The following is a 55,822-nucleotide window of genomic DNA, read 5'->3' as shown; positions in this document are numbered from 1 at the left end:
GGGCCGGCAGCGCAATCGACGCCGCGAAGATGGAGCAGCTCGTCGACGGCGTCGCCGCGATCGGCGCGCTCAAGCGCTGCGACGCGGTGCTGTCCGGCTTCGTCGGCTCGCCGCCGCAGGCGCGCGCGACGGTCGAGATCGTGCGCACGGTGAAGGCGATGAACCCGAACGCGTGGTACTTCTGCGATCCGGCGATGGGCCAGACGGGCGGCGTGCGGCCCGAACCCGGCGTCGAGGAATTCATCGTCCAGGAGATGCCGGCGCTCGCCGACGGCATGTCGCCGAACCACACCGAGCTGCAGAAGCTCGCCGGGCGGCGCATCGAGACCGTCGCCGAAGCCGTCGACGCGTGCCGCGCGCTGATCCGCCGCGGCCCGAAGATCGTCCTCGTCAAGCACCTGCACGATCGCAACAGCCCGGCCGACCGTTTCAACATGCTCGCCGTCACCGAAACCGAAGCGTGGATCGGCCAGCGCCCGCTGTATGCGTTTCCGCGCCATCCGGTCGGCGTCGGCGATCTCACCAGCGCCATTTTCGTCGCGCGCCGGCTGCGCGGCGACTCGGTGCGCGCCGCGTTCGAGCACACGCTCGCGGCCGTGCACGCGGTCGTGAAGGCGACCTACGACGCGCGCCGCTACGAGCTCGAACTCGTCGCCGCGCAGGACGAAATCGCGCGCCCGAGCGAATGGTTCGGCGCGTGGGTGACCGACGCGTGATGCGCCCGCATCGGCCGCGAACCCTCCGAATCTCGTCGAATCCCCCGGTATCCCCCGCTTTTCCGGCGTGCCGCGCGCGCTGCCGCCCTCGCCTCTCCCCCGCAGTTCGCTCGCCGGCGCCATGCCGTTCGGGTTCTGTCCGGTCCGCGCGTGCAAACGTTTCCGGACTTCACATGAATGACACCGATTCCCCGCTATGCTCGCGACGGCACGACCGGCGCAGCCGCATCCTGCGCCCGGACGCGCCGAATTTTTCCCGCATGTCCCGCCAATCGGCTCCCTTCCTTGACCCACGATAACGACCATGACCCGATCGAACCGTCGTGACTTCCTGCGCGTCGCCGCCGGCACTGCCGGCGCCGCCGCGCTGAACCTGTTCCCGCCCGTGATCCGCGATGCGCTTGCGATTCCGGCGAACCGCCGTACCGGCACCATCCGCGATATCGAACACATCGTGATCCTGATGCAGGAGAACCGTTCGTTCGACCACTACTTCGGCACGATGCGCGGCGTGCGCGGCTTCGGCGACCCTCGCCCGCTGCGCCTCGCGAACGGCAAGTCGGTGTTCCATCAGCCGGTCGGCCCGGCCGAGCTGCTGCCGTTTCACCCGGGCGCGGACAAGCTCGGCCTGCAGTTCCTGCAGGACCTGCCGCACGGCTGGCAGGACATGCACGCCGCGTGGAACAAGGGTCGCTACGACCAGTGGGTGCCGAACAAGGGCACCACGACGATGGCGTACCTGAAGCGCGACGACATCCCGTTCCACTATCAGCTCGCCGACGCATTCACGATCTGCGACGCATACCACTGCGCGATCCCGAGTTCGACCGACCCGAACCGCTACTACATGTGGACCGGCTACGTCGGCAACGACGGCACGGGTGGCGGCCCGGTGCTCGGCAACGAGGAAACGGGCTACGGCTGGACGACCTATCCGGAAGTGCTCGAGCAGGCCGGCGTGTCGTGGAAGATCTACCAGGACGTCGGCATCGGGCTCGACGCGAAGGGCTCGTGGGGCTGGACGCAGAACCCGTACATCGGCAACTACGGCGACAATTCGCTGCTCTACTTCAACCAGTACCGCAGCGCGCTGCCCGGCACGCCGCTGTACGACAAGGCGCGCACCGGCACCAACATCAGCGCCGGCGGCACGCTGTTCGACGTGCTGCAGCAGGACGTGAAGAACGGCACGCTGCCGCAGGTGTCGTGGATCTGCGCGCCGGAAGCGTACTCGGAACACCCGAACTGGCCGGCCAACTACGGCGCGTGGTACATCGAGCAGGTGCTGAAGGTGCTCGTGTCGAATCCGGACGTGTGGAGCAAGACCGCCCTCTTCATCACCTACGACGAGAACGACGGTTTCTTCGACCACGTGCCGCCGCCGTTCGCGCCGCAGTCGCGCGACAACGGGCTGTCGACGGTCGCAACGACCAACGAGGTGTTCGCCGGCGACGCGTCGCACATGGCCGGCCCGTACGGGCTCGGGCCGCGCGTGCCGATGCTGGTCGTGTCGCCGTGGACCAAGGGCGGCTGGGTCTGCTCGCAGACCTTCGATCACACGTCGCTGCTGCAATTCATCGAAGCGCGCTTCGGCGCGCAGTATCCGGTGACGGCCGCCAACGTGTCGCCGTGGCGCCGTGCGGTGTGCGGCGACCTGACGTCGGCGTTCGAATTCGCGACCGCCGACGCCGCCTGGCCGACGCTGCCCGACACGAGCGGCTATGCGCCGCCCGATCGCGTGCGCCACCCCGACTACATCCCGGTGCCGCCGGTGCTGCAGAAGCTGCCGAAACAGGAGGCCGGGCTGCGTCCGGCGCGCGCGCTGCCGTACGAGCTGTTCGTGCACGGCCGCGTCGAAGCCGTGAACGGCCTGTTCCGGCTGACCTTCGCGAACACCGGCCGCGCGGGCGCGGCATTCCAGGTGCAGTCGCGCAACCGACTCGACGGCCCGTGGGCGTACACGGTCGAAGCCGGCAAGCGGGTCGCCGATACGTGGAGCGCCGCGCCGTCGCTCGGCCTGTACGACCTCGACGTGTACGGCCCGAACGGCTTCTACTGCCATTTCCGCGGCCCGTTCGCGACCGGCGTCGGCAGCGCGAGCGTGAACCCCGAGGTGATCTACGGCTACGACGTCGCGAACGGCAACATCACGCTGCGCCTGATGAACCGCGGCCACAAGGCCGTGCAACTCAAGGTGACGAACGCGTACGGCCACGGCCGCGCGCGCACGTTCGACCTCGCGCCGGGCGCGCACGTCGACGACTACTGGGATCTGCGCGGCAGTCACGGCTGGTACGACCTGACCGTCAGCGACGGCCGTCCGCTCGGCTTCCTGCGCCGCTTCGCGGGCCACGTCGAGACCGGCCGCCCGAGCACGAGCGACCCGGCGATCCGCACGAACGCGTCGCACGACGACGCCGAAGCCGCATCGGACGCCCTGTCCGACTGACGACGTCGAACGCGGCGCGGCCCCGTCGGGGCCGCGCCGCCCATCCTGCCTCCCGTCCGCTCGTGACGGGAAACTCCCGATACCGGCCGCCCGCGCACGCGCGGAAGCTATGCGCAAATCCGCATCGAATGCGCGGCAAATTGCCAAGACCCGTGCATATCGGCGATCTATATATCGAGACGATCGGGGCTCCTCGCCGAGCCTGACGGGAGATTCTTCCGGGAATCATCAACATGCCGACCTCCCCGCCCGATTCCGAGAAGCGGTCGAACCGCCCACCCGTCGCACGCGTCCGGCCCGCCGGCTGCGTGCGGTATCCACCCGCTGGTGTAGAACAAGAGGAACGAACATGAAATTCCGTCATTCCCTGCTGTCGGTGTCGGTCATCTCCGCCTTTGCCCTCCTCTCGCAACAGGCCGCCCGGGCCGCCGACGCGACCGACGTGAAGGTCGGCTTCGCCGCGCCGCTCACAGGCGTGAACGCCGGCTACGGCAAGGATCTGCAGAACGGCGTGCAGCTCGCGCTCGACGACGCCGCCGCGCAGAAGATACAGATCGCCGGCAAGCCCGCGCACTTCAACCTGATCGTGCAGGACGACCAGGCCGACCCGCGCATCGGCGTGCAGGCCGCGCAGGCGCTGATCGACCAGAACGTGTCGGTGGTGGTCGGCCACTTCAACTCCGGGACGACGATTCCGGCGTCGGTCGTCTACGACAAGGCCGGCATCCCGGTGATCGATCCGGCCGCGACCAACCCGACGCTCACGTCGCGCGGGCTCGCGAACATGTTCATGGTGATCGCGACCGACGGCCAGAACGCCGGCAACGCGGGCAAGTACGCGGTCGACGTGACCAAGGCGAAGCGCATCGCGATCATCGACGACCGCACCGCGTTCGGCCAGGGCGAGGCGGACGAGTTCGAGAAGGCGGTGAAGGCGGCCGGCGGCAACATCATCGGCCGCGAGTTCACCAGCAACCAGGCGGTCGATTTCCGTGCGCAGATCACGAGCCTGAAAGGCAAGAACCCCGACCTGATCTTCTTCGGCGGCCTCGATTCGCTCGCCGCGAACTTCGTCAAGCAGATGCGCCAGCTCGGACTGAACGCGAAGTTCGTCGGCGGCGGCGGCGTGAAGGACAACGAGTTCATCAAGATCGCCGGCCCGGCCGCGGAAGGCGCGATGGCGTGGGAATACGGGCGTCCGCTCGACGAGCTGCCGCAGGGCAAGGATTTCGAGCAGCGGTTCAAGAAGCGCTTCGGCGTCGACGTGCTGTCGTACGCGCAGTTCGGCTACGACGCGACCTGGGCCGCGATCAAGGCGATGCAGGCAGCCAACTCGACCGATCCGAAGGTCTACCGTCCGGCGCTGAAGAAGATCGATTTCGAGGGCATCACCGGCCGGATCTCGTTCGCGAACGACGGCTCGCTGAAGAGCGGGATGTCGACGCTGTACCAGGTGAAGAACGGTGCGTGGAAGACGATCGTGACGAAGGGGGGCTAATCGAAGCGGATGGGCGGCCTGGGTAGCCGGGCCGCCTACGCGCGACGGGCGGCGGCGGGAACGCCGCCCGACCCGCCTTCACATGATGCGGGAACAGGCGAAGGTGCTGCGGCCGCGAAACGATCGGCGCAATGACGCCGATCTCATACGATGTCTGATGTTGAGGTTACGGCCCGTCGCGACGCGCGGGCCGTGTAGGCGGCGTCGCGTCAGTTGGTCTGCGTGTCGCGTTCCGCCTCGGCCGCCTCGTGTGCGCGGCGCAGCCGCTCGCGACTGTTGGTCAGGTGCGTGCGCATGGCAGCACGCGCGGCTTCCGGATCGTGACGCGCGATCGCCTCGTAGATGTCCTCGTGCTCGTGATTGAGCCGGCCGACATAGCGCTCGAGGTCGTCGCCGGCGAAGCGCGCCGAGTTCACACGCGTGCGCGGGATGATCGACGCGCCGAGCTGCGTCATGATGTCGACGAAGTAGCGGTTGCCGGTGGACTGCGCGATCTGCAGGTGGAAGTTGAAGTCGAGCTGCGCGGTGTCGCGCCCGCCGCCCGCCCCCGACGCGATCGCGTCGAGCGCACGCCGCAGCGCGGCGAGGTCGGTGTCGTTCGCGCGCTGCGCGGCGAGGCTCGCGCATTCGCTTTCGAGGCTGATGCGCAGCTCGAGCACCGCGAGCACGTCGCGCAGCGTCATGATGGTCGCGGGATCGATGCCGAGCGCCTGGCGGCGCGACGGTTCGAGCACGAAGCTGCCGATGCCGTGGCGCGTCTCGATGAGGTGGCTCGCCTGCATCCGCGAAATCGCTTCGCGCACGACCGTGCGGCTGACGCCCTGCGCCGCCATGACTTCGGTTTCGGTCGGCAGCTTGTCACCGGGACGCAGCGTGCCGTTTTCGATCTGCGCGGTCAGCGCGTCGACGACATCTTGTGCGAGGCTGCGTGCGCGACGGCGCGGCGCAGCAGGAAGCGTGGGCACGGACATGAGGCCGGTTCCTTTTTGAATGATCGTAATGTGAGCCGAGGGTTTACGCGGGGTTTGAGCGAACGCCGATGATTCATTATACTGCGTCACAAGTCATCCGACGACTGATGATCGCCACACGGATCTCCTGTTGACCGAGGCACGCGCATCGGCGCCTACCGGTCCCGTGGTTCGCGATCGACCGATATTCGCGCTTGCGCGCGACATCGGCATCAAGCTGGTCGCTCCCGCCCATTCGGGTTGCTGTCGACATGCGGGGCTTGCGCGCCGCGCAGGTCGGTTGTCGAATGATCGCACCTCCCGCCGCGCGCGGCAAAGATTTTGCCGCACGGCATCGCCCACTCTTTCGCCATCGCCGCCATGAACGCCGTCACTGCCTCGCCTTCCCACGACACGCCGCGCATCGTCGAGCTGCAAGCCATTCCGGTCGCCGGCCACGACAGCATGCTGCTCAACCTGAGCGGCGCGCACGGTCCGTTCTTCACCCGCAACCTCGTGATCCTGAAGGACAGCGCGGGCCGGACCGGCGTCGGCGAAGTGCCGGGCGGCGAAAGCATCCGCCGCACGCTCGAGGATGCGCGCGCGCTCGTCGTCGGCCAGCCGGTCGGCAACTACCACGCGGTGCTCAACGACGTGCGGCGCACCTTTGCCGATCGCGACGTGAGCGGCCGCGGCCTGCAGACGTTCGACCTGCGCACCACGATCCACGCGGTCACCGCGCTCGAAGCCGCGCTGCTCGACCTGCTCGGCCAGCATCTCGGCGTGCCCGTGGCCGCGCTGCTCGGCGAAGGGCAGCAGCGCGAGCGCGTCGAGATGCTCGGCTACCTGTTCTACGTCGGCGACCGCGGCAAGACCGCGCTGCCCTATCGCGACGGCCGCGGCGCGACCGACGAGTGGACCCGCGTGCGCGACGAGGCCGCGCTGACGCCCGAGGCGGTCGTGCGCCTCGCCGAAGCCGCGCACGCGCGCTACGGTTTCAACGACTTCAAGCTGAAGGGCGGCGTGTTCGAAGGCGCGCGCGAGATCGAAGCCGTGACGGCGCTGGCCGAGCGCTTCCCCGAAGCGCGCGTGACGCTCGATCCGAACGGCGCGTGGTCGCTCGACGAGGCCGTGCGGCTGTGCCGAGACCTGCACCACGTGCTCGCGTATGCGGAAGATCCGTGCGGCGCGGAGAACGGCTACTCGGGCCGCGAGGTGATGGCCGAATTCCGCCGCTCGACCGGGCTGCCGACGGCCACCAACATGATCGCGACCGACTGGCGCCAGATGGGCCACGCGGTGCAGCTGCACGCCGTCGACATCCCGCTCGCCGACCCGCACTTCTGGACGATGCAGGGCTCGGTGCGCGTCGCGCAGATGTGCCGCGACTGGGGCCTCACGTGGGGTTCGCATTCGAACAACCACTTCGACGTGTCGCTCGCGATGTTCACGCACGTCGCGGCCGCGGCGCCCGGGCAAGTCACCGCGATCGACACGCACTGGATCTGGCAGGATGGCGAACGGCTCACTCGCGAGCCGCTGAAGATCGAGAACGGGCTCGTTGAAGTGCCGAAGCGGCCGGGCCTCGGCATCGACATCGACATGGATGCGGTCGCGGTCGCGCACGAGCTGTACAAGCAACACGGGCTCGGCGCGCGCGACGATGCGGCGGCGATGCAGTATCTGATTCCGGGGTGGACGTTCAACAACAAGCGCCCCTGCCTCGTGCGCTGAACGCGGGACGAACCGGGCGGCGGGTCCGCCCGGCTGGAAGGCGGTGCGTCGCTTCGCCCGCGCATCGGCGGGTGCCGGGCGGGAAATCCTGCCGGCATCGAACGGAAACGGAAATGGAACTAGGGCGGCCACGGCCCGCCGGTCGGTCTGTCGGTCGCTCGGCCCGTCGGTCGGTCCAGAATGATCAGGCCCGGCAACGGCAACCGGCGCCATCCGCCGGTCAAAGCTGCCCGGCTGCCCAGATCCCCCGCGCCATCCCCGACGCGGCCAACACGATCACCATCACGAGCACGGCCTGCCAGTGACCGATCCGCACATAGGTCCGTGCGCGGCCGAGATCCGGCATCTGCTGCCGCCGCGCGGCGACGCGCCAGCGGATCAGCCCGAGCATCGGCACGACCTCGAGCAGCAGGATCAGCACGAGCGCGGTCATCTTGAGGTGAAAGAGCGGCTCGTGAAGGTAATACGCGGAGCCTTTCTCGAAGCCGCCGAACGCGCGCGCGAGCCCCGTCGCGATCAGCACCAGCGCGGACAATCCCCAGGCCGCATCGGCCTTGAACACGCCGGGCAGGTCGGCGGCCTGCGCGGACGCGATGACCCGGCGCAGCGCGCGGTTGCGCCCCGCGATCGCGGCGAACGCGACGCCAAACGCCATCAGGTGAACGGCTGCCAGCAACCAGCGGACGATCATTGCGCCTCCTTGTCGCCCGCGCGCCGCGCAGGCCTTGTCAGACGATCTGCTTGAGCGCCGCGTCGAGCGCGAGCACCGCGACGCGGTCGCCCTCGGTCACGAGCGGCGCGCGCATCACGATCTGCCGGTTATGGCCGACGGCCGCCGGCGAATCCCACAGCAGCTCGACCTTCGGCCGCCGGAACAGGCTGCCGCGACGCGGCGGCACGGCGGCCGGCTGCGCACCCGGCTCGCCCGCTGCCGGCGCAACCTGGCCGGGCCAGCGCACGGAGAGTTCGCGCGCGTCGTACTGGCCGACCTTGCGGCTCTCCATCCAGACGATCGCGGTACGGGTGAGCGTATCGAGCGAGATCGCGTAGCGGCCGACCGCGAAACGGCGCGCGGCCACGTTGGTCCGCCACAGCGGCCGCGGCCGGCACATCCACACGATCGCCGCATACAGCGCCGGCGCGGCGATCAGCCAGCCGTTGGTCGCCGTCACCGCGTGCAGCGCAGAACGCCAGCCGGCCGCCCACGCGAACGCGCCGATCGACCAGACGGCAAACAGGAAACCGATCAGCGCGAACACGCGCAGCGCCTGGCGCAGCCACTGCGGCAGCGGATGGAACGGCCGTTCGGCGCGCGCGGCGGCGCCCGGCAGCGCGAGCAGCAGGAAGATCAGCACTAGATAGACGAACGCCCACGGCGACGACACCATCGCCGACAGCGACGCGCGATAGCCCATCTGGGACATCGAGAACAGCCAGCGCGCGAACAGCACGAGCCCGATCGCGCGCAATGCGAAGATCACGCCGGCGCCGGGGGCCGGCGCTGCGCGCGTCGTTTTCGTTCTCGCCAAGACTGCTCTCCTCTCGATGTTCGTGCAGGGCCGGATTTCACGGCACGGCCATTATAGGGACATTACCGTCTGGACAGATTGCCGGATGGCGTGCCGGCCCCCTTCCGGGGCCGTTCGCGGCGTCGGGCGCGGCGAGAATACAACAGATCCGCGCCGCAGATGTGACAACGCCCCGCCGGGGTCCCGGACGGGGCGTCGCTGAGGGCGTCAACCGCGGTGCGGCCGGCGGCCCGGCATCAGTTTGCGTTGACTTCGCGCAGCACCGTGCGGTGCTTCTGGCGCAGCAGTTCCTCGTAGCCCTTCACGTAGTTCTGCGCCATCACCTTCGACGAGAAGCGTGCTTCGAACGCGGCCCGCACCTTCTCGCGCGGCAGCGTATCGAGGCGGTTGAGCGCCGCAACGGCCGAGAGTTCGTCTTCGACGACGAAGCCCGACACGCCGTTGTCGATCACTTCCGGCACCGAGCCGCGCTTGAACGCGATCACCGGCGTGCCGCAAGCCATCGCCTCGATCATCACCAGGCCGAACGGCTCCGGCCAGTCGATCGGGAACAGCAGCGCGTGCGCGTTGCCCAGGAATTCGGTCTTTTCCGACTCGCTGATTTCGCCGATATACTCGACGTGCGGCAGCGCGAACAGCGGCTTGATCTTCTCTTCGTAGTACGCGCGGTCAGCCTTGTCGAGCTTCGCGGCGATCTTGATCGGCAGGCCGGCCTGCTCGGCGATGCGGATCGCGGTGTCGACACGCTTTTCCGGCGAGATACGGCCGAGGAACGCGAGATAGCTCGGCTTCACGTTCGGGATCGGCGTCAGCAGGTTTTCCGGCAGGCCGTGATACACGGTCGACAGCCAGTTCGCCTGCGGCAGCGGGATGCGCTGGTTGTCGGAAATCGACACGACCGGCACGTCGCTGAACGCGTTGAAGATCGGCTGCAGTTCCGGCAGGTCGAGACGGCCGTGCATCGTCGTCAGATGCGGGACCGGCTGGCGCGAGAACAGCGAGAACGGGTAGTAGTCGATGTGGCAGTGCAGGACGTCGAACTCTTCCGCGCGGCGGCGCACTTGCTCGAGGAGCAGCATGTGCGGGGCCATCACGTCGCGGATCGTCGGGTCGAGGCGCAGCGCCTGCGGCCAGCACGCTTCGAGCTTCGCGGAGGTCTGCGAATCGCCGCTCGCGAAGAGCGTGACGTCATGCCCCATCTCGACAAGTGCTTCGGTCAGATAGGACACCACTCGCTCGGTACCACCGTAAAGCTTCGGGGGGACTGCCTCATGCAACGGAGCGATTTGGGCGATTCGCATGCGTAACTCCTAAAAAATCGGCTAAAAACCAGGTATGGGTCGGCAACCTGCCAGCGGTCGGGCTGGATGCATTTCGTCCGACGGTCGGACGAATCAGCCTGCCGGGGCGTCGACCCCGCGCTGCTCAAGGAGCGTCGGCGACGCGACAGGCATAGAACGTTCGAAACGAAGACCCGTTGACAGGGGTTCGTAAAAAAACCTGGGATCGACCCCGGAGCCGATTATCTAGGGTTAATCCCGAGACGGCCCCCGACATTTCAAACACTTTACTTTGTTACAAAGGCGCAACACTTTGCAACCCGCGGACTCGGGTGTCCGTTCTAGAGTGGAAGGCCCTTTTGGCGATCCTTGTCACCCGTGCGTGCCGGCAGCGTGATTCCGGCACATGAAACAGGACGGGATGCCAGGATTTTATCTCAAAATCGCTCGCGAGCCTCTGGCCCAGGCAAGATTCGCGCAGCGCGACGCAGGCCTTGTTTACAATGCCGGATTATTCAGTCCGAGCGCATGCCGGCATGCGATCCAGCCGCCACGCTCAATCACCGAATCACCGCACGCATATTTTGGAATCTCTTACCCCCGCCCAGCGCAACGCCCACAACGCGAAGCTCTCGAGCTACGCGCACCGGCCGATCGCGTTCCTGTTCCGCTACATCCGCCTGCATCCCGTTGCTCACCTCGTCGTGCTCTGCAGCGTGCTGGCTGCCGTCGGCTGCGCGCTCGGCTCGCAATACGCGATCAAGCACCTGATCGACGTGCTGGCGACCGGGCGCCATCATCCGGGCCCGCTGTGGAGCGCGTTCGCGCTGCTCGTCGGGCTGATCGCGGCCGACAACCTGCTGTGGCGGGTCGGCGGCTGGGCTGCCGCGCACACGTTCGTCGCGGTCACCGGCGACCTGCGGCGCGACCTGTTCCAGTATCTGATCGGCCATTCGCCGACCTACTACTCGGAAAAGCAGCCGGGCACGCTCGCAAGCCGCATCACGGCCACGTCGAACGCCGTCTATACGTCGGAGAACACGATGGCGTGGAACGTGCTGCCGCCGTGCATCGCGGTGATGGGCGCGATCCTGATGATCATCGTCGTCAATCCGCTGATGGCCGCCGGCCTGCTCGGCTGCTCGGCCGTGCTGTCGATCATCCTGTTCAAGCTGGCCGGGCGCGGCTCGGCGCGCCACCATGCATTCGCGGCGAAGGCCGCGGCGGTCGACGGCGAGCTCGTCGACGTGATCGGCAACATGGGGCTCGTGCGTGCGTTCGGGATGACGGTGCGCGAACAGAAGCGCTTCAGCGCAACGATCAAGGCGGAGATGGACGCACGCCAGCAGAGCCTGTTCTATCTCGAGAAGCTGCGGCTGCTGCATGCGGTGATCACCGCGATGCTGTCGGCCGGCCTGCTCGGCTGGGCGCTGTGGCTGTGGGACCAGGGCCGCGCGACGTCGGGCGACATCGTGCTCGTCAGCTCGCTCGGCTTCACGATCCTGCACGGCACGCGCGACCTCGCGGTCGCGCTCGTCGACGTCACGCAGCACGTCGCGCGCCTGTCCGAAGCCGTGAAGACGCTGCTCGAACCGCACGGGATGCCCGACCACTCCGACGCGAAGCCGCTGGCGGCCACGGGCGGGCGCGTCGATTTCGAACGGGTGACGTTCGCGTATCCGCACCGCCGCGCGATCCTCGACCACTTCGACCTCCATATCGAGCCGGGCCAGCGTGTCGGCCTCATTGGCAAGTCGGGCGCCGGCAAGTCGACCGTGCTCGCGCTGCTGCAGCGCTTCTACGACACGCAGGACGGCGTCGTGAAGGTCGACGGCCAGGACGTGAAGGTGATCACGCAGGACAGCCTGCGCCACGCGATCGCGCTCGTGCCGCAGGACATCTCGCTGCTGCACCGGACGATCTACGACAACATCGCCTATGGCCGCCCCGACGCGACCCGCGAGCAAGTGCTCGCCGCCGCGCGCGACGCGCGCTGCGCGGAGTTCATCGAAGCGATGCCGGAAGGCTATGACACGATCGTCGGCGACCGCGGCGTCAAGCTGTCGGGCGGCCAGCGCCAGCGCATCGCGATCGCGCGCGCGATCCTGAAGGATGCGCCGATCCTGCTGCTCGACGAAGCGACGTCCGCACTCGACAGCTCGTCCGAGGAAGCGATCCAGAGCGCGCTCGACCGCCTGATGGTCGGCCGCACGGTGATCGCGATCGCGCACCGGCTGTCGACGCTGCGCAACTTCGACCGGATCATCGTGATGAGCAACGGCAAGGTGATCGACGACGGCAGCCCCGACGTGCTGCGCAACCGCCCCGGTCTGTACCGCGACCTGCTCGCGAAGCAGCACGGCCGCCATCACGCGCCCGACGGCACCGCGCCGACCGGCGAACGCGTGGCCTGACGCCACGGGCACGCAACCGATAAGAAAGCCGCCTGTGCGACGCACGGCGGCTTTTTTCATGGCATCGCGCGGCATCCGCCGCGCGGCGCGCCGGCTACACGCGCTGCAGGTCGCGCAGGAAGTTGTCGCGCCACACCGACACGTTGTTCTCGCGCAGCTGCGCGATCATGTCCGCATAACGCGCGCGCCGCTCGGCGAGCGGCATCGTCAGCGCCTGCGACAACGCATCGGCCATTCCGTCGATGTCGATCGGATTCACGATCAGCGCGCCCGTCAGCTCACGCGCCGCGCCCGCGAAGCGCGACAGCACCAGCACGCCCGGATCGTCCGGATTCTGCGCGGACACGTACTCCTTCGCGACGAGGTTCATGCCGTCGCGCAGCGGCGTGACGAAACCCACGCGCGCCAGCCGGTACAGCGCGGCCAGCACCTGCCGGTCGTACTGGCGGTGAATGTAGAGGATCGGCGCCCAGTCGAGTTCCGCGTAGCGGCCGTTGATGCGCCCCGACTCCGCTTCGAGCTGCAGGCGGATGTCCTGGTACGCGCGCAGGTCGGCGCGCGTCGATGGCGCGATCTGCAGGAACGACACGCGGTTGCGAATCGACGTCTGGTGCTCCAGCAGTTTCTCGAACGCGCGGAACCGCTCGACGAGCCCTTTCGAATAATCGAGCCGGTCGACGCTCATGATCAACTGGCGCCCGCGCAGCGACGTCGCCAGCGTGCGCACGGCCTTGCCGTTCTCGGCCGCCTGCGCGAGCGACGCGATCTCGTCCGGATACACGCCGATCGGATAGGCGGCCGCGCGCAGCGTGTTGCCGAACGCGCTCACGCGCACCGTGTGCCCTTCGCGCGCCACTTCGCCGCCCGCCTCGAACTCGATGTAGTCGCAGAACGCGCGCAGGTCGGGCTCGGTCTGGAAGCCGAGCAAGTCGAACGCGCACAGCGACTCGACAAGCTCGCGATGCGGCGGCACGTTGACGAGCACCTGCGCGGCCGGAAACGGAATGTGCAGGAAAAAGCCGATGCGGTTCTTCACGCCGGCCTCCCGCAGCGCACGCGCGAACGGGATCAGGTGATAGTCGTGCACCCAGATCACGTCGTCGTCCTGCAGCAGCGGCACGAGCTGCTGCGCGAGCCACACGTTCACGCGGCGGTAGCCGTCGAACTCGTGGCGGTCGTACTGGATCAGGTCGGCGCGGTAATGGAACGCGGGCCACAGCGTCGCGTTCGAGAAACCGCGGTAGTACTGGTCGTAATCGCGGCGCGACAGCCCGACGGTCGCGAACGTCACGGGGCCGCGCTCCTCGATGCGGATCTGCGGCGCACCGGATGCGACCACCTCGCCGCTCCAGCCGAACCACATGCCGCCCGTCTCCTTCAGCGCATCGTAGACGCCGATCGCGAGGCCACCCGCCGCCGGTTCACCTTCCGAAATCGGGGCGACGCGGTTCGAAACGATGATGAGTCGACTCATGCGCCCCGCTGCTCCGCGCCAAGCCAGCGGGCAATCTGCGCGTGCAGCGCGTCGACCGAGTCGAGCCGCATGCGGGCCGACGTCTCGCCCGCGCCGACCTTGATCGACAGACCGCCCCGCGCGTTGACCACCGCGAAGCCCTTCTCGTCGGTCAGGTCGTCGCCCGCGAACAGCGGCACGCGGCCCGCGAACGGCGGCTCGTCGAGGAACGCAGCCAGCGCGCGCCCCTTGTCGACACCCTTCGGCTTGATCTCGAACACCATCTTGCCCGGCTGCAGCACATACGCGTCCGCATATTCGGCGACGAGGCGCTCGGCCGCTTCGCGCGCGGCCGGCTCGCGCTCGGGCGCATTGCGGTAGTGCAGCGCGACGGCCGCTCCCTTGATTTCGAGCAGCATGCCCGGATGACGGTCGACGACGGACGCGAGTTCGCGCTCGATGCGCAACAGCCGGTCGTCGTTGAAGCCGATGCGCTGCGTGTCGCCGTTCGCGTCGCGACGCTCGGCGCCGTGCAGGCCGGCGATCGGCAGGTCCGGCATGTTCAGGAACGCGTCGAGGTTGTCGATGCCGCGGCCCGACACGACGGCGAGCGCGCCATGCGAGCGGCGCCGCAGCTCATCGAGCAGCGTCAGCAGCGACGGCGGCACGTGAATGCTGTCGGGCGTCGGCGCCAGTTCGACGAGCGTACCGTCGAAGTCGAAAAAGAACGCGGTATCGGTCAGGGACAGGGAAGCCGGAACGGATTGCATCGATTCGATGGTCTGAGGAGCGGCCTGCACACGCGCGGCCGCCGCTGCGAGAATGGAATTGTGCGCATCTTACCGCGCCTGCGTACCGAGATGGGCGAAACCGGCGCACGGTGGACCTCGCGCCACCGTCCGCGCCAACTGCGACATATTGCCCCGCTCGCCCGTGCCGTACGGGTTTCGAAAGGACGCGGGCGCGGGAATTGCGCTACAGTCGGCAACCGCCGGTCGCGCGACGCATGGCGCCGCGCCGGCCGACGACCGTTCCGTCCGATCGAGCCCCAGGATGTCGTCAGCCCGTCCCGCGCCGCACCGGCGCCACCTCATCACCCGCTTCGTCCGCACGGCCGCGGCGCTAACCGCCGCCGTCGCGCTCGCCGCCTGCACGCACGACGAGCCGAACTGGCACCTGACCAACGTCACGGGCCACCTGCCCGACCTGTCCTTCACGCTGACCGGCGGCGACGGGCATCCGGTCGACGCGAACGCCTTCCGCGGCCGCATCGCGCTCGTCTACTTCGGCTATACGCACTGTCCGGATGTCTGCCCCGAAACGATGGCGCGGCTGATGGAAGTGCTCGCGAAGCTCGGCCCGCAGGCGAACCACGTGCGCATCCTGTTCGTCTCGGTCGATCCCGCGCGCGACACGCCGCAGGCGATGCAGTCGTACGTCGCCGCGTTCGACGCCGCGCACGCGCGTGGGCTGACCGGCACCGACGGCCAGATCGAATCGCTCGCGAAACGCTATCGCGTCGCGTACCAGATGGAAAAACGCGATCCGTCCGGCGGCTACGAAGTCACGCACAGCTCGGCCGTCTACATCTTCGACGCGAACGGTCGCGCGCGTTTGCTCGCGACCGACCGCGATTCGCCCGACGCCATCGCCGCCGATGTGCGCCGGATCATCGACACTGCCTCCCCCTTCCGAACTCCGACATGAAGACGACCCTCAAGACGTTCGCCCTCCTCGCCGCACTGTGCACCGGCGCTCACGCCTACGCCGCCGGCGCGATCATCGCGCAGAACGCGTGGGTGCGCTGGCTGCCGAACCAGCTGCCCGCGGGCGGCTACGTGACGCTCGTCAATACGGGCGACAAGCCGGTCGATCTCGTCGACGTCGACAGCCCCGACTACGGGATGGCGATGCTGCACCAGACCGTGTCGAACGGCTCGACGCAGAAGATGGAAATGGTCGACAAGCTGACGATCCCCGCGCGCGGCAAGGTCGACATCGCGCCGGGCGGCTATCACTTCATGCTCGAGGAACCGAAGCACGCGATCAAGCCCGGCGACACCGTGCGCCTGCGCCTGAAGTTCTCCGACGGCGAAACGGTCGATACGCCGTTCGCCGTGAAGTCGCCGGCCCAGGCGAAGTGATGCGCGCGCGATGAACGTCCTGTACTGGCTCGATCCGTGGGAACCGTCGCCGACCGTGGTCATCGCGGTGCTGACGGCCGCCGTGCTGTTCGCGCGCGGCGTGAAGAAGGCGAAGGTGTCGCCGCTGCGGCAGTTCTCGTTCTGGTTCGGGCTGACGGCGCTCTACATCGCGCTGCATACGCGGCTCGACTACTTCTTCGAGCATGAATTCTTCCTGCACCGTGCGCAGCACCTCGTATTGCATCACCTCGGGCCGTTCTTCATCGCACTGGCGTACCCGGGCGCGGCGATCCGCGCGGGCATTCCGTTTCGCTGGCGGCAGCGCTTCGTGCGCCCCGCGCTCGCGTGGGCGCCCGTGCGCGCGACGCTCGACGTGGTGTTCCATCCGGTCGTCGCGGTCGTGCTGTTCGTCGGGTTGATCTATTTCTGGCTGCTGTCGCCGATCCACTTCGTCGCGATGCTCGACTGGCGCCTGTATCGCGTGATGAACTGGAGCATGGTGATCGACGGGCTGCTGTTCTGGTGGCTCGTCGTCGATCCGCGTCCCGCGCCGCCCGCGCGGCTGTCGCCGGGCCGCCGGATCCTGATCGTCGTCGCGGCGATCCCGCCGCAGATCGCGCTCGGCGCGCTGATCTTCTTCACGCCGCACGAGCTGTACCCGATCTATTCGATCTGCGGACGCGCGTTCACGTGGCTCAGCCCGCTGCGTGACCAGCAGATCGGCGGCTTGCTGCTGTGGATTCCGGGTTCGATGATGAGCGTGATCGGCGCGCTGATCGCGCTGCGGCACTGGCTGCGGCTGTCCGCGCGCGGCCGTCTGCTCGACGAGCGCGCTGCCGCCCGGCGCGCGGAGCGCCCGTCGGTGACGCGCGCCGCCCACTGACGGCACGGCGCGCCGCGCATCAGCCGCGCGCGCTGGTCATCCACACGTGCGGGATGCCGTCCTCGTCGTGCACGTCCGAGTTCGGCGTGAAGCCGAATGCCCCGTAGAAACGCTGCAGGTGGGCCTGTGCATGCAGGCTCACCTGCGTATCCGGCCACTGCGCGCGGATGTGCTCGAGCGCGCGCGAGATCAGCGCGTTGCCGAGGCCCGCGCCGCGAAACGGCGCGGTCGTCAGCACGCGGCCGATGCGCACGTCGGTGTTCTGCGCATCCGGCAACAGCACGCGCAGGTAGCCCGCGAGGCGGCCCGCCGGATCGTACGCGGCCAGATGCCACGCCGCCTGGTCCGCATCGTCGATGTCGCGATACACGCAGTTCTGCTCGACGACGAACACGGCGCTGCGCGCGTCGAGGATCGCATAGAGTTCACGCGCGGTCAGCGCGTCGAAGGATTTCCAGCGCCAGTCGAGATCGTCGGCGCGCGCGGAGGCGGCAGGTGCGGAAGCGGTCATGGTCGTCCTGATTCGGGGCGCGCCGGCCGGCGCGCGGCAACCGTCGATTATGCCTCGAAGCGCACGCAGCACGCACGCACCCTTCCGCGCACGAAAAAAGGCCCCGCAATTGCGCGGGGCCTGTCCGTCATGCCGGCATCTGGCCGAAGCGGCCGTTGTTGAAATCGTCGATCGCGGTCCGGATTTCCTCTTGCGAGTTCATCACGAACGGCCCGTAGCCGACGACCGGCTCATCGATCGGCTCGCCGCTCAAAATCAACAGCTTGGCGTCGCCGTTCGCTTCGATCTCGACGTCGCGGCCGTCGCGGCTCAGTTGCACGAACTGCGCTTCGCGGGCGACCGTCTCGCCGTTCACCAGCAGCGTACCGTTCAGCACCACCACCGCGAGCGTCCGCCCTTCGGCGATCGGGAACCGCGCGCGGCCGCCGGCTGCGAGCCGCACGTCCCACACGTCGATCGGCGTGTGCGTGCGGGCCGGGCCGCGCCGTCCGTCGAATTCGCCCGCGATGATCCGCGCACGCCCCGCACCGTCCGGCAGCTCGACCACCGGGATGTCCGCGTTCAGCAGCGTCTGGTAGCCGGGCGTGCCCATCTTGTCGGCGGCGGGCAGGTTCACCCACAGCTGCACCATCTCGAGCGGACCGCCGCGCTTCGTGAAGGCCTCCGAGTGGAATTCCTCGTGGAGGATCCCGCTCGCGGCCGTCATCCACTGCACGTCGCCCGGGCCGATCACGCCGCCCGCGCCGGTCGAGTCGCGGTGAGCGACTTCGCCGTCATAGACGATCGTCACGGTTTCGAACCCGCGGTGCGGGTGCTGCCCCACCCCGCGCGGTGCCGAAGCCGGCTCGAAGTTCGCGGGGCCCGCGTAGTCGAGCAGCAGGAACGGGCTGAGGTGCGCCCCGTGAGACTGATAGCTGAACATCGAACGCACCGGGAAACCGTCGCCGACCCAATGGCCACGCGGCGCGCTGTAAACACCCTGGATCTTCTTCATTTGCCTTCTCCGAATTGCGGCGAAACACGTGCTTCGCATCCTGGGTACGAATATAGAGATGGAACGATCGATCCGGTAGACTGCGAAAATCGCACTCAGCGTTCTATTTGATGAACGATCAAGAACGGGATCTGAACGATCTCTATTACTTCGTGCAGGTGGTCGAGCACGGCGGTTTTGCACCGGCCGGGCGCGCGCTCAACCTGCCGAAATCGAAGCTGAGCCGCCGCATCGCGCTGCTCGAGGCGCGGCTCGGGATGCGGCTGATCCAGCGCTCGACGCGCCGTTTCACCGTCACCGACGTCGGCCAGACCTACTATGCGCACTGCCGCGCGATGCTCGTCGAAGCGGACGCCGCCGACGAAGCGATCGCGCTGCTGCACGAGGAGCCGCGCGGCATCGTGCGCGTGAGCTGCCCGGTCGTGCTGCTCGATTCGCTGGTCGGCACGATGATCGCCGCGTTCATGGCCGCGTGCCCGCGCGTCGAGATTCATCTGGAGGCGACCAACCGGCGCGTCGACGTGGTCGGCGAAGGGATCGACGTCGCGATCCGCGTGCGCCCGCCGCCGCTCGAGGACAGCGATCTCGCGCTGCGCGTGCTGGCCGAGCGCGGCCAGTGCCTCGTCGCGAGCCCCGCGTTGCTGCGCGAGCTCGGCACGCCGGCCGTCCCCGCCGACCTGACCCGCCTGCCGAGCCTCGATCACGGCGTACCGCAAGCCGCGCACGTCTGGCGGCTGCGCGGCCCCGACGGCGCGCAGGCGGAAATCCACCACCAGCCGCGCCTCGTGACAGGCGGCATGCTCGCGCTGCGCGCGGCGGCCGTCGCGGGTGTCGGCGTCGTGCAGCTGCCGACGATGATGGTGCGCGACGAAGTCGCCCGCGGCGACCTGGTGACCGTGCTGCCGAACTGGGCGCCGCGGCGCGAGATCGTGCACGCGGTGTTCGCGTCGCGGCGTGGGTTGTTGCCCGCGGTGCGCGCGCTGCTCGACTTCCTGACCGAGCGGTTCGCCGAACTCGCACCCGATTGAGCGGGCTCGCGTGCCCGTGCGTGGCGCATTCGGCATCGCGCTCAGCGAACCGGACGCTGCAGACGGGCCGCGCGTGCCGTAGACTGCGGGACGCGCATCGCGCTTTTCACAACCCAGCCGTTCACCACCCTTATCGCATTTCAGCCATGTTCACGCTGTCCAACGACCCTCACGCCTCCAAGGCCGAACTCTATGCGACGCTCGTCGAGCAGGCACGCGCGCTCGTCGAATCGGAACGCGACCTGATCGCGAACGCCGCGAACTTCTCCGCGCTCGTCTATCACTCGCTCGACCGCCTGAACTGGGCCGGCTTCTATTTCTTCGACGGATCGGAACTCGTGGTCGGCCCGTTCCAGGGCAAGCCCGCGTGCGTGCGGATCGCGCTCGGCAAGGGCGTGTGCGGCACGGCCGCGCAAACCCGCGAGACGCAGGTCGTGCGCGACGTGCATGAATTCCCGGGCCATATCGCGTGCGATGCCGCGTCGGAATCGGAAATCGTCGTGCCGCTGGTGGCCGCCGACGGCACGCTGATCGGCGTGTGGGACGTCGACAGCCCCGTTGCCGCACGTTTCGACGACGAGGACCGCAACGGGATGGAAGCGCTGTGCCGCGTGTTCGTCGAACACGCATGGCAGAAGACACGCGGTTAAGCGACGTTCGCAGCGTGACGCTGCCGGTCGCGGCGGGGAGACGGCGGCCTGCTGACCGTCCCGCGCGACTGCCAATGAATGACACGGGCCCCACGACGGGGCCCGTTTCGATTGCGCCTTTAAGTGCGGGCTGCCGCGCGTCAGGCCGCGTGCGTGCCGGAGAGCGCCGCGAACGCCTGCGGCTTCACGTCGTCCGACAGGATCTCGACGCCCTGCTCCGTCACCACGACCATGTGCTCCCATTGCGCGGACAGCGAATGGTCTTGCGTGACGACCGTCCAGCCGTCCGCCAGCACGCGCGTATCGCGCTTGCCCGCATTCAGCATCGGCTCGATCGTGAAGATCATCCCCGGCCGCAGCGGCACGCCGGTGCCCGGGCGGCCATAGTGCAGCACCTGCGGCTCGTCGTGGTACACGTCGCCGATCCCGTGCCCGCAGTACTCGCGAACCACGCTGAACCCTTCGCGATGCGCGACCTGCTGGATCGCATAGCCGACGTCGCCGAGCGTCGCGCCCGGACGCACCGCGCGGATGCCCGCATGCATCGCCTCGTAGGTCGTCGCGACGAGGCGCCGCGCCAGTTCACCCGGCTCGCCGACGAAGTACATGCGGCTCGTGTCGCCGAACCAGCCGTCCTTGATCACCGCGATGTCGAGATTCACGATGTCGCCGTCGCGCATCGGCCGCGACGACGGAATACCGTGACAGACCACGTGGTTGACCGACGTGCACAGGGTTTTCGGATAACCGTGATAGCCGATGTTCGCCGGGATCGCGCCGAGTTCGTCGACGATGTATTCGCGGCAGCGGGCGTCCAGTTCGTCCGTGGTGACGCCCGGCTTCACGTGCTCGGTGATCATCGTCAGCACGCGCGATGCGAGCTTCGCGGCCTCGCGCGACTTGTCGATTTCCGCGGCACCGCGGATCGGGATTTCTCGCTTCGCCATTACGCCACCTGCTCGATGTCGCGCGCCACCGACTCGGTCGGCCCCGCGTCGCCGCCGCGCGCTTCGATCTCGATCAGCATTCGGCAGATATCGCCGTAGGACAGCGACGGATTGAGTTCCGACAGCATCCCGACGCGCAGCCAGTGTTCCGCCTGCGCATTGATCGAACGGCTCAGCGCGGTACTGGTCGAGCGCAGCCGTTCATGCATGTGCTCGGATATCTTGATGATTCCCATATAACCCTAATTAAACGAAGTGTAGTCGTTTCGTATATTACGCTCGGGCCGGTCGACGGGCAAGCGTTCCGATTCCGTCCACACCCCGTTGACATCGAATTCCAGCTTGCTGGACAATAAATCCATCATGCAGGAATCTACCCGCCCGCCCGTCGACGACACCGGCATCAACGAACGCATCGCCCGGCGCGTGCGCGACTTGCGCACGCTACGAGGCTACACGCTCGATGCGCTCGCCGCGCGTTCGGGCGTCAGCCGCTCGATGATCTCGCTCATCGAGCGCGCGTCGGCAAGCCCGACGGCCGTCGTGCTCGACAAGCTCGCGGCGGGTCTCGGCGTGTCGCTGGCCGGGCTGTTCGGCGGCGAGCGCGACGACGCGCCCGCGCAGCCGCTCGTGCGGCGCGCGCAGCAGGCGGAATGGCGCGATCCGGCGTCCGGTTACGTGCGGCGCAATCTGTCGCCGCCCGGCTGGCCGTCGCCGATCCAGCTCGTCGAGGTCGATTTCCCGCCCGGCGCGCGCGTCGCGTACGACTCCGGCGGGCGCGAAAGCGCACTACATCAACAGGTGTGGGTCGTCGATGGGCGCGTCGACGTCACGCTGGGCGACCAGCTTCACGAACTTCACGCCGGCGACTGTCTGGCCATGCGTCTCGATCAGCAGCTGATTTTCAGCAACCCGTCGTCGCAGGCCGCGCGCTATGTCGTCGCGATCTGCGATGTTCCCGCCGCCGCCGGCGCGCGGAGTGTGTCATCCGTTCAAAGCCGTCAGGCGCAGGAGCCCGTATGAATTCCCCGAAACAGCGTGACGACGTGCGCCTGATCGATTGCAGCGAGGCCGAGCACGCCGCGGCCATCCTCGAGATCCTGAACGATGCGATCGTGAACTCGACCGCGCTGTACGACTACCGGCCGCGCCCGCCCGAAGCGATGGTCGCGTGGTTCGCGACGAAGCGCGCCAGCGGTTTTCCGGTCGTCGGCGCGGTCGACGAATCGGGCACGCTGGTCGGCTTCGCGAGCTGGGGCACGTTCCGCGCGTTTCCGGCGTTCAAGTACACGGTCGAACACAGCGTCTACGTGCACTGCGACCATCGCGGCCGCGGGCTCGGGGAGCTACTGCTGCGCGAATTGATCCGGCGTGCACGCGAAGCCGACGTGCACGTGCTGGTCGGTTGCATCGACGCCACCAACGGCGGCAGCGTCGCGCTGCATACGCGCCTCGGCTTCGTGCACTCGGGCACGATCACCGACGCGGGCTTCAAGTTCGGCCGCTGGCTCGATGCGGCGTTCTATCAGTTGACGCTCGACACCCCCGCGCAGCCGGTGGATGGCTGATCGGCATCGGTGAGCGTTCGGCGATCTCCTGCTGACGCGGGCGATGCGGACGGCCCGCGCCACGACGACACCACCCTTGGTTCGGCGGCTCCCACTGACGCGGGCGATGCAGACGCACCGCACCACGACGACCACCGCCCTCGCAGCGACAACGCGATCAAGCCCGCGTTGTCCCCACGCCTCCAGGCTTTCCCTCCGCGTCCCGGGCCCCGGCCCCGCACCTTCGCCCCGTGACGACGAGTGTGACGTTCGCCGCATTCTTGCGCGAGAACGGCAGCGATACGGTATTCCCAGCGGCCGCAGCGCGGTCGCATACCGATCCATCACCCGGAGGATGCCGTATGAAAACGCCCCATGCCCTGCCGTACCATCCCGAATCGCGACACGACGCCGGCCTCGCGCGACGCGCGGTCCGCTACGTTGCGTGCTCGCTTGCCGCCCTTCCGCTTTTCTGCGGACAAGCGTTCGCGGCCGGCGCGTGTCCGACGCCGTTCGTGTTGAGCGGCAACACCGATCTGCTGTGGAAGGAAGTCACCAACAACCAGTGGCGCAACATGCTGCCGCGCGGCTGGACCGACAACGGTTTTCACTTCTACAGCCGGGTGCGCAGCCGCGGCCCGGAGAACGGCATCAACACGCCGTCGGATCTCGAGTCCGAAATCCGCAAGCAGAGTGCCGACGAGCCGGCTGGCGGCAACAACCCGAATCGCCGGGCGATCACGCTGCCGATCTTGAACAGCAAGGGCCAGCATCTGCTGGTGATTTACGACTACGACGGCAAAAGTACGTCGAAGTGCGAGCTGGTGACGTTGACGTATCCGGCGGAATAGATGCGTGAATGACGTGCTGGAAAAGGAAAAGCCTCGCGGAAGCGGGGTTTTTTCTTTCTTGGCGGGCGACACGTTCGACCCGGCGCGAAAGCGTCGCGATCACGGTTCGCGCGTCCGCAATTGGCGAGTACACTGAAAATTCAATCGCAGCAGGAGAATGTGATGATTGACGCTGGCCCTCAAAGCACTTTCCGAGGCCTGCCGCTTACGGTGGAGCAGGACGCGGAAGTGAAGCACTACATAACCGATCGAACTCGGCGCGGGCTGCCCTGGGACACGCCGGAGTTGAGCGCGATGCTCGAGGACATGCTGCATCCCCCGGGTGACGGGGACGAGGACGGGGACGACGATGTCGCATCCCCGGCAGACGAAGCTCGAGCCGCCGCCGAACGTGCAGAGGCATCGATCGACGATGCGATGGATCCCATCGAGGCGAATGAGGAGTGGAACGCGGCCATGGAGTCGGAAGCCATGAAAGGGCCCCGACGATAACCTGCAGACGTCACGCCGAGGATGAAGCAGCACCTGCGTGCCTTATCGGATGGCGCGCGGATACAAAGCCCTGCGCTGCCCTTGTCCCGCCCTGAGCCAAGAAATAGTCCGGTCCGGAAGTAGAGAAATTCGGCATGATGTGTCCACACGGACACCAAGGCCATGCCCTGGTCAATGCGCGTCGATTGCTAACTGGATCCACAGATGCTCAGTTTGCAGGCGTGGTAAGCGCGAGCCTTATCCTGCAAGACTCCCGCCCCTTGCCGTAGCAAATTTGCAGCACGCAAAAAAGCCCGCCTTCAGCGGGCTTTCGCGTTTGTGGAAGGGCAAACCGGCAATCCCTCGTCAGTCCAACGGCTGCAACGCGGCAACCCTGTTCCGGCCGATCGTTTTCGCATAGTACAGCGCCTCGTCGGCCGCCTTGATTACCGCGTCGGGCTCATTGTCCTGCTCCGGCGTCCAGCTGGCGAGGCCAATACTGGCCGTGACGCGCCCATACTCGCTGCCGGCATGTTCGAGTGCCAGTTCGTCGATTGCCGCGCGAATCCGCTCGGCGATCTGTGCGGCGCCGGCCGGCGGCGTATCGGGAAGCAGCACGACGAATTCCTCCCCGCCGTAGCGCGCCGCGGTATCGACCGGCCGGCGGATGTTTTCGCCGATGCAACGGGCGACCGCCGCCAGCGCGTCGTCCCCGGCCTGATGCCCGTAGGTGTCGTTGTAAGCCTTGAAGCGATCGACGTCGACGAACAGCAGCGAGAAGACGGAATGCGTGCGCCTCGCGCGACGCCATTCCCGGTCCAGCACCTCCCCGAAACTGCGTCGATTGTTCAGGCCGGTGAGCCCGTCGGTACGCGCCAGCAGCACCAGCTCCGACTCGGCCCGCATCCGGCGGCGCAGTTGCCCGCTGAGCAGGAAAGACAGCGCGATGAACGCGACGCCGAACGTCGCCACCAGTGCGCCGATCGTCACTGCGCGGTGCCGCCACGCGGCATAAACGTCCTGCTCGCCCTCTGCAACCATGATGATCAGCGGCAACTTCGGCAGGTGTTTGAAATAGTAGAGGCGACGTACACCGTCGATTGAAGCCGTTTCCGAGAATACGCCCTCCGACGCACGCTGAAACCGTCGAAAGGTCGTAGCCTTGCTGATATCGCGACCGACGATGCTGACGTTGTACGGTTGACGCATCACCATGATGCCGTCCTTGCCGATCAGCGACATCGAACCGTGCTGCCCCAGCGACAGGCCCGCAAACAGGTGGTGGAAGTACTCGAGATTGATCGCAATCAGCGCGACGCCGCCGAACGATCCGTCCGGGTTCGAGATGCGCCGAGACAGCACAATGCAGAGCATGCCAGCGCGCAGGCGCGACACGAACGGATCGCTCACATAGAGCCCAACGTCGGGATTGTCGCGATGCACGGTGAAGTATTTGCGATCGGCGAAATTGCCCTTGCGGGGCACGTCGTTGGACGAATCCAGCACGATATCGCCGTTCGCGTCGAGTACCAGTTGCGAACCGATGAAGGGGGCACTCATCGCATGATCGAACAGCACGCCGCGCCGCAGCGCCGGCGCTGCCGACATCACATCGGGCCGTTGCAGACCATGGATTACCGCCTGCAACGACAGGTCGTAGAGCTCGAAGTTGCGCTCGATGTCGCGCTCAGCCATCAGGCCGAGATTGCGCGAGGTTTCGCTTGCGCGCTCCAGTGCGTCGTTCCGGCTCTGAAATAGCTGCAGCACGCACAGGCCCATCAGTGCGCACGCGATCACGATGCCAACCGCCACGATGACGTAGGGGGCCGCCGTACGACGATGCATGGTGTCCTCAGCGCAAAATGAGCCGCGCCCGTCGTTCGGCGCGTGGTTTCCGCATACTAAATCGGACGGGTACATTTGAACACTCGGCGCGTACCCGACCACAACCCGAACAGCAAAAAGCAACTTTGTGTCCGACTGATGACAAACCCTGCCCCACTACCCCAGGCGACTGTTCAAGGATGAAAACGGCGCCGGGAAAAGAAAAAGCCCTGATTTCTCAGGGCTTTTTCTTTTCTTACTTGGAGGCGCGAGCCGGAGTCGAACCGGCCTAAACGGCTTTGCAGGCCGCTGCATAACCGCTTTGCTATCGCGCCAAAAGCGGACTGTCCGGATGCCGTGAAGGCAAGCGACAGATTTTTATTCGAGGACCATCAGTCCATCAAATAAAAAGGGAAGCGAGGCTTCCCCATTACCTGGAGCGGGAGACGAGTCTCGAACTCGCGACCTCAACCTTGGCAAGGTTGCGCTCTACCAACTGAGCTACTCCCGCATTGTCCTGCACCTGCAGCGCTTTGCCGTACAACACGCTGCCAGAAAATCTGGAGCGGGAGACGAGTCTCGAACTCGCGACCTCAACCTTGGCAAGGTTGCGCTCTACCAACTGAGCTACTCCCGCATATGTCCTGCATCTGCAGCGCTTTGCCGTACAACACGCTGCCAGAAAAATCTGGAGCGGGAGACGAGTCTCGAACTCGCGACCTCAACCTTGGCAAGGTTGCGCTCTACCAACTGAGCTACTCCCGCGTATTGCTGCCTACTGCTTCCGTCACACACCTACTTCGTCGTGCAGCGGAGAAGCGAGATTATGGCGAAGGCACATTCGTGTGTCAAGAGCTTTTCCAGCCCTTTTTACAAAAACCGGTGCGATCGAATCGGACGATCACGTCACGCGCCGCCGCGCTCGCGAATCTGCGGCCATGCGAGCTTCATGTAGTACAGCATCGACCAGATCGTCAGCACCGCCGCGAGATACATCAGCCACTCGCCCCACACGCGCGTGTCGATCGTCGCGATGCCGAGCGGCAGCGGGCCGTAGTACAGCAGCATCGGAATCGCGACCATCTGGCACGCGGTCTTGAACTTGCCGAGCTGATTCACCGCGACGCTCTTCGACGCGCCGATCTGTGCCATCCATTCACGCAGCGCCGAGATCGCGATCTCGCGACCGACGATCACCAGCGCGATCGCCGCATCGACCCGCGAAATCTGCACGAGGATCAGCAGCGCGGCCGTCACCATCAGCTTGTCCGCGACCGGATCGAGGAACGCGCCGAACGACGACGTCTGGTTCCATTTGCGGGCGAGAAACCCGTCGAACCAGTCGGTCAGCGCGGCTAGGATGAAGATCGCCGCTGCCGCGAGGTTGCGGTGCGCGCCGCCCATCACCGTGTCCGGCAGATAGAACACGCCGACGACGAGCGGAATCAGCACGATCCGGACCCACGTCAGGAAAATCGGGAAATTGAACGGCATGGCATGCGGGTCAGTAAGGGATTCGCAATTGTGCCGTGTCGACCGGCCTGCTACAAGGACGCAAGAACGCGAGAGCGCGGGCAGGCACGGCCGGTCGCACGGCCCGGATCAGTGAAGCTGCTTGTAGATCTGCTCGGCGAGCGCGTGCGAGATGCCCTCGACGCTCGCCAGTTCCTCGACGCTCGCGGCGACCACCCCGCGCAGCCCGCCGAACCGCGCGAGCAGCCGCTGACGGCGTTTCGCGCCGATCCCTTCGAGCTCCTCGAGCCGCGACGTCTGGCGTGCCTTCGCCCGCTTCGCGCGCATCCCGGTGATCGCAAAGCGGTGCGCCTCGTCGCGGATCTGCGCGACGAGCATCAGCGCGGCGCTCTCCTTGCCGAGTTCGAGCGGCGTGCGGCCGTCCGCGAACACGAGCGTCTCGAGGCCGACCTTGCGCCCCTCGCCCTTCGCGACGCCAACCAGCATCGACGTGTCGAGCCCGAGCTCGGTGAACACCTGCCGCGCGATCTCGACCTGTCCCTTGCCGCCGTCGATCAGCACGATGTTCGGCAGCAAACTCGACGCCTCGGCCTCGCGCGTCGATTCGCCGTCGATGCCGGCTGCCGCGTCGGCGGCGGCAGCCTGCGCGGCCTGCTCGACCATCTTCTCGTAGCGGCGCGTCAGCACCTGCCGCATGGCCGCGTAATCGTCGCCCGGCGTGATGCCGGTGATGTTGTAGCGACGGTACTCGCCCGACTGCATCTTGTGATGGTGGTAGACGACGCACGACGCCTGCGTCGCCTCGCCCATCGTGTGACTGATGTCGAAACACTCGATCCGCAGCATCGCGAGATCGTCGCATTCGAAGCTGAGCGTCTCCGCGAGCGCGCGCGTGCGCGCCTGCTGCGAGCCCTGCTCGGACAGCAGCCGCGCAAGCGCGAGCCGGGCATTCTGTTCAGCCATCGACAGCCATGCGCGCCGCTGCCCCTGCGGCTGCCGCACCAGCGAAACCTTGTGACCGGCCTGCTCGGACAGCAGCTCGAGCAGGTCGCGGCTGGCGGGCGCATGGCTCACGACAAGCACGGGCGGCACGCGATTGCCGAGATAGTGCTGCGCGATGAACGCATCGAGCACCTCGGCCTCGACCGATGCCGACGATGCCCCCGACGCCGACGACGCCGCGTCACGCGCGGCGGCAGCTTCGTCCGCGGGCTCGCCGGGCAACGCCGCGGCGGCTTCGTCGGCACCATCCGCACCGTCGGCTTCGTCGCCGAGGCCACCTTCGGCAAGCGTCAGCGCACTTTCGACATGCGCGGGGAAATAGGCCTTGTCGCCAAGATGCCGGCCGCCGCGCACCATCGCCAGGTTCACGCACACGCGTCCGCCCTGCGCGACCACCGCGAGGATGTCGACGTCGCTGTCGCTGCCGACCTCGATCGCCTGCTGGTGCAGCACCGTCGCGAGCGAACTCATCTGGTTGCGCACGGCCGCCGCCTGCTCGAACTTCAGCTCGGCCGCGAACGCGTGCATCTTCTGCTCGAGCTCCTTCATCACTTCCGACTGCCGGCCGAGCAGGAAACGCGCGGCGTTCGACACGTCGATCGCGTAGTCGTCCGCGGAAATCGCGCCGACGCACGGCGCCGTGCAGCGCCCGATCTGATGCAGCAGGCACGGCCGCGTGCGGTTGTTGAAGACGGAATCCTCGCAGGTGCGCAACTGGAAGACGCGCTGCAGGATCTGGATGCTCTCGCGCACGGCCCACGCGCTGGGGAACGGTCCGAAATACTGGTTCTGCTTGTCGACCGAGCCGCGGTAGTAGGCCATGCGCGGAAAGCGGTGCGCGGTGAGCTTCAGGTACGGATACGACTTGTCGTCGCGAAACAGGATGTTGTAGCGCGGCGCGAGCGCCTTGATCAGGTTGTTCTCGAGCAGCAGCGCCTCGGCCTCGGAGCGCGTGACGGTCGTCTCGATGCGCGCGATGCGCGTGACCATCATCGCGATGCGCGGCGACAGCTGCGTCTTCGTGAAATAGCTCGACACGCGCTTCTTCAGGTCGCGCGCCTTGCCGACGTAAAGCACGGCGCCCGCCGTGTCGTAGTAGCGGTAGACGCCCGGCATGTGCGGCAACTGGGCGAGGATCTTCTTCGGTTCGAACGGGATGTCGACGGCTTCTGGGGATGTCATGCGTGATCCGGGGGCCTTGTGGCGCGGAACGGGTCCATTAGAATCGCCAGTTTAGAGCATTCACCGCCCGCATCGATGCCCCGCACCGCCCCCGCCCCCGCTTCCGCTTCACCGCTCGCGCCCGACGAGCCGATCGCATGCGACCTCTTCTGCACCGTGATCGACAACTTCGGCGACATCGGCGTGTGCTGGCGCCTCGCCCGCCAGCTCGCGCACGAACACGGCTGGCAGGTGCGCCTCTTCATCGACGACCTCCACACGTTCGCGCGGCTGCTGGCGGGCGTCGATCCCGCGGCGGCCCGGCAGACGCTCGACGGCATCGTGGTCGAACACTGGCATGCGGAAGTCGGCGATGCGCTCGAGATCGCCGATGTCGTGATCGAGGCGTTCGCGTGCGAGCTGCCCGGCGCGTATCTCGCGGCAATGGCGCGCCGCACGCGCCGCCCCGTGTGGATCAATCTCGAATATCTGAGCGCCGAGGACTGGGTCGCCGATTTCCATTTGCGCCCGTCGCCGCATCCGCGCTACCCGTTGCTGAAGACGTTCTTCTTCCCGGGCCTGTCGGCCGGCACGGGCGGCGTGCTGAAAGAACGCGACCTCGACGCGCGCCGCACGGCCTTCGAAGCGGACCCGGCGGCGCGTGCCGCGTGGTGGCGGCAGGCGACCGGCGACGCGCCGCCCGCGCCCGGCACGACAGTCGTCAGCCTGTTCGCGTATGAAAATCCGGCCGTCGACGCACTGCTCGCGCAGTGGCGCGACAGCCCGTCGCCCGTCGTCGCGCTCGTGCCGACCGGCCGCGTATCGCCGGCCGTCGCGCGCTTTTTCGGGGTCGAATCGTTCGCCGCCGGCGCACGCGCGACGCGCGGCAACCTGACCGCATACGGGCTCGCGTTCGTCCCGCAGGCCGACTTTGACCGGCTGCTGTGGGTGGCCGACGTCAATTTCGTGCGCGGCGAGGATTCGTTCGTCCGCGCGCAATGGGCGCGCAAGCCGTTCGTGTGGCACATCTACCCGCAGGCCGACGATGCGCATCTGCCGAAGCTCGACGCCGCGCTCGCGCACCTGTCGGCCGGCCTCGGCGACGCGCCGCGCACGGCGCTCGAGCGCTTCTGGCATGCGTGGAACGGCGTCGGCACGCCCGATTGGGGCGATTTGCTCCAGCATCGTGCCGCACTCGACGCCAACGCGGCCCGCTGGGCCGATGAGTTGGCGAGCGTCGGCGATCTCGCCGGAAAGCTGGCGGAATTCGCAAAATCTCAGTTAAAATAAGCGGTTATCCGACGGCTGACCACGCAAGCGCTCGCTTTCAAGGCGCTTGGCGCCCATCGGAACCTCCCGCTTGCGCCGTCAGCCGTTGCGCAACGCTCAAGCATCTATTTATTTGATTGGATCAGGACAGTTTTTTATGAAGACCGCACAGGAACTCCGCGTAGGCAACGTCGTTCAGATCGGCAGCGACGCATGGGTCATCGCAAAGACGGAATACAACAAGTCGGGCCGTAACGCCGCCGTCGTCAAGATGAAGATGAAGAACCTGCTGACGAACGCAGGTCAGGAATCGGTCTACAAGGCCGACGACAAGTTCGACGTCGTCATGCTCGACCGCAAGGAAGTGACGTACTCGTACTTCGCCGACCCGATGTACGTGTTCATGGACGCCGACTACAACCAGTACGAAGTCGAAGCGGAAATGATGGGCGAAGCGCTGAACTACCTCGAAGACGGCATGGCTTGCGAAGTCGTGTTCTACAACGAGAAGGCGATCTCGGTCGAACTGCCGACGATCCTGGTTCGCGAGATCACCTACACGGAACCGGCCGTCAAGGGCGACACGTCGTCGGGCAAGGTGCTGAAGAACGCCAAGCTCGCAACGGGCTTCGAACTGCAAGTGCCGCTGTTCTGCAGCACCGGCGACAAGATCGAAATCGATACGCGCACGAACGAATACCGCAGCCGCGCGTAATCGCCTGCGATTTCCGTATCGAACAAAGCGCCCTGCGGGGCGCTTTTTATTTGCCTGCCGTCAACAGCAACAGAGGCTCCGGCACCATAGGCAACACAAAATCCAGCACTAAAGGTATTCAATTTGTATCATCGGTAACTGTTTTATAGCGATGGAGAAATAATGCCCGTCAGGCGTGCAGCGGGGCATAAAATCAGTCTTTAATCTGACATGCGGCTGCGGCTGGCTCGACGGCCGACAGCCCGCCTCTCTTGACTCGACTCGCGTCCACCATGCCACACGCCCTGATTGTCGAAGACGATCCCAACAGTCTGTCCGGCCTGACCGCGCTGCTTGCCGCAGACGGCTTCTCGGTCGACACGGCCACGTCGCTCGCCGAGGCACGCACGGCGCTCGGCCGCTCGATTCCCGATGTCGTCCTCGTCGACCTGAACCTGCCGGACGGCAGCGGGTTCGACCTGCTCCAGCATCTGCCGCAGCAGCAGCCGAACGGGTCGCTGCCGGTGATCGTGCTGACGGGCAACGCGACGGTGGAGAGCGCGATCGAGGGCCTGCGTCACGGCATCTGGGACTACCTGCTCAAGCCGATCAACATTCCGCGCCTGCGCAGCCTGCTGGCCCGGATTCCGCGGCCCTACGAATTGATCGACGAAGTGCGGACGCTGCGTGCGTCGCTGCGCCACCTCGGCCGCTTCGGCGCGCTCGTCGGCCGCAGCGAGGCGATGCAGCACGTGTACGACATGATCGAGCACAACGCGGGCACCGAAACGGCCGTGCTGTTCGCGGGCGAGGCCGGCACCGGCAAGAAGCTGGCCGCCCGCACGCTGCACGACCTGAGCCGGCGCCGCAAGGGGCCGTTCGTGTCGTTCGACTGCCGCACGATCGCGCAAGCCGGCCGTCACGGCGCGTCGCTCGACAGCATCCTGTTCGGCCATGAGCGCGGCGCGTTCGACGGCGCCGAGCGGCGCGAATCGGGCCTGTTCGAACAGGCCGGCGGCGGCACGCTGTGCCTCGACGAGATCACCGCACTGCCGCTCGTGCTGCAGGAGGCGCTGCTGCATGCGCTCGACTCGCAGAACTTCATGCGGATCGGCGGCACGAGCTCGATCGCGAGCGACTTCCGGCTGATCGCCACCACGCGCCGCCCGGCCCGCGACGCGGTCGCGAACGGCCTGCTGCGCGAGGATCTGTGGCTGCGTCTCGATGCGGCATCGATCACGATGCCGCCGCTGCGCGAGCGCGACGGCGATGCGCTCGCCATCGCCGATTCCCTGATCGACGAACTGAACCGCGACGCGCGCGCCACCGGCCGCGGCACGACCGACAAGCGCGCGGCGCAGGGCTTCGTGCGCGAATGCCTGTCCTACGAATGGCCGGGCAACGTGCGCGAACTGCACGAGCGCGTGCGCTTTGCCTATGATGCGTCCGGCGACTTCATCGAGACGCTGCGCGCGGGCGAAGCGAGCTTCGCGGCCGGCGCCGCACTGAACGGCAGCAGCGTGCAGATCAAGGTCGGCACCCCGCTGTCCGACGTAGAGGATCTGCTGATCCGCGCGACGCTCGACGCGGTCGGCGGCACGCGCCATCGCGCGGCCACGCTGCTCGGCATCAGCCCCAAGACGCTGTACAACAAGCTGCAGCGAATGAAGGTCAACTGACCGGGCCGCCGTTGTCGGGGGCATTGGTTGGAGCCGACGGTTAGTTGCGTAAAGACGTATCGCCCCGCGCTTCACGTCCGAATGAAAAAAGCCGCGCTAATGCGCGGCTTTTCGTTTTCAGCAACGGAAGAGCGGCATCGCGCCGCCCTTCCCCGCTTACGCCAGTGCGCTACTCAACAGCGCCTGCGCCTGCAGATACTCGGGCTGCACGATCAGCTTGTCCCACTTGAGCGACTTGCCGCGCGCGCGCATCCGCTTCAGGCGTCGCACCGACTCGGCCGACGCCCGCGCCTTCAGCCCGTTCAGCACGACCTCGGCCGCCTCCGGCTGGTTGCAGACGAGCACCATGTCGCAGCCGGCAGCGAGCGCCGCGTCGGCCGCCTGCGTGAGCGTGCCGCCTTCGCGTGCGGCCTCCATCGACAGGTCGTCGCTGAAGATCGCGCCGGTGAAGCCCAACTGCCCGCGCAGGATGTCCTGCAGCCACACGCGCGAGAAGCCGGCCGGCCGCTTGTCGACCTGCGTGTAGATCACGTGCGCGGGAATCACGGCGGACAGCGACAACCCGAGCCAGTCGTACGGCGCGACGTCCTGCTCGAGGATCGCATCGAGCGGCCGGTCGTCGGTCGGCAGCGCGACGTGCGAATCGGCTTCCGCGAAGCCGTGCCCCGGGAAATGCTTGCCGCAGTTCGCCATGCCCGCGAGCGACAGCCCGTGGTTCAGGCTCTTCGCGAGCAGCGTGACGACGCGCGGGTCGCGATGGAACGCGCGATCGCCGATCACCTTCGAGTGCCCGTAGTCGAGGTCGAGCACCGGCGTGAAGCTCATGTCGATCCCGCACGCGCGCAGTTCGGCGGCCAGGATGTAACCCACCGCGGTGGCGACCTTCGTCGCGAGCAGCACGTCGCGGTCCCACAGTTCGCCGAGGCGGCGCATCGCGGGCAGCACCGTGAAGCCGTCGGTGCGGAACCGCTGCACGCGGCCACCCTCGTGATCGACGGCGATCAGGATGTCCTCGCGCACCGCGCGGATCGAATCGGTCAGCGCGGTCAGCTGCGCGCGGTTCTGGAAATGCCGCGCGAACAGGATCACGCCGCCGGTGTTCGGATGGGCAAGGCGCCGCGCATCGTCGCGCGACAGGGCCGTGCCGACGACGTCGAGCATGACCGGGCCGGGAGTCGTTTTCATCGAATCGGGAAGTCCGTCAGGAAGTGGTTCGGGAAACAGGTGCGGGTGCGGGCGGCGGCGCGGCGTCGGTCTCGGTGACCACGAACGACACCGCGTAGTCGCGTTCGTCGCTGACCGTCACGCGTGCGGTGATGCCGCGCGCGGCGAGCCAGTCGGCCAACTCGCCCGATGCGACGACGTACGGTTCGCCGCTGCGCTGGTTGAGGGTCTGCAGTGCGCGCCAGGTCATCGGCCAGTGCATGCCGAGCCCGATCGCCTTCGAGAACGCTTCCTTCGCGGAAAAGCGCGTCGCGAGGAACGCGATGCCGCGCGCCTCGGAGCGCGCGCGGCGCGCGTGGAACACGCGCAGCTCGTCGGGGCCCAGCACCTTCTCGGCAAACCGGCCGCCCGTGCGCTCGAGCACGGCCGCGATGCGGCTTATCTGGACGACGTCGGTGCCGATGCCGTAGATCGCCATGTCAGCGCCCGCCGTGATACGCGGACGATGCCGGGTGGCGGGCGAAGCGCGCGCGGAGGAAATGCATCGTCAGCGCGCGCCGCCGTGCAGCGCTGCGACACGCGCGGCGACCATGATCGCCTTCATCTCGCGCACCGCGTTGTCCCAGCCCGCGAAGATCGCGTGCGCGACGATCGCGTGGCCGATGTTCAGTTCGACGATGCCGTCGATCGCGGCGATCTGCTGCACGTTCGTGTAATGCAGGCCGTGGCCCGCGTTGACCTTCAGGCCCAGTCGCGCGCCGGCCTGCACGCCCGCGACGATGCGCTCGTATTCGCGCTGCTGCTCGGCTTCGTCGTGCGCATCGGCGTAGCGGCCCGTATGCAGCTCGACCACCGGCGCACCGGCTTCGTGCGCGGCGCGGATCTGCGTTTCGTCCGGATCGATGAACAGCGACACGCGCACGCCGGCGTCGGCGAGCTGCTTGCAGGCCGCACGCACGGCCTCGAAGCGGCCGGCGACGTCGAGGCCGCCTTCGGTCGTCAGCTCCTCGCGCTTCTCGGGCACGAGGCACGCGTCGTGCGGACGCACGTCGCACGCGATGTCGAGCATCTCTGCCGTCACCGCGCATTCGAGGTTCATGCGCGTCTTCAGCAGCGGGCGCAGCTTGCGGACGTCGGCGTCGACGATGTGGCGGCGGTCCTCGCGCAGGTGCAGCGTGATCACGTCCGCACCGGCCTCTTCGGCGGCGAGCGCGGCGCGGATCGGATCGGGATAGGCCGTGCCGCGCGCGTTGCGCAGCGTCGCGACGTGGTCGATATTCACGCCGAGATCGATGGCGGTGGGCGTTGTCAGGAAGAAGCTCATAGGTTTTGCAGGTCGATCAGGATCTGACGCGTGGCAAGCGGCGTACCGCCGAGATAGGTGTTCAGCAGGAAGCGCATCAGCGTCTTGCTTTGCGCAACCGTCTGGGCTCGATGGTAATCGTCCTGCTCCATGTCGAGCAACGTCTGTCCGGTAATCACCGGCCAGTGCGACGGCACGTCGTCGTCGGCATTGCGCACGCCGCGCTCGGGATCGAACACGTAGCGGCGATCGGGTTCGACCGCGCGGCGCGCGACCGTGCGGTTCAGCGCCATCGCATAGCCGGTCTCGCGCAGCAGCACGCGTTCGAACGAGCGCAGCACCTGCACCGCGGGTTCGCCGTGCGCGAGGCGCGTGAGCGTCAGCACATAGTGATTGAAGAGCGGCGGCTGCGGATCCTCGCGCGCGCAGAATTTCACGAGCAGCTCGTTCACGTAGAAGCCGCACAACAGCCCGTCGCCGCCGAGCGGCAGCATCCCGCCCACCCACTCGGCGCCCGTCAGCGTGCGCACTTCGGATTTGCCCGACCAGGACAGCAGCAGCGGCTGGAACGTCTGCAGCACGCCGCGCAGCGCGGAGTGCGGGCGCTTCGCGCCCTTCGCGACGAGCGCGAGGCGGCCGTGATCGCGCGTGAGCACGTCGATGATCAGGCTCGTTTCCCGGTACGGATAGCTGTGCAGCACGAACGCCGGCTGCTCGGCGACGCGGAAATCGGACGTGCGAGACGTCGCGCGCCGCGCCTTGCGACGCGGCGGTTCAGGCGGTGCCGGCAGCGGCGCGTCGTTCGCGCCGGCGGTCACCGCGTCTTCGGTCGACGTCGGCGCGTCATTCGTACCCATAGGCGCGCAGCCCCGCCTCGTTGTCGGCCCAGCCGCTCTTCACCTTCACGAAGGTCTCGAGATACACGGGGCCGTCGAACAGCCTCTCCATGTCCATCCGCGCCTCGGTGCTGATCTGCTTGAGCTTCTCGCCCTTCTTGCCGATCACCATCGCCTTGTGCGAATCGCGTTCGACGAGGATCGTCGCGAAGATGCGCTTCAGCCGCCCTTCCTCCTCGAACTTGTCGATCAGCACGGTGCTCGTGTACGGCAGTTCGTCGCCGGTCCAGCGGAACACCTTCTCGCGCAGGATTTCGGCCGCGAGGAAGCGCGAGCTGCGGTCGGTCAGCTCGTCCTCGCCGTAGATCGGCTCGCCTTCCGGCAGGTACGGCTTGATCGTGTCGAGCAGGCGCTTGATGTCTTCCGGCCGCTGCGCCGACAGCGGCACGAGTTCGGTGAATTCGCGCAGCCCGCTCATCTGCTGCATGAACGGGAACAGCGTCGCCTTGTCGGTCACGCGGTCGATCTTGTTCGCGATCAGCAGCGTCGGCATACCGGGCGGAATCAGGTCGAGCACCTTCTGGTCGTCGGGGCCGAAGCGGCCGGCCTCGATCACGAACAGGATCACGTCGACCGACGTGAGCGTCGACGTGACCGCGCGGTTCAGCGAGCGGTTCAGCGCGGTGCTGTGACGGGTCTGGAAGCCCGGCGTGTCGACGAACACGAATTGCGCGTCGTCGAACGTGTTGATGCCGGTGATGCGGTGGCGGGTCGTTTGCGCCTTGCGCGACGTGATGCTGATCTTCTGGCCGACGAGTGCGTTCATCAACGTCGACTTGCCGACGTTCGGGCGGCCCACGATCGCGATCATGCCGCAACGGAAACCGGTAGGAGCGGGAGTGTTCATATCGTTTGGGAGACAGGTTCTGAACCGGCCGCGCGGCGCGCGGCACGATCGGTGGGCAATTCAGTGGTCGGCATCGGCCGCGCGCGCCTGCGCGGCGGCGAGGGTCGCGCCGCCCGGCGGCGTGTCGGCATCGGGCGCCGCGGCGTCGCGGGCGCGCAGCGTCGCGCGCGTGGCGGCATCGGAACCGGCAGCCGGCTTGTCCGTGGACGACACGGCCGGATCGGCCGCCTGGCCCGCCGGCTTGTCGGCTGCACGCGGTGCGCCTGCACTTTCCGCGGGCTTGTCGGCACGCTCGGCCGGCTTGTCCGCCGCGCGCGGGCCGGTTTCGCCGCGATCCGACGGCTTGTCGGACGCCTTTTCGGCAGGTTTGTCGGCCGTCGGCTTCGCGGCACGGTCAGCCTTGTCCGCGGCCGTTTCCACATGCGCCGCGCGAATCGCGGCCATCGGCGTCGGCGTCGGTCGCTCGCTCGGCGGCGTGTCGGCGTCGGTCGCTGCAACCGCAGCCGCGGCCACCTTCGCATCGCGCGCCGCCGCACGCTCCTTGCGTTCCGGAGAACGCAGGTCGAGCGCTTCCTGCACACCCTTCACGCCCGGCACGATTTCGGGCTCGACGTGCTTCGATCCGCGTGCGTTCTTCGAACGCTTCGGCTTCGCGGCCAGCATCGGCGCGGCCGCCAGCACCTCGTCGAGCGCCTTCTTCGCGGCAGCCTGCTCGGCTGCCCGCCGGCTCGCGCCGGAGCCCGACACCTTCACGTCGAGCTTCGGCACCGTGCATTCGACCTCGAACTGCTGATTGTGCGCCGCACCATGCGTCGCGACGACCGTGTAGGTCGGCAGCGCGATCTTGTGCCCCTGCAGGTACTCCTGCAGCAGCGTCTTCGCGTCCTTGCCGAGCGTGCGCGGATCGATGTGGTCGAGAATCGGGATATAGAGGCGCTTGATGACCCCTTGGGCGGCTTCGAAGCCGCCATCGAGGAATACGGCCCCGATGATGGCTTCGAACGCGTCCGCGAGGATCGACGGGCGGCGGAAGCCGCCGCTGCGCAGCTCGCCCTCGCCCAGCCGCAACCCTTCGGAGATATTCAGGGCCTGAGCGATTTCATACAGCGACTGCTGCTTGACGAGATTGGCGCGCACGCGCGACAGGTCGCCTTCGTCCAGCTTGCTGAAACGCTGGAACAAAAGGGCGGCCACCGCGCAATTCAGAACGGAATCGCCGAGAAACTCGAGCCGTTCGTTATGCGTGGCACTGTGACTGCGGTGGGTCAAAGCCTGGCGCAACAATTCCGCATTGCGAAATTCGTAGCGCAGCCGGCTTTCCAACTGGGATGGGGGCATGTGCAGGAGTATAACGCGGGCGCCGGTCGGGCCGAAACGGCACGGCCGGACGCGAAAAGGCGTGACGGAGCGGTGTTACCGCCGGTTCTTAAAGTAGTCCGGCAATACGCGACGCGGCCCGTGCGTCACGTATTGCATGTTGGATGCGAGTCGAACGCGATCAGTTGAAGGAACCGATCCGCTTCAGGTCGCCGAAGTTCATCCAGATGAAGAACGCGCGGCCGACGATGTTGTTGTCCGGCACGAAACCCCAGTAGCGGCTGTCCGCGCTGTTGTCGCGGTTATCGCCCATCATGAAGTAGTGACCCGGCGGCACCTTGCAGATCACGCCGCGGCTGTTGTACGTGCAATTGTCGCGATACGGATAGTCGTAGGCGCCCATCACGAACGGCGGCACGGCGGGATTGTTGAGGATCGCATTCTTCTTCGTGCCGATCGTTTCCTCGAACTGCTTCGCGTAGTTCTGGCGCTCGTCATCGAAGAAATCCGGCAGCGGCGCCTCGGGCACCGGCTGGCCGTTGATCGTCAGCTGCTTGTCCTGGTAGGCGACCGTGTCGCCCGGCAGGCCGATCACGCGCTTGATGTAATCGACCGACTCGTCCTTCGGATAGCGGAACACGACGACGTCGCCGCGCGACAGCGGGCTGCCTTGCGTGATCTTCGTGTTCGTGATCGGCAGGCGCAGACCGTATTCGAACTTGTTGACGAGGATGAAGTCGCCGACCAGCAGCGTCGGCACCATCGAGCCCGACGGGATCTTGAACGGCTCGACGATGAACGAACGCACGACGAACACGGCCAGGATCACCGGGAAGAAGCTCGCGGTGTACTCGAGCCACCACGGCTGGCGCAGCTTTTCGTCGCGCAGCTTCGAACGCGTCTGCACCGCGTTTTCGTCCGCGAAACGCTTGTCGATGCGCGACTGCTGGCGATCGAACTCTTCGATCGCCACGTCGGCCGCCTTGCGTCGCCGCGGCAGGAACACCAGTTTGTCCAACACCCACGCTACGCCCGTCACGACGACGAGCACAAAAAGAATCAGCGCAAAATTCATAAAAGGAACAGTCCTGTTATTTGTCTTCGACGCGCAAGATCGCGAGGAACGCTTCCTGCGGGATCTCGACCGAACCCACCTGCTTCATGCGCTTCTTGCCTTCTTTCTGCTTCTCGAGCAGTTTCTTCTTCCGCGTGATGTCGCCGCCGTAGCACTTCGCGAGCACGTTCTTGCGGAGTGCCTTGATGTTCTCGCGGGCGACGATGTGCGCGCCGATCGCGGCCTGGATCGCCACGTCGTACATCTGGCGCGGAATGATCTCGCGCATCTTCGCGGCGACTTCGCGACCGCGATACTGCGACTGCGACCGGTGCACGATGATCGATAGTGCATCGACCTTGTCGCCGTTGATCAGCATGTCGACCTTCACGACGTCCGACGAACGGTATTCCTTGAACTCGTAGTCCATCGACGCATAGCCGCGCGACACCGACTTCAGGCGATCGAAGAAGTCGAGCACGATCTCGGCCATCGGGATCTCGTACGTGAGCTGCACCTGGCGGCCGTGATACTGCATGTTGATCTGCGAGCCGCGCTTCTGCTCGCACAGCGTGATCACGGAGCCGACGTAATCCTGCGGCATGTACAGGTTCACGGTGACGATCGGCTCGCGAACTTCGGCGATGCGGCCGGGCTCCGGCATCTTCGCCGGGTTCTCGACCATGATCGTCGAGCCATCGCTCTGCACGACCTCGTAGACGACCGTCGGCGCGGTCGTGATGAGATCCATGTCGAACTCGCGCTCAAGCCGCTCCTGCACGATTTCCATGTGCAGCAGCCCGAGGAAGCCGCAGCGGAAACCGAAGCCGAGCGCCTGCGACACTTCCGGCTCGTACTGCAGCGATGCGTCGTTGAGCTTCAGCTTCTCGAGCGATTCGCGCAGCGCATCGTACTGGTTCGCCTCGACCGGATACAGCCCCGCGAACACCTGCGGCTTCACTTCCTTGAAGCCCGGCAGCGGCTCGCTGGCGGCCTTCGCCACATGCGTAACCGTGTCGCCGACCTTCGCGGCCGTCAGCTCCTTGATGCCGGCGATGATGAAGCCCACCTGCCCGGCCGACAGCGATTCGAGATTGCGCGACTTCGGCGTGAACACGCCGACGTGCTCGACCGGATACTGCGCGCCGGTCGCCATCATCTTGATCTTTTCCTTCGGGCGCAGCGTGCCGTTGACGATGCGCACGAGCATCACGACGCCGACGTAATTGTCGAACCAGGAATCGATGATGAGCGCCTGCAGCGGCGCGGCCGGATCGCCCTTCGGCGGCGGCACCTTCGCGATCAGCGACTCGAGCACGTCCTCGACGCCGAGGCCCGTCTTCGCGCTGCAGCGCGTCGCGTCGGTCGCATCGATGCCGATCACGTCCTCGATCTCCTCGATCGCGTTCTCGGGGTTCGCGGCCGGCAGGTCGATCTTGTTCAGCACCGGCACGACCTCGACGCCGAGCTCGATCGCCGTGTAGCAGTTCGCGACCGTCTGCGCCTCGACACCCTGGCTCGCGTCGACCACGAGCAGCGCGCCTTCGCACGCGGACAGCGAACGGCTGACCTCGTACGAGAAGTCGACGTGCCCGGGCGTATCGATCAGGTTGAGGTTGTAGACCTTGCCGTCGCGGGCGCGATAGGACAGTGCCGCCGTCTGCGCCTTGATCGTGATGCCGCGCTCGCGCTCGATATCCATCGAGTCGAGTACTTGCGCCTCCATTTCACGGTCGGCGAGACCGCCGCATACCTGGATGATGCGATCCGCGAGTGTCGACTTGCCATGGTCGATGTGCGCGATGATCGAGAAATTGCGAATATGATCCATTCAGTGCCGATCAAGCGAAAAAGGCGCGCTCGACGACTGCGGAGCACGCCTTGTGTAAGTCGGTGAAAAAACGGCTTATTTTAGCCGAAAAGGCCTTTGCCGGGCGGTAATTTGGGACGCCCCGGCCCGGGGCACCCCGCTGGAGCCTTTGTGGTAAGGGCCCGCCGACGAAAGCCCCGCGCGCGGGGCGGCCGGCCGACGCCCGGGGTCGGTTCAGCGCCGCGCCGCGAGTGCGCCGCGCACCCTCGCCTCGTCGAACCGGTGGCGACACACTTCCGTGCCGTCCAGCAGTAGCACCGGCACGTCCTCGTCGTAGCGCGCAACGAGCGCCGAATCGGCATCGATGTCCACGTAACGGACTTCGATGCCGGATTCGGCCGCCACCGGCGCCAGCGCGTCGCGCATGTCGTCGCACAGGTGGCACCAGCCGCGGCCGTAGAGCGTGAACATCGGCGCGTTACTTCTGCGTCGGGCGCGGGCGCACCGGCACGAACTGCGTGTTGTCGCCGCGCCGCACGAGCACCGCGACCGCCTTCTGCGAATCCAGCTGCGCGGTCACTTCCGCGAACTGCTTCGCGCTCGTGATGTCGGTGTCGCCGACGCGCAGCACGATGTCGCCGCGCTGCAGGCCCGCACGGGCGGCCGGGCCGTCGACGGCGTCGATCTGCACGCCGTTCTTCAGCTTCAGCGATTTCATCTGATCCGCCGGAATGTCGCTGACCGTCAAGCCAAGCGAATTTGCCTGGCGCGGCTTCTGCGGCGTGTTCTTGCGCTGCTCGGCCTTCGCCGTGGTCTCTGCCGGCGTCTCGGCGATCGTGATCGGCAGATCGCGCGCCTGACCCTTGCGCCATACGCTGACGGTCGCCTTCGTGCCCGGTTTCGTGTCGCCGACCATGCGCGGCAGATCCGACGCCGTCTCGACCGGCCGGCCGTTGAACTTCAGGATGATGTCGCCCGGCTGGATGCCCGCCTTGTCGGCCGGACCGCCCGGCTCGACGCTGCTGACGAGCGCGCCCTCCGCCTTCGGCAGCCCGATCGAATCGGCCACGTCCTTCGTCACCTCGCCGATCGCCACCGCGATGCGGCCGCGCGTGACCTTGCCGGTCGCCTTCAGCTGGTCGGCCACGCGCATCGCCTCGTCGATCGGGATCGCGAACGAAATGCCCATGAAACCGCCGGTGCGGCTGTAGATCTGCGAGTTGATGCCGATCACCTCGCCCTGCATGTTGATCAGCGGGCCGCCCGAGTTGCCGGGGTTCACCGCGACGTCGGTCTGGATGAACGGCAGGTAGTCGCCCGTGTTGCGGCTCTTCGAGCTCACGATGCCGGCCGTCACGGTGTTGTCGAGGCCGAACGGCGAACCGATCGCGACGACCCACTCGCCGACGCGCACCTTGTTCGAATCGCCGATCGCGACGACCGGCAGGTTCGACGCCTGGATCTTGACCACCGCGACGTCCGTGCGGTCGTCGACGCCGATCAGCTTCGCCTTGAATTCGCGCTTGTCGGTCAGCGTCACGTAGATGGTGTCCGCATCGTCGACGACGTGCGCGTTCGTCATCACGTAACCGTCCGCCGACACGATGAAGCCCGAACCGACGCCGCGGTTCTGCTCGGCGTCGGGCGGATTGTCCGGCGCCGGCGCGTTCTTCGGATTGCCGTTGCCGCCACCGTTGCCGGGCGCCTGCGGCAGCGGAATGCCGAAGAAGCGCCGGAAGAATTCCGACATGTCGCCGTTGTCGAAGCCCGGCGGGAGCGCACCGCGCGGGCCGGGAATCGGCACGTTCGCGGTAGTCCGGATGTTCACGACGGCCGGCCCGACCTTTTCGACCAGATCGGCGAAGTCGGGAAGGCTGGCGGCGGGCGGCGTGGCCGCCACCGCGGTATGCGGGATGAGGGGCAGGCAGGCACACAGCACCGCCGCCGCGAACACGTTGCGCAGCGTGAGTTTCGTCATGTCGGAAGCCGTAGCGTTACTTGGAAGCCTTGTATTCTATGGCAGCCGCGAACTGCTGCAACGTGGCCGGCGGCACTTCGCCGAGCACGGTGATCCAGTAGTCGCCGCGACGCTTCACGAGAACGTGGGTCGCACCGGTGCTGCCCGCGCCTTCCTTGCGCGTGTTCTTTTCAGCCGGCTCGATGAAGACGGAGATCGTCGCGAGCCCGTCGGTGAAGACGGCCTGGTCGACCGGAATCGGCGGATCGCCGGCGTCGCGCGCGGCCATCGGGCGGCGCACCTCGCGAATCTTCCGGAAGCCGGCGACGTTCGGCGCGATCTGCCAGCCCTGCGCTTCCATGTCGACCGTCGCGACCGGCGGGCGGACGACCGTCCAGCCGCTCAAATTGCGCATGCCGGCCGCGATCGCGGCCTTGTCGCCGGACGTGCCGCCCGTCTGGACTTGCGAGAACGCGATCTGCTCGAGCACGTGATCGCTCGCGTCGAGCGTCTGCGAACGCAGCAGCAGCCCCGTCCGGGCGTCGGCCCACAGCTTGTACGTGAAGCGGTACGCATCCTTCGGCACGAGTTCGACGACTTGCGCGTCGAGCCCCGCCACGCGGTCCTTGCCGAGCAGCTTCGCGTCGTAGACGGACATCACGTGCTCGCCGCCCGCGCCGAGCAGCGAAGGAAACGAGTCGCGCGTCTGGCGGCGCTCGACCACGCACAGCTTGCGCTCCGGCACGAACGTGTACAGCTCGTCGTTATGCCGCAGCACCTTGCGCGGCTTGCCGTCGAGCGTTTCGATCCGCTCGAACTCGCCGTCGCGGGACGCCACGTGCGCGATGCGCGACGACTGGACATACGCGCCGCGCTGGTAGACGAACGTGCCCTCGTAGCTCTGCTGCTGCGCCGCCTGCTGGATGCGGTCGAGCCACTCCGCCGCACCCTTGCGGGTCGCGACGGGATCGTCCGGTTGCTGGGCGCTGGCAGGGAGGGATTGAACGGACAACAGGGCGGCTGCGCAAAGCAGGAGGGCCGGCAGCCGCTTCCATCCGGAGATGGCGTGATTCAACTGCAATGTCCGCATCGAGTTTATTGGCCTGGCGTGGTGGTCACGGCAGCGCGGATCAGCGGCATCGAGCCTGTGACGACGGGCTGCTGCGCGAATTGCTGGTGCGCTTCAAGGTATTGGTCGAGACTTGCGTCGCGGATGATGTTGACGTCCTGCAGGCCCTGCTGCGCCGATGCCTGTGCAACCGTCACGCGCTGCAGGTTGCCGCTCTGCGGCGCGCCTGCCGACGCGACCTGGACGGCGCCGGGCGCACCGGCCGTCTGCAGTTGCGGAACGACGATCCACGTGAGCGTGGCGGCCGCGGCGGCCACCGCGAAAGCGGGCACGACACGGCGGCGCAGCGACAGCAGCTTGCGCGCGACCGGCGCGGCGGCCGGTGCGAGCAGGTGCGGCTCGCTTTCGAGCGCGGCGGACATGCGCGCGGTGAACGCGACGCTCAGCGCGGGCGACAGCGCGAGCTCGTCCGAGCGCAGCGCATCGCCGATCAGGTGGTAGTGGGCCCACGTCGCGCGATCCGCACGATCGAGCTCAGCCAGAAACTGCCCGTGATCCGGGCCGTCGAACAGCTCACCGTCGACCAGAGCGGAAAGACGCTCGCCGCGCGAGTACGCTTGCGACTGCTTATTGACCGACCCCATGATGCTCCCCATCTTGCACACACCCCGTCGTGAATTCACGACTCTATCCGTAACTAGACCCTGACCGCGCCGTTACACCCGTCGCGCTTACCAGCGCTTGCCTTCGGGCGTATCGAGCAGCGGACGCAATTTAGCAGCGATTGCCTCGCGCGCCCGGAAGATCCGCGACCGGACCGTCCCGATCGGACAATCCATCATTTCCGCGATCTCTTCGTAGCTCAGGCCCTCGATCTCACGCAGCGTAATCGCCTGGCGCAACTCTTCGGGCAGGACGGCCATTGCAGCGTTGACCGTCTCGGCAATCTGCTTGCTCATCAACATCGACTCAGGCGTGTTGATATCCCTTAGTTGGTCTGCGTCGGAGAAAGTTTCCGCTTCCTCGGCATCGGCCTCCGTGGAGGTCGGTGCCCGGCGGCCCTGCGTCGCAAGGTAGTTCTTCGCCGTATTGACGGCAATCCGGTACAACCACGTGTAGAACGCCGACTCGCCGCGGAACTGCGGCAACGCACGATACGCCTTGATGAACGCATCCTGGGCCACATCCTCGACCTCGGCGGGATCCCGCACGAGGCGCGAGATCAGCCGAATGATCTTGCGGTGGTATTTGGAGACCAGGAGTTCGAACGCCGCCTTGTCGCCTTTCTGTACGCGCTCGACCAGAGCCTGATCGATTTCTTTTTCACTCACCTGACAAATCCGTTAACTAGGGATGCAACGCGGAGCGTTATTGTAGCGTTCCGGCGCCGGCCGCTGGTTACGGTAGGTAACCAAGCCGCCGTCATGCCCGCGCCGCCGTGCCCGCCGTACGCGCCAGCACGGACAGCGCGCTGAACGACGCGGCGTCGAGCGCATCGGCCGGAATCAGCAGCGGCCGGGCGCGCCGGGCGCCCTGCCCGACCGACAGCACGAGCAGCAGGCTGCTCCAGTGCGCATGGCCGGTCACGCGGCCACGGGCCAGCAAACGCCCGGTGCGGCCAAACGCCGCAATCTCCCCGAATGCATCGATCCGCAATTCGGCCGGCAGCCGACGGGCACAGGCCCGCGTGGCACACACGGCAAGCAGCGCGGCCGTCGCCGCGGACACGCACGCGCCGGCGGCGGCACCGGCCCGCGGCGCCCAGAACAGGTACACGGATGCGGCAGCCGCCGCGACGAACGCGGCCAGCACGACATACGACACGGCCGAGGCCCGCAACGCAAAGCGCTGCGGACGCCCGGCCGGAGCATCGATTGGACTCGTCAAGCGATTTCGACGTCAGACGCGCTTGAACACCAGCGTGCCGTTGGTACCACCGAAGCCGAAGTTGTTCTTCACGGCCACGTCGATCTTCATGTCCCGCGCGGTGTTCGCGCAGTAATCGAGATCGCACTCGGGGTCCTGGTTGAAGATGTTGATGGTCGGCGGCGACACGTTGTTGTGCAGCGCCAGCACCGTGAACACCGACTCCAGACCACCCGCGCCACCCAGCAGGTGGCCCGTCATCGACTTCGTCGAGTTCACGATGAGCTTGTACGCGTGCTCGCCGAATGCCGCCTTCACCGCGTCGGACTCGTTCTTGTCACCGAGCTGCGTCGACGTGCCGTGCGCGTTCAGGTACTGGACCTCGTCCGGGTTCACGCCGGCGTCGCGCAGGGCCGCGACCATGCAGCGGCGCGGACCGTCCATGTTCGGCGCGGTCATGTGGTATGCGTCGCCCGTCATGCCGAAGCCCGAGACTTCCGCATAGATCTTCGCGCCGCGTGCCTTCGCCGCCTCGTACTCTTCGAGCACCATCACGCCGGAACCCTCGCCCAGCACGAAGCCGTCGCGGTCCTTGTCCCACGGACGGGACGCGGTGGCCGGATCGTCGTTGCGGGTCGACAGCGCCCGCGCGGCCGCGAAGCCGCCGATGCCCAGCGGCGACACCGTCGATTCGGCGCCGCCCGCGACCATCACGTCGGCGTCGCCGGCCTGGATCAGGCGTGCCGCGAGGCCGATGCTGTGCAGGCCGGTCGTGCAGGCCGTGACGGCCGCGAGGTTCGGGCCCTTCAGGCCGAACATGATGCTCAGGTGACCCGAGATCATGTTGATGATCGAACCCGGCACGAAGAACGGCGAAATCCGGCGTGCGCCGCGATCGACGTAGGTCTGGTGCGTGTCTTCGATCATCGGCAGGCCGCCGATGCCGGAGCCGACCAGCACGCCGATGCGTTCCGCATTGGCTTCGTTCACCTCGAGGCCGCTGTCCCGGATTGCCTGGACGCCGGCTGCGATGCCGTAATGGATGAACGTGTCCATGTTGCGGGCTTCCTTCGCCGGGATGTATTCCTCGGCGCTGAAACCCTTCACCTCGCCCGCGAAATGCACGGCGAGGTTCGACGGATCGAACTTCGTGACGGTGGCGATGCCGGACTTGCCGGCGACGAGATTGGCCCAGCCGTCGGCAACATTATTGCCAACGGGCGAAATCAGCCCCAGGCCTGTAACGACAACACGACGGCGGCTCACGGTAACCTCTTTTCCATTGGATGACAAAAACAAAAGCCACAGTGGCCCCAGGAACCAGCCCTGCGAGCCCTGCGGCTGTTAGTCCGTCCGGCGCGAATGCCGGCAGGATGGCGCGTCAATCGCGAAGATCGCGGCGACGTTGCGGACAAACGCGAAAGGCGCTTATGCCTTGACGTTTGCGCGAGCGTAGTCGATCGCTTGCTGAACCGTCGTGATCTTCTCTGCTTCTTCGTCCGGGATTTCCATGCCGAACTCGTCTTCGAGCGCCATCACCAGTTCGACCGTGTCGAGCGAGTCAGCACCCAGATCGTTCACGAACGATGCTTCGTTCTTGATCTCGGCTTCCGCGACGCCCAGTTGCTCAGCGACGATCTTCTTGACACGTTGTTCGATGTTATCCATTACCCCTCCGAGGGAAAGTTCAGATTTACAAGTGCGCGCATTTTATCAGGTTTGCTGACGCCAAAACGCGCGTTGGCTTGATGGTCGATCCAGCACCGATCCGCCTGAAAAACGGGATACGGCGCGGATGGTAAACGAAAACCGTTACGACATGTACATGCCGCCGTTCACGTGCAGCGTCGTGCCGGTGATGTAACCGGCCTGCGGCGATGCGAGGAACGCGACGGCATGGGCGATGTCTTCCGGGCTGCCGAGTCGGCCGAGCGGAATCTGGGTCTTGAGCGCGGCCTGCTGTTCTTCCGGCAGGGTCTTCGTCATGTCGGTGTCGATGAAGCCCGGCGCGACGCAGTTCACCGTGATGCCACGGCTGCCGATTTCGCGCGCGAGCGCGCGGGTCATGCCCGCGACGCCGGCCTTCGCGGCCGCGTAGTTGGCCTGGCCCGGGTTGCCGGCCGAACCGACCACCGACGTGATGTTGATGATGCGGCCGCCGCGGGCCTTCATCATCGGCCGCAGCACCGCGCGCGACAGGCGGAACACCGACTTCAGGTTGGTGTCGATCACCGCGTCCCAGTCCTCGTCCTTCATGCGCATCGCGAGCTGGTCCTGCGTGATCCCGGCGTTGTTCACGAGCACGTGGAGCGCGCCGAATTCCTTCACGGTCGCGTCGATCAGCGCTTCGGCGGCCGCCGCGTCGTTGACGTTCAGCACCGCGCCTCGGCCCGTCACGCCCGCTTCCGCGAACCTGGCGGTAATCGCGGCGGCGCCCGATTCGCTCGTCGCGGTGCCGATCACGGTCGCGCCCAGGCGCGCGAGTTCGAGCGCGATCGCACGGCCGATGCCGCGCGATGCGCCGGTCACGATCGCGACCTGTTTATCGAGAGTCTTTTCCATGAATCGAATATCCGTCTCTTGAGGAAAGGCGCCGCGTCAGGCGGTCGCCAGCTTCAGTGCTTCGTCGAGCGAAGCCGGATCGAACACCGAGGCGCCGACCAGGTTGCCGTCGATGCGCTTCGTGAGGCCCGCCAGCACCTTGCCCGGACCGCATTCGATCACGTGCGTGACGCCCGTGCCCGCGATGTGCTGCACGCATTCGACCCAGCGCACGGGGCCCGCGGCCTGGCGCACCAGCGCGTCCTTGATCGCGGCCGGATCGCTGACCACCGCGACGTCGATGTTGTTGACGACCGGAATCTGCGGCGCCTTCACGTCGACGCTCGCGAGATAGTCGCGCAACTGGTCCGACGCCGGCTTGAGCAACGACGAATGGAACGGCGCCGACACCGGCAGCGGCAGCGCGCGCTTCGCGCCCTTCGCCTTCGCGATTTCGCACGCCTTCTCGACGGCCGCCTTCGCGCCCGCGATCACGACCTGCGCCGGCGCGTTGAAGTTCACGGCTTCGACGACGCCCGCTGCCGCGGCTTCGGCGCACACCGCGCGCACCGTATCGTCATCGAGGCCCAGGATCGCGGCCATGCCGCCCTGGCCGACCGGCACGGCCGTCTGCATCGCCTGCGCACGGAAGCGCACGAGCGGCACCGCGTCCTTGAACGCGATCGCGCCTGCCGCGACGAGCGCCGTGTATTCGCCGAGGCTGTGGCCCGCGACGATCGACGGCGCCGGGCCGCCGGCCTGCTGCCACGCGCGATAGCACGCGTAGGCGGCCGTCAGCATCACCGGCTGCGTGTTGGTGGTCAGATTCAGCTCTTCGGCCGGACCTTCGGCGATCAGCTTGCCGATATCCTGATTGAGTGCATCGGATGCTTCCTGGAGCGTCTCGCGCACGACGGCCAGATCGGCGAATGCGTTGAGCATGCCGACCGACTGCGAGCCCTGCCCCGGAAAAACGAATGCAAATTTCATATCGTCCCCAATTGAATCGATTCGAACGGCGCGCGCGAACGGCGCGCCGGTTTGGGAGCCGCGCGCGGCAGTCGCGCGCCGCGGATCAGAAGCGGAAGACCGACGCGCCCCAGGTGAAGCCGCCGCCGACGCCCTCGATCAGCACGTGCTGACCACGCTTGATACGACCGTCGCGCACCGCGGTGTCGAGCGCCAGCGGGATCGATGCAGCCGACGTGTTGCCGTGCTGGTCGACCGTCACGACCATGCGCTCCTGCGGCAGGCCGAGCTTGCGGCAGGTGCTGGTCATGATGCGGATGTTGGCCTGGTGCGGAATCAGCCAGTCGACCTGCTCGGGGGCGAGATTCGCCTTCGCGAGCGCCTCGATCGCGACCTTTTCGAGCACGTTGACCGCGAGCTTGAACACGGCCTGCCCGTCCATGTACAGGAACGCGCTGCCGTCGATCACGCCGCGATTGACGTTGCCCGGCGTGCAGAGGATGTGCGAATAGCTGCCGTCCGCGTGCAGCGCGCTGCCGAGCACGCCCGGCTCTTCCGAGGCGGACAGGATCACCGCGCCCGCGCCGTCGCCGAACAGCACGCAGGTGGTGCGGTCCTTGAAATCGAGAATGCGCGAGAACGTCTCCGCGCCGATCACGAGCGCCGTACGGTGCTGGCCGCTGCGGATGAAGCTGTCGGCCGTCGCCATCGCATAGGCGAAGCCGGAGCACACGGCCTGCACGTCGAATGCCGCGCCGCCGTTCCTGATGCCAAGCTTGTTCTGCAGCAGGCACGCCGTGCTGGGGAACACGAAATCCGGGGTCGAAGTCGCGACAATGATCAGATCGATCGACTGCGGATCGATGTCGGCCGCCTCGATCGCACGACGCGCCGCTTCGAGCGCGAGATCGCTCGTCGTGACGTCCGGTGCGGCGAAATGGCGCGCATGGATGCCCGTGCGCGCAACGATCCACTCATCGCTCGTCTCGATACCTTCCTTCGCGAGACGGTCGGCGAGCTGCTGGTTCGTGACGCGGTCGGGCGGCAGGTAGCTGCCCGTGCCGAGCACGCGGGAATAGAGAGTCGATTGGGCCATTTATGCTTTAGAGGATTGCGCAGCGGAAGGTTCAGCGTGATGGCCTGGGGCCGGGCTCGCCGTGCCCGCGCCGCCCGCGTCGTGTCCGCCGTCGCCGAGCGACACCGAATTGTCTGCCATCGCGCGCGCGAGGCGCTCCAGCACGCCGTTTTTGACGGCATCATAACCCCGTTTGATCGCCCACTCAAACGCGTAGGCATCGGCCGAACCGTGGCTTTTGATCACGAGGCCCTTCAGCCCCAGCAGCGCCGCGCCATTGTACTGGCGATGGTCGACGCGCTTCTTGAAGCGCATCAGCACCGGCAACGCGAGCAGCGCCATCAGCTTCGACATCAGCGAGCGGCCGAACTCCTCGCGGATGATGTCGGACAGCATCTGCGCGAGCCCCTCGGACGTCTTGAGCGCGACGTTGCCGACGAAGCCGTCGCAGACGATCACGTCGACCGTACCCTTGTAGATGTCGTTGCCTTCGACGTTGCCGCGGAAATTCAGCGTGCTGGCGCGCAGCAGTTCACCCGCGCGCTTGATCGTTTCGTTGCCCTTGATGACTTCTTCGCCGATGTTCAGCAGGCCGATCGTCGGACGCTCCTTGCCCTCGAGCGCGGCGACGAGCGCGTGCCCCATCTCCGCGAACTGCAGCAGATGCTGCGGCTCGCAGTCGACGTTCGCGCCGAGGTCCAGCATCATCGTGTAGCCGGTCGGGTTCGGCAGCGCGAACGCGATCGCGGGCCGCTCGATGCCGGGCAGCGTCTTGAGCACATAACGGGACACGGCCATCAGCGCGCCGGTGTTGCCGGCGGAGATACAGGCCTGGGCCGCGCCTTCCTTGACCTGGTTGAGCGCGACACGCATCGAAGAATCCTTCTTCTTGCGCAGCGCGACTTCGACAGGGTCGTCCATCGCCACGACTTCGGTGGCGGGCACGATGGTCAGCGCGGGATCGTCGAGGGCTTTCAGCTTTTTCAGCTGAGCGCGGATCGCGCTTTCGATGCCGACGAGCATCAGGTGCGCATCAGGATGCGCGCGGACGAACTTGACTGCCGCGGGAACGGTCACGGACGGGCCGTGGTCGCCTCCCATGCAATCGATTGTGAGCTTTACGGTCATGGAATGCGACGAATTTCAGGCACAAAAAAGCGGCAGTTGAATGCCGCCTTTTTGTTGCGCCAGGAAAGTGTCAAGCGAACCAGTTGTCACGCGAACGGCGAGCGTAGCGCGCAACGCGTGACTTGACGCTTAGTCGTTCTTCGTCTTGACGACTTTCTTGCCGCGATAGTAGCCGTTCGGGCTGACGTGGTGACGCAGGTGCACTTCACCCGTGCTCGGCTCAACTGCCAGCGGCGTTGCCGTCAGGAAATCGTGCGAACGATGCATGCCGCGCTTCGACGGCGACTTCTTGTTTTGCTGGACTGCCATGACTAACTCCTAATTGATTTTCCGGATTCTAACACAGCCCGATCCGGCGCTTAACTACCCTGGCCCAAAGCCTTTACGCCTTCCCGCGCCACAACTGCTTAGTGTTTCTTGCTGCCGTCCCCGTCCTTCTTCAACGCTTGCAGCGCTGCGAACGGATTCGGCCGTTTGCCTTCGTCCTCGTCTTCGGCGGACTCGTCGTCCGCCTCTTCCGAAGGACCGCTCACACCCGACACGAGGCTTTCGTGAACTGCCGGGCAAACCTCGTGCTTGGGCACGAGCGGCAACGAAAGCAGCAATTCCTCTTCGATCAAGTCGACGAGATCGAACTGGCGTGTGCCCACGATCACATCGGCTTCATCGTCGTCGAGCGGAAATTCTTCAGCTTCTTCTTCGGTCGCAACGACCCGGTACGTCATGTCGACGTCGAACGTCTCGTCGTACGGAGTCATGCAGCGCTGGCACGTGAGCCACGCATGGCCGTGCACCGCGAGTCGCAGATACGGCTGCTGCCCATCGGCGCCGTCGTCCTGCAACTCCTTCTGGGTGAACCCTTCGGCCTGCCACGTGAAGACCGTGTCGCGATCTGGCGCGTCCACCGGCACTTCGTTTAACATGCGCGGCAGTTGCGACAGACGCACCGCACCCGCTGCCTGCCGCCCGCTGCGGGCGAATTCGAACAGGTCGACTGCGTGCGGATCAAGCGATGCCGCCGGCTTGCCAGAAGAAGTGTTCATGTTGCGCTCCTGCCTACAGGCTGACTTGCGGGATCCGGCTTGCTGGCGCCGCCCACGGACGTGATCTACGCCACGTACGATTACGTAACTTTACTTCCGAAGACCCGGCAGGCGCCACCACTGCGAAAGCCTGCCGACGAAAAGCGGGAAAGCATACCTGTTTTACCTTTTGCGGTCAATCACTTATGCTTGCGCCCTCGCAACGCCGCGCCACACCTGACGATTCACCGACCCAATCGACCATGCCGCATACCGTTTGCCGCCCGCCGCGGCTGATTCTCGCCTCCAGTTCCCGCTACCGCCGCACGCTTCTCGAGCGCCTCGGCCTGCCGTTCGACGTCGTATCGCCCGACCTCGACGAAACCCCGCTCGCGGGTGAAACGCCCGCCGCGACCGCACTGCGTCTCGCCGGCGCGAAGGCGCGCGCGGTCGCCGCGACCATCGACGCGCCGGACGGCGTGCTCGTGATCGGGTCGGACCAGGTCGCGACGTTCGACGGCCTTCAGATCGGCAAGCCGGGCACGCATGAACGTGCGCTTGCGCAGCTGCTGTCGATGCAGGGCCGCGACGTCGAGTTCCACAGTGCGCTCAGCCTGTACGACAGCCGCACGGGCGAAACGCAGAGCGAGGACGTCGTCACGCACGTGCGCTTCCGTTCGCTGCCCGAAGCCGAACTCGATGCATACCTGCGCGCGGAAACGCCGTACGACGTGGCCGGCAGCGCGAAGTCCGAAGGGCTCGGCATCGCGCTGCTCGACGCGATCGACTCCGACGACCCGACGGCGCTAGTCGGCCTGCCGCTGATCGCGCTCACGCGGATGCTGCGCACCGCGGGCTATCCGCTGTTCACTACCCACGGAGACCGCGCATGACCGCCGGCACGCTTTATCTCGTCCCGAACACGCTCGGCGAAGGCGACGAATCGATGCTCGCCGCCGTGCTGCCCGCGGCCGTGCAGGCGCGCGCCGGCACGCTCGGCTATTACATCGGCGAAAACGCGAAAACGACCCGCGCGTTCCTGAAGAAGATCGGCACCACGCGGCCGATCCAGGAAATCGCGATCCGCGAACTGAACGTCAACACGCCAGCCGGCGAGATCGACAAGCTGCTCGCACCGGTGCTCGCGGGCACGGACGCCGGGCTCGTGTCCGAGGCCGGGTGCCCCGCCGTGGCCGACCCCGGCGCGCTGCTGGTGCGCCGTGCGCATGAACGCGGCGTGAAGGTCGTGCCGCTCGTCGGGCCGAGTTCGATCCTGCTCGCGCTGATGGCGTCGGGCCTGAACGGCCAGAGTTTCGCGTTCAACGGCTATCTGCCGGTCGATGCGGCCGCGCGCGCGAAACGCCTGCGCGAGCTCGAGCAACTGTCGCGCAAGGGCCGCCAGACGCAGATCTTCATCGAGACGCCGTACCGGAACCAAGCGATGCTCGATACGCTCGTCGCGACCTGCGCGCCGTCGACGCAGATCTGCGTCGCGGCCGACCTGACCCTCGAAACCGAGACGATCGCCAGCCGTTCGGTGGCGGACTGGAAAAAGGCGCCTGCGCCGAATCTGCACAAGCGCCCCGCCATCTTCCTGCTGCTCGCGAACTGACGCGCCGGCACCTAGAGCCGCTTCGCGGCACGGGGCGCGCGGCTGCGTTCGCCGCAGCGCGGGCCCGCGCTCAGCGCAGGCTGAACGACGTGCCGCCCGCGGCGAGCGCCTTCATCGCGGCACCGCCGACCGCCGCGCCGAACTTGCGCGCGACGCGGTTCGTCAGGCTTTCCTTCACCGTGTAGTCGACGAGATCCGGCGCCTTCAGCACGTCGCGCGCGACCGTGTCGGTCGTGCCGTAGCCGTCGGCGAGGCCAAGCTCGACGCTCTTCTCGCCCGTCCAGAACAGACCCGAGAACATGTCGGGCGTTTCGTGCAGCCGCTTGCCGCGACCGTCCTTCACGGCCTTGATGAACTGCGCATGGACCTGGTCGAGCAGTGCCTGCGCATGGGCGTCCATCTTCGGCGTCTCGGGCGAGAACGGGTCGTAGAAGCCCTTGTTTTCGCCCGACGTGTGCAGACGGCGATCGACGCCGAGCTTGCCCATCAGGCCCGTGAAGCCGAACCCGTCCATCAGCACGCCGATCGAGCCGACGATGCTCGCCTTGTCGACGAAGATCTTGTCGGCGGCAGACGCAATGTAATAACCGCCCGATGCGCACATGTCGGTCACGACGACGTACAGCGGCTTGTTGGGATATTTCGTGCGCAGCCGGCGGATCTCGTCGTAGACCATCCCGGCCTGCACCGGGCTGCCGCCCGGGCTGTTGATCCGCAGCACGACGCCGGCCGCGCCGTCGTCGTCGAACGCGGCATCGAGCGCCGTATTGATGTCTTCGCCGTTCGCGTTGGTGCCTGCCGCGATCTCGCCGTCGATCGTCACGAGCGCCGTGTGGCGCCCGGTCGACGCGAACTTCGCGTCGTTCGAGAAATCGATCAGCGCGAACGCGAGCAGCAGGAACACGCCGAGGAACGCGAAGCGGAAGAAGATCTTCCAGCGCCGCGCCGCACGCTGTTCCTTGACGGCCGCGAGCGCGATCCGCTCGAGCGCCGCGCGCTCCCAGTTCGGCTCGCGGCTGTCGGGACGGGACGAGGAATCAG

The 55,822-nt window shown here is 66.8% G+C and carries 55 protein-coding genes and 4 tRNA genes (2 of these 59 only partly in view); 19 read left to right on the top strand and 40 right to left on the bottom strand.

What is annotated here, in order from left to right:
• From pdxY to BAMB_RS05325, 3 genes are all read left to right on the top strand, one after another.
• Positions 1–716, top strand: partial view of a pyridoxal kinase PdxY gene (gene pdxY / locus BAMB_RS05335; RefSeq protein WP_006755531.1) — the 3' portion only. The gene continues 145 nt to the left of window position 1, outside the view; the window shows 716 of its 861 coding nt (coding positions 146–861); its start codon lies beyond the left edge, outside the window; the stop codon is at positions 714–716.
• Positions 717–1,020: 304 nt separating this feature from the next.
• Entirely contained in the window at positions 1,021–3,165 is a 2,145-nt protein-coding gene (locus tag BAMB_RS05330; protein ID WP_011656383.1) for a phosphocholine-specific phospholipase C, read from the top strand.
• Between the two features lie 349 nt (positions 3,166–3,514).
• Positions 3,515–4,663, top strand: a complete 1,149-nt coding sequence (locus BAMB_RS05325) for a branched-chain amino acid ABC transporter substrate-binding protein (RefSeq protein ID WP_006755533.1) — start codon at positions 3,515–3,517, stop codon at positions 4,661–4,663.
• 209 nt (positions 4,664–4,872) lie between these two features.
• On the opposite strand, the gene BAMB_RS05320 is transcribed toward BAMB_RS05325, so the two are convergent.
• Complete coding sequence (locus tag BAMB_RS05320) at positions 4,873–5,634, bottom strand: FadR/GntR family transcriptional regulator (RefSeq protein WP_011656382.1); 762 nt, start codon at positions 5,632–5,634, stop codon at positions 4,873–4,875.
• 360 nt (positions 5,635–5,994) lie between these two features.
• Here BAMB_RS05320 and gudD point away from each other — a divergent pair, with 360 nt between their 5' ends.
• Positions 5,995–7,347, top strand: a complete 1,353-nt coding sequence (gene gudD, locus BAMB_RS05315) for a glucarate dehydratase (protein ID WP_011656380.1) — start codon at positions 5,995–5,997, stop codon at positions 7,345–7,347.
• A gap of 220 nt (positions 7,348–7,567) precedes the next feature.
• Here gudD and BAMB_RS05310 read toward each other — a convergent pair whose 3' ends face one another.
• The 3 genes from BAMB_RS05310 to BAMB_RS05300 all read right to left on the bottom strand — a co-directional run bounded on the left by BAMB_RS05310 (position 7,568) and on the right by BAMB_RS05300 (position 10,177).
• Positions 7,568–8,038 (bottom strand): DUF2214 family protein, encoded by a 471-nt coding sequence (locus BAMB_RS05310; RefSeq protein WP_011656379.1) that lies wholly within the window; start codon positions 8,036–8,038, stop codon positions 7,568–7,570.
• 37 nt (positions 8,039–8,075) lie between these two features.
• Positions 8,076–8,876 (bottom strand): hypothetical protein, encoded by an 801-nt coding sequence (locus BAMB_RS05305; RefSeq protein ID WP_011656378.1) that lies wholly within the window; start codon positions 8,874–8,876, stop codon positions 8,076–8,078.
• Positions 8,877–9,112: 236 nt separating this feature from the next.
• Positions 9,113–10,177: a glycosyltransferase family 4 protein gene (locus BAMB_RS05300; RefSeq protein ID WP_011656377.1), complete on the bottom strand. Its 1,065-nt coding sequence runs from the start codon at positions 10,175–10,177 to the stop codon at positions 9,113–9,115.
• A gap of 563 nt (positions 10,178–10,740) precedes the next feature.
• Between BAMB_RS05300 and BAMB_RS05295 the strand changes: the two genes are divergently transcribed.
• Positions 10,741–12,570: an ABC transporter ATP-binding protein gene (locus tag BAMB_RS05295; RefSeq protein WP_041491128.1), complete on the top strand. Its 1,830-nt coding sequence runs from the start codon at positions 10,741–10,743 to the stop codon at positions 12,568–12,570.
• Positions 12,571–12,664: 94 nt separating this feature from the next.
• Here the strand turns inward: BAMB_RS05295 and otsA are convergent, their stop codons facing one another.
• Both otsA and otsB read right to left on the bottom strand, forming a co-directional pair.
• A complete protein-coding gene (gene otsA, locus BAMB_RS05290; RefSeq protein ID WP_006751851.1) occupies positions 12,665–14,044 on the bottom strand; it encodes an alpha,alpha-trehalose-phosphate synthase (UDP-forming) in 1,380 nt (459 codons plus the stop codon).
• Positions 14,041–14,793 carry a trehalose-phosphatase gene (otsB, locus tag BAMB_RS05285; protein WP_011656375.1) on the bottom strand — a complete coding sequence of 251 codons (753 nt, stop codon included), beginning with the start codon at positions 14,791–14,793 and terminating at the stop codon, positions 14,041–14,043. The genes otsA and otsB overlap by 4 nt, the downstream gene beginning before the upstream one ends.
• A 283-nt stretch (positions 14,794–15,076) precedes the next feature.
• On the opposite strand from otsB, the gene BAMB_RS05280 reads away from it, so the two are divergent.
• The 3 genes from BAMB_RS05280 to BAMB_RS05270 are packed head-to-tail and all read left to right on the top strand — an operon-like array spanning position 15,077 to position 17,050.
• A complete protein-coding gene (locus BAMB_RS05280; protein ID WP_011656374.1) occupies positions 15,077–15,730 on the top strand; it encodes an SCO family protein in 654 nt (217 codons plus the stop codon).
• On the top strand, positions 15,727–16,167 hold the full coding sequence (locus BAMB_RS05275) for a copper chaperone PCu(A)C (RefSeq protein ID WP_011656373.1): 441 nt from the start codon (positions 15,727–15,729) through the stop codon (positions 16,165–16,167). Before BAMB_RS05280 ends, BAMB_RS05275 begins: the two co-directional genes overlap by 4 nt.
• Positions 16,168–16,177: 10 nt before the next feature.
• The gene (locus BAMB_RS05270) at positions 16,178–17,050 is read left to right on the top strand and encodes a cytochrome c oxidase assembly protein (RefSeq protein ID WP_011656372.1); all 873 of its coding nucleotides are present in this window, start codon (positions 16,178–16,180) and stop codon (positions 17,048–17,050) included.
• Positions 17,051–17,069: 19 nt separating this feature from the next.
• On the opposite strand, the gene BAMB_RS05265 is transcribed toward BAMB_RS05270, so the two are convergent.
• Both BAMB_RS05265 and BAMB_RS05260 read right to left on the bottom strand, forming a co-directional pair.
• Positions 17,070–17,561 carry a GNAT family N-acetyltransferase gene (locus tag BAMB_RS05265; RefSeq protein ID WP_011656371.1) on the bottom strand — a complete coding sequence of 164 codons (492 nt, stop codon included), beginning with the start codon at positions 17,559–17,561 and terminating at the stop codon, positions 17,070–17,072.
• A gap of 127 nt (positions 17,562–17,688) precedes the next feature.
• Positions 17,689–18,555 (bottom strand): pirin family protein, encoded by an 867-nt coding sequence (locus tag BAMB_RS05260; RefSeq protein ID WP_011656370.1) that lies wholly within the window; start codon positions 18,553–18,555, stop codon positions 17,689–17,691.
• 110 nt (positions 18,556–18,665) lie between these two features.
• On the opposite strand from BAMB_RS05260, the gene BAMB_RS05255 reads away from it, so the two are divergent.
• Positions 18,666–19,583 (top strand): LysR family transcriptional regulator, encoded by a 918-nt coding sequence (locus BAMB_RS05255; RefSeq protein WP_011656369.1) that lies wholly within the window; start codon positions 18,666–18,668, stop codon positions 19,581–19,583.
• A gap of 146 nt (positions 19,584–19,729) precedes the next feature.
• A complete protein-coding gene (locus BAMB_RS05250) occupies positions 19,730–20,233 on the top strand; it encodes a GAF domain-containing protein (protein WP_011656368.1) in 504 nt (167 codons plus the stop codon).
• A gap of 140 nt (positions 20,234–20,373) precedes the next feature.
• Here the strand turns inward: BAMB_RS05250 and map are convergent, their stop codons facing one another.
• Both map and BAMB_RS05240 read right to left on the bottom strand, forming a co-directional pair.
• Complete coding sequence (map, locus tag BAMB_RS05245) at positions 20,374–21,180, bottom strand: type I methionyl aminopeptidase (RefSeq protein ID WP_011656367.1); 807 nt, start codon at positions 21,178–21,180, stop codon at positions 20,374–20,376.
• The gene (locus BAMB_RS05240; protein ID WP_006751861.1) at positions 21,180–21,416 is read right to left on the bottom strand and encodes a ParD-like family protein; all 237 of its coding nucleotides are present in this window, start codon (positions 21,414–21,416) and stop codon (positions 21,180–21,182) included. Before BAMB_RS05240 ends, map begins: the two co-directional genes overlap by 1 nt.
• Positions 21,417–21,543: 127 nt before the next feature.
• Between BAMB_RS05240 and BAMB_RS05235 the strand changes: the two genes are divergently transcribed.
• From BAMB_RS05235 to BAMB_RS05220, 4 genes are all read left to right on the top strand, one after another.
• Positions 21,544–22,203: a helix-turn-helix domain-containing protein gene (locus tag BAMB_RS05235; protein WP_011656366.1), complete on the top strand. Its 660-nt coding sequence runs from the start codon at positions 21,544–21,546 to the stop codon at positions 22,201–22,203.
• On the top strand, positions 22,200–22,748 hold the full coding sequence (locus BAMB_RS05230) for a GNAT family N-acetyltransferase (protein ID WP_011656365.1): 549 nt from the start codon (positions 22,200–22,202) through the stop codon (positions 22,746–22,748). Before BAMB_RS05235 ends, BAMB_RS05230 begins: the two co-directional genes overlap by 4 nt.
• Positions 22,749–23,089: 341 nt before the next feature.
• Positions 23,090–23,578: a hypothetical protein gene (locus tag BAMB_RS05225; protein ID WP_011656364.1), complete on the top strand. Its 489-nt coding sequence runs from the start codon at positions 23,090–23,092 to the stop codon at positions 23,576–23,578.
• Between the two features lie 162 nt (positions 23,579–23,740).
• Positions 23,741–24,070: a hypothetical protein gene (locus BAMB_RS05220; protein ID WP_011656363.1), complete on the top strand. Its 330-nt coding sequence runs from the start codon at positions 23,741–23,743 to the stop codon at positions 24,068–24,070.
• Positions 24,071–24,415: 345 nt separating this feature from the next.
• On the opposite strand, the gene BAMB_RS05215 is transcribed toward BAMB_RS05220, so the two are convergent.
• The 7 genes from BAMB_RS05215 to uvrC all read right to left on the bottom strand — a co-directional run bounded on the left by BAMB_RS05215 (position 24,416) and on the right by uvrC (position 29,530).
• Positions 24,416–25,894, bottom strand: coding sequence for a sensor domain-containing diguanylate cyclase (locus BAMB_RS05215; protein WP_011656362.1), 1,479 nt, complete (start codon positions 25,892–25,894; stop codon positions 24,416–24,418).
• A 240-nt stretch (positions 25,895–26,134) separates the two neighbouring features.
• A tRNA-Cys gene (locus tag BAMB_RS05210) sits at positions 26,135–26,208 on the bottom strand.
• 100 nt (positions 26,209–26,308) lie between these two features.
• Positions 26,309–26,384 (bottom strand) — tRNA-Gly (locus BAMB_RS05205).
• 50 nt (positions 26,385–26,434) lie between these two features.
• A tRNA-Gly gene (locus BAMB_RS05200) sits at positions 26,435–26,510 on the bottom strand.
• 52 nt (positions 26,511–26,562) lie between these two features.
• Positions 26,563–26,638, bottom strand: a tRNA-Gly gene (locus tag BAMB_RS05195).
• A 141-nt stretch (positions 26,639–26,779) separates the two neighbouring features.
• Positions 26,780–27,367, bottom strand: a complete 588-nt coding sequence (pgsA, locus tag BAMB_RS05190) for a CDP-diacylglycerol--glycerol-3-phosphate 3-phosphatidyltransferase (protein WP_006757520.1) — start codon at positions 27,365–27,367, stop codon at positions 26,780–26,782.
• A 108-nt stretch (positions 27,368–27,475) separates the two neighbouring features.
• Positions 27,476–29,530 carry an excinuclease ABC subunit UvrC gene (uvrC, locus tag BAMB_RS05185; RefSeq protein ID WP_011656361.1) on the bottom strand — a complete coding sequence of 685 codons (2,055 nt, stop codon included), beginning with the start codon at positions 29,528–29,530 and terminating at the stop codon, positions 27,476–27,478.
• A 75-nt stretch (positions 29,531–29,605) separates the two neighbouring features.
• Between uvrC and earP the strand changes: the two genes are divergently transcribed.
• The 3 genes from earP (at position 29,606) to BAMB_RS05170 (ending at position 33,151) form a co-directional block, all read left to right on the top strand.
• Positions 29,606–30,799: an elongation factor P maturation arginine rhamnosyltransferase EarP gene (gene earP, locus BAMB_RS05180; RefSeq protein WP_011656360.1), complete on the top strand. Its 1,194-nt coding sequence runs from the start codon at positions 29,606–29,608 to the stop codon at positions 30,797–30,799.
• A gap of 136 nt (positions 30,800–30,935) precedes the next feature.
• Positions 30,936–31,493, top strand: a complete 558-nt coding sequence (efp, locus tag BAMB_RS05175; RefSeq protein WP_006751871.1) for an elongation factor P — start codon at positions 30,936–30,938, stop codon at positions 31,491–31,493.
• 272 nt (positions 31,494–31,765) lie between these two features.
• Entirely contained in the window at positions 31,766–33,151 is a 1,386-nt protein-coding gene (locus tag BAMB_RS05170; protein WP_011656359.1) for a sigma-54-dependent transcriptional regulator, read from the top strand.
• Between the two features lie 156 nt (positions 33,152–33,307).
• Here BAMB_RS05170 and nagZ read toward each other — a convergent pair whose 3' ends face one another.
• From nagZ to BAMB_RS05060, 22 genes are all read right to left on the bottom strand, one after another.
• Complete coding sequence (gene nagZ, locus BAMB_RS05165; RefSeq protein ID WP_011656358.1) at positions 33,308–34,336, bottom strand: beta-N-acetylhexosaminidase; 1,029 nt, start codon at positions 34,334–34,336, stop codon at positions 33,308–33,310.
• Positions 34,337–34,352: 16 nt separating this feature from the next.
• Positions 34,353–34,793: a holo-ACP synthase gene (gene acpS, locus BAMB_RS05160; RefSeq protein ID WP_011656357.1), complete on the bottom strand. Its 441-nt coding sequence runs from the start codon at positions 34,791–34,793 to the stop codon at positions 34,353–34,355.
• Between the two features lie 69 nt (positions 34,794–34,862).
• On the bottom strand, positions 34,863–35,639 hold the full coding sequence (gene pdxJ, locus BAMB_RS05155; RefSeq protein ID WP_011656356.1) for a pyridoxine 5'-phosphate synthase: 777 nt from the start codon (positions 35,637–35,639) through the stop codon (positions 34,863–34,865).
• Positions 35,636–36,475: a DNA repair protein RecO gene (gene recO / locus BAMB_RS05150; protein ID WP_011656355.1), complete on the bottom strand. Its 840-nt coding sequence runs from the start codon at positions 36,473–36,475 to the stop codon at positions 35,636–35,638. The genes pdxJ and recO overlap by 4 nt, the downstream gene beginning before the upstream one ends.
• The gene (gene era / locus BAMB_RS05145; RefSeq protein ID WP_011656354.1) at positions 36,462–37,361 is read right to left on the bottom strand and encodes a GTPase Era; all 900 of its coding nucleotides are present in this window, start codon (positions 37,359–37,361) and stop codon (positions 36,462–36,464) included. Before era ends, recO begins: the two co-directional genes overlap by 14 nt.
• Positions 37,362–37,421: 60 nt before the next feature.
• Positions 37,422–38,699: a ribonuclease III gene (gene rnc / locus BAMB_RS05140; protein WP_011656353.1), complete on the bottom strand. Its 1,278-nt coding sequence runs from the start codon at positions 38,697–38,699 to the stop codon at positions 37,422–37,424.
• 160 nt (positions 38,700–38,859) lie between these two features.
• Complete coding sequence (gene lepB / locus BAMB_RS05135) at positions 38,860–39,753, bottom strand: signal peptidase I (protein ID WP_011656352.1); 894 nt, start codon at positions 39,751–39,753, stop codon at positions 38,860–38,862.
• 16 nt (positions 39,754–39,769) lie between these two features.
• The gene (lepA, locus tag BAMB_RS05130; RefSeq protein WP_006759775.1) at positions 39,770–41,563 is read right to left on the bottom strand and encodes a translation elongation factor 4; all 1,794 of its coding nucleotides are present in this window, start codon (positions 41,561–41,563) and stop codon (positions 39,770–39,772) included.
• Positions 41,564–41,776: 213 nt separating this feature from the next.
• Positions 41,777–42,013 (bottom strand): glutaredoxin family protein, encoded by a 237-nt coding sequence (locus BAMB_RS05125; protein ID WP_011656351.1) that lies wholly within the window; start codon positions 42,011–42,013, stop codon positions 41,777–41,779.
• 7 nt (positions 42,014–42,020) lie between these two features.
• A complete protein-coding gene (locus BAMB_RS05120) occupies positions 42,021–43,520 on the bottom strand; it encodes a DegQ family serine endoprotease (protein WP_011656350.1) in 1,500 nt (499 codons plus the stop codon).
• 16 nt (positions 43,521–43,536) lie between these two features.
• A complete protein-coding gene (locus BAMB_RS05115) occupies positions 43,537–44,589 on the bottom strand; it encodes a MucB/RseB C-terminal domain-containing protein (protein WP_011656349.1) in 1,053 nt (350 codons plus the stop codon).
• 5 nt (positions 44,590–44,594) lie between these two features.
• A complete protein-coding gene (locus tag BAMB_RS05110) occupies positions 44,595–45,212 on the bottom strand; it encodes a sigma-E factor negative regulatory protein (RefSeq protein ID WP_041491127.1) in 618 nt (205 codons plus the stop codon).
• Between the two features lie 87 nt (positions 45,213–45,299).
• Positions 45,300–45,899 carry an RNA polymerase sigma factor RpoE gene (gene rpoE, locus BAMB_RS05105; protein WP_006752490.1) on the bottom strand — a complete coding sequence of 200 codons (600 nt, stop codon included), beginning with the start codon at positions 45,897–45,899 and terminating at the stop codon, positions 45,300–45,302.
• Between the two features lie 91 nt (positions 45,900–45,990).
• Positions 45,991–46,455, bottom strand: coding sequence for a protein YgfX (locus BAMB_RS05100; RefSeq protein ID WP_011656347.1), 465 nt, complete (start codon positions 46,453–46,455; stop codon positions 45,991–45,993).
• A 12-nt stretch (positions 46,456–46,467) separates the two neighbouring features.
• Positions 46,468–47,700 carry a beta-ketoacyl-ACP synthase II gene (gene fabF, locus BAMB_RS05095; RefSeq protein WP_041491126.1) on the bottom strand — a complete coding sequence of 411 codons (1,233 nt, stop codon included), beginning with the start codon at positions 47,698–47,700 and terminating at the stop codon, positions 46,468–46,470.
• Positions 47,701–47,862: 162 nt separating this feature from the next.
• Positions 47,863–48,102, bottom strand: coding sequence for an acyl carrier protein (acpP, locus tag BAMB_RS05090; protein WP_004197638.1), 240 nt, complete (start codon positions 48,100–48,102; stop codon positions 47,863–47,865).
• A gap of 144 nt (positions 48,103–48,246) precedes the next feature.
• The gene (fabG, locus tag BAMB_RS05085) at positions 48,247–48,996 is read right to left on the bottom strand and encodes a 3-oxoacyl-ACP reductase FabG (RefSeq protein ID WP_011656345.1); all 750 of its coding nucleotides are present in this window, start codon (positions 48,994–48,996) and stop codon (positions 48,247–48,249) included.
• A 36-nt stretch (positions 48,997–49,032) separates the two neighbouring features.
• The gene (gene fabD / locus BAMB_RS05080) at positions 49,033–49,965 is read right to left on the bottom strand and encodes an ACP S-malonyltransferase (RefSeq protein WP_011656344.1); all 933 of its coding nucleotides are present in this window, start codon (positions 49,963–49,965) and stop codon (positions 49,033–49,035) included.
• 85 nt (positions 49,966–50,050) lie between these two features.
• On the bottom strand, positions 50,051–51,040 hold the full coding sequence (locus tag BAMB_RS05075) for a beta-ketoacyl-ACP synthase III (protein ID WP_011656343.1): 990 nt from the start codon (positions 51,038–51,040) through the stop codon (positions 50,051–50,053).
• Entirely contained in the window at positions 51,041–52,147 is a 1,107-nt protein-coding gene (gene plsX / locus BAMB_RS05070) for a phosphate acyltransferase PlsX (RefSeq protein WP_011656342.1), read from the bottom strand.
• A 129-nt stretch (positions 52,148–52,276) separates the two neighbouring features.
• Entirely contained in the window at positions 52,277–52,456 is a 180-nt protein-coding gene (rpmF, locus tag BAMB_RS05065) for a 50S ribosomal protein L32 (protein ID WP_006759765.1), read from the bottom strand.
• Between the two features lie 98 nt (positions 52,457–52,554).
• Positions 52,555–53,190, bottom strand: coding sequence for a YceD family protein (locus BAMB_RS05060; RefSeq protein ID WP_011656341.1), 636 nt, complete (start codon positions 53,188–53,190; stop codon positions 52,555–52,557).
• Between the two features lie 242 nt (positions 53,191–53,432).
• Here BAMB_RS05060 and BAMB_RS05055 point away from each other — a divergent pair, with 242 nt between their 5' ends.
• Both BAMB_RS05055 and BAMB_RS05050 read left to right on the top strand, forming a co-directional pair.
• Entirely contained in the window at positions 53,433–54,062 is a 630-nt protein-coding gene (locus tag BAMB_RS05055) for a Maf-like protein (RefSeq protein ID WP_006759763.1), read from the top strand.
• Positions 54,059–54,781, top strand: a complete 723-nt coding sequence (locus BAMB_RS05050; protein ID WP_011656340.1) for an SAM-dependent methyltransferase — start codon at positions 54,059–54,061, stop codon at positions 54,779–54,781. The genes BAMB_RS05055 and BAMB_RS05050 overlap by 4 nt, the downstream gene beginning before the upstream one ends.
• A gap of 70 nt (positions 54,782–54,851) precedes the next feature.
• Here BAMB_RS05050 and BAMB_RS05045 read toward each other — a convergent pair whose 3' ends face one another.
• A protein-coding gene (locus tag BAMB_RS05045; RefSeq protein ID WP_011656339.1) for a S49 family peptidase crosses the window boundary here: on the bottom strand, positions 54,852–55,822 show its 3' portion. Its footprint extends 22 nt past the window's final position; only the last 971 of its 993 coding nucleotides appear in the window; its start codon lies beyond the right edge, outside the window; its stop codon occupies positions 54,852–54,854.

The organism is Burkholderia ambifaria AMMD (genome assembly GCF_000203915.1).
GTDB classification, from domain to species: domain Bacteria; phylum Pseudomonadota; class Gammaproteobacteria; order Burkholderiales; family Burkholderiaceae; genus Burkholderia; species Burkholderia ambifaria.
This window is presented reverse-complemented; position numbering and strand designations above follow the sequence as displayed.

Coding starts and splice junctions, on each gene's coding strand:
- BAMB_RS05075 (WP_011656343.1), bottom strand. CDS start 51,040: ATGGCCCAATCGACTCTCTATTCCCGCGTGCTCGGCACGGGCAGCTAC.
- otsA (WP_006751851.1), bottom strand. CDS start 14,044: ATGAGTCGACTCATCATCGTTTCGAACCGCGTCGCCCCGATTTCGGAA.
- efp (WP_006751871.1), top strand. CDS start 30,936: ATGAAGACCGCACAGGAACTCCGCGTAGGCAACGTCGTTCAGATCGGC.
- earP (WP_011656360.1), top strand. CDS start 29,606: ATGCCCCGCACCGCCCCCGCCCCCGCTTCCGCTTCACCGCTCGCGCCC.
- BAMB_RS05055 (WP_006759763.1), top strand. CDS start 53,433: ATGCCGCATACCGTTTGCCGCCCGCCGCGGCTGATTCTCGCCTCCAGT.
- BAMB_RS05170 (WP_011656359.1), top strand. CDS start 31,766: ATGCCACACGCCCTGATTGTCGAAGACGATCCCAACAGTCTGTCCGGC.
- acpP (WP_004197638.1), bottom strand. CDS start 48,102: ATGGATAACATCGAACAACGTGTCAAGAAGATCGTCGCTGAGCAACTG.
- rnc (WP_011656353.1), bottom strand. CDS start 38,699: ATGCCCCCATCCCAGTTGGAAAGCCGGCTGCGCTACGAATTTCGCAAT.
- BAMB_RS05300 (WP_011656377.1), bottom strand. CDS start 10,177: ATGCGAATCGCCCAAATCGCTCCGTTGCATGAGGCAGTCCCCCCGAAG.
- BAMB_RS05265 (WP_011656371.1), bottom strand. CDS start 17,561: ATGACCGCTTCCGCACCTGCCGCCTCCGCGCGCGCCGACGATCTCGAC.
- BAMB_RS05120 (WP_011656350.1), bottom strand. CDS start 43,520: ATGACGAAACTCACGCTGCGCAACGTGTTCGCGGCGGCGGTGCTGTGT.
- nagZ (WP_011656358.1), bottom strand. CDS start 34,336: ATGAAAACGACTCCCGGCCCGGTCATGCTCGACGTCGTCGGCACGGCC.
- plsX (WP_011656342.1), bottom strand. CDS start 52,147: ATGACCGTAAAGCTCACAATCGATTGCATGGGAGGCGACCACGGCCCG.
- uvrC (WP_011656361.1), bottom strand. CDS start 29,530: ATGACATCCCCAGAAGCCGTCGACATCCCGTTCGAACCGAAGAAGATC.
- fabG (WP_011656345.1), bottom strand. CDS start 48,996: ATGGAAAAGACTCTCGATAAACAGGTCGCGATCGTGACCGGCGCATCG.
- BAMB_RS05225 (WP_011656364.1), top strand. CDS start 23,090: ATGAAAACGCCCCATGCCCTGCCGTACCATCCCGAATCGCGACACGAC.
- gudD (WP_011656380.1), top strand. CDS start 5,995: ATGAACGCCGTCACTGCCTCGCCTTCCCACGACACGCCGCGCATCGTC.
- BAMB_RS05320 (WP_011656382.1), bottom strand. CDS start 5,634: ATGTCCGTGCCCACGCTTCCTGCTGCGCCGCGCCGTCGCGCACGCAGC.
- BAMB_RS05270 (WP_011656372.1), top strand. CDS start 16,178: ATGAACGTCCTGTACTGGCTCGATCCGTGGGAACCGTCGCCGACCGTG.
- BAMB_RS05280 (WP_011656374.1), top strand. CDS start 15,077: ATGTCGTCAGCCCGTCCCGCGCCGCACCGGCGCCACCTCATCACCCGC.
- BAMB_RS05255 (WP_011656369.1), top strand. CDS start 18,666: ATGAACGATCAAGAACGGGATCTGAACGATCTCTATTACTTCGTGCAG.
- BAMB_RS05230 (WP_011656365.1), top strand. CDS start 22,200: ATGAATTCCCCGAAACAGCGTGACGACGTGCGCCTGATCGATTGCAGC.
- era (WP_011656354.1), bottom strand. CDS start 37,361: ATGAACACTCCCGCTCCTACCGGTTTCCGTTGCGGCATGATCGCGATC.
- BAMB_RS05235 (WP_011656366.1), top strand. CDS start 21,544: ATGCAGGAATCTACCCGCCCGCCCGTCGACGACACCGGCATCAACGAA.
- pgsA (WP_006757520.1), bottom strand. CDS start 27,367: ATGCCGTTCAATTTCCCGATTTTCCTGACGTGGGTCCGGATCGTGCTG.
- BAMB_RS05275 (WP_011656373.1), top strand. CDS start 15,727: ATGAAGACGACCCTCAAGACGTTCGCCCTCCTCGCCGCACTGTGCACC.
- BAMB_RS05240 (WP_006751861.1), bottom strand. CDS start 21,416: ATGGGAATCATCAAGATATCCGAGCACATGCATGAACGGCTGCGCTCG.
- BAMB_RS05115 (WP_011656349.1), bottom strand. CDS start 44,589: ATGCGGACATTGCAGTTGAATCACGCCATCTCCGGATGGAAGCGGCTG.
- BAMB_RS05250 (WP_011656368.1), top strand. CDS start 19,730: ATGTTCACGCTGTCCAACGACCCTCACGCCTCCAAGGCCGAACTCTAT.
- BAMB_RS05310 (WP_011656379.1), bottom strand. CDS start 8,038: ATGATCGTCCGCTGGTTGCTGGCAGCCGTTCACCTGATGGCGTTTGGC.
- lepB (WP_011656352.1), bottom strand. CDS start 39,753: ATGAATTTTGCGCTGATTCTTTTTGTGCTCGTCGTCGTGACGGGCGTA.
- BAMB_RS05215 (WP_011656362.1), bottom strand. CDS start 25,894: ATGCATCGTCGTACGGCGGCCCCCTACGTCATCGTGGCGGTTGGCATC.
- BAMB_RS05050 (WP_011656340.1), top strand. CDS start 54,059: ATGACCGCCGGCACGCTTTATCTCGTCCCGAACACGCTCGGCGAAGGC.
- BAMB_RS05125 (WP_011656351.1), bottom strand. CDS start 42,013: ATGTTCACGCTCTACGGCCGCGGCTGGTGCCACCTGTGCGACGACATG.
- map (WP_011656367.1), bottom strand. CDS start 21,180: ATGGCGAAGCGAGAAATCCCGATCCGCGGTGCCGCGGAAATCGACAAG.
- rpmF (WP_006759765.1), bottom strand. CDS start 52,456: ATGGCAGTCCAGCAAAACAAGAAGTCGCCGTCGAAGCGCGGCATGCAT.
- BAMB_RS05330 (WP_011656383.1), top strand. CDS start 1,021: ATGACCCGATCGAACCGTCGTGACTTCCTGCGCGTCGCCGCCGGCACT.
- acpS (WP_011656357.1), bottom strand. CDS start 34,793: ATGGCGATCTACGGCATCGGCACCGACGTCGTCCAGATAAGCCGCATC.
- BAMB_RS05060 (WP_011656341.1), bottom strand. CDS start 53,190: ATGAACACTTCTTCTGGCAAGCCGGCGGCATCGCTTGATCCGCACGCA.
- BAMB_RS05260 (WP_011656370.1), bottom strand. CDS start 18,555: ATGAAGAAGATCCAGGGTGTTTACAGCGCGCCGCGTGGCCATTGGGTC.
- lepA (WP_006759775.1), bottom strand. CDS start 41,563: ATGGATCATATTCGCAATTTCTCGATCATCGCGCACATCGACCATGGC.
- recO (WP_011656355.1), bottom strand. CDS start 36,475: ATGGGTACGAATGACGCGCCGACGTCGACCGAAGACGCGGTGACCGCC.
- BAMB_RS05325 (WP_006755533.1), top strand. CDS start 3,515: ATGAAATTCCGTCATTCCCTGCTGTCGGTGTCGGTCATCTCCGCCTTT.
- pdxJ (WP_011656356.1), bottom strand. CDS start 35,639: ATGAGCTTCTTCCTGACAACGCCCACCGCCATCGATCTCGGCGTGAAT.
- BAMB_RS05220 (WP_011656363.1), top strand. CDS start 23,741: ATGATTGACGCTGGCCCTCAAAGCACTTTCCGAGGCCTGCCGCTTACG.
- otsB (WP_011656375.1), bottom strand. CDS start 14,793: ATGCAATCCGTTCCGGCTTCCCTGTCCCTGACCGATACCGCGTTCTTT.
- fabD (WP_011656344.1), bottom strand. CDS start 49,965: ATGAAATTTGCATTCGTTTTTCCGGGGCAGGGCTCGCAGTCGGTCGGC.
- BAMB_RS05110 (WP_041491127.1), bottom strand. CDS start 45,212: ATGGGGTCGGTCAATAAGCAGTCGCAAGCGTACTCGCGCGGCGAGCGT.